Source organism: Acinetobacter sp. YH12144 (assembly GCF_013418345.1).
Taxonomy (GTDB): domain Bacteria; phylum Pseudomonadota; class Gammaproteobacteria; order Pseudomonadales; family Moraxellaceae; genus Acinetobacter; species Acinetobacter amyesii.
Window position 1 is genome coordinate 173,015 of sequence record NZ_VPCD01000002.1, and the last position, 54,001, is coordinate 227,015.

The window sequence follows — 54,001 nt, forward strand, 5'->3', positions numbered from 1 at the left end:
CCGATGCAGATTCGTACAGGGACTACAGGCGTGTTCTTGGGTTGTTCAGGTTATAACTTACCGCCTAAAGAGCGTTGTAAGGGAACTTTAAACCTGACACCTGTAGAATCATTGGCTGCACTGTCTGACGATGACTCGGCTGAAACAGCAGATTTAATGTCGAAAAAACGCTGTCCAATTTGTGAAACAGCCATGGACAGCTATGTGATTGATGGTGGGCGTAAGTTGCATATCTGTGGTAATAACCCAGACTGTGCTGGTTTTGAGCTTGAAGAAGGTGAGTTCAAAATCAAAGGTTATGATGGTCCAACCATTCCGTGCGACAAATGTGATGGCGAAATGCAATTGAAGACAGGCCGTTTCGGTCCTTACTTTGCATGTAATAGCTGTGACAATACACGTAAAGTGTTGAAGAGCGGTCAGCCTGCACCTCCACGTGTAGATCCAATTAAAATGGAACACTTACGTTCAACCAAACATGATGACTTCTTTGTCCTTCGTGATGGCGCAGCAGGTTTATTCTTAGCTGCGAGTAAGTTCCCGAAAGTACGTGAAACCCGTGCGCCTAAAGTCGCGGAACTACGTTCTGTCGCAGATCAGTTGGATGCGAAATATCAGTTTATCTTGCAAGCACCGGATGTCGATCCTGAAGGAAACCCAACATTGGTGAAATTCAGCCGTAAGAATCAAGCACAATATATTGGTTCTGAAAATGCTGAAGGCAAACAAACCAAATGGTCTTTGGTGTACCAAGATGGTAAGTGGGTTGAGGCTTAAGCTTTAAAATCAATAAAATGCTGACTTCGGTCGGCATTTTTTATGTCAGAATTAATCAAAATTTAAATGATAAAAATGATTGGGGGAATAGTGGAAATTCAAACAAAAAAGTTTGCTGTACTCATAGATGCGGATAACTCATCAATCAATGCTATTCCATCTGTGTTGGAAGAAGTTGCAAAATATGGAATCGCAAGTGTTAAACGAGTTTATGGAGATTGGAGCAGCGAAACCTTAAAAAATTGGCGTGAAGTCTTACTTCCTCATGCAATCACACCTGTTCAGCAGTTTGCTTACACAAAGGGCAAAGATGCAACGGATATGATTTTGATCATTGATGCGATGGATTTGCTGTACGCAGGTGCATTGGATGGCTTTTGTATTGTTTCAAGCGACAGTGATTTTACCCCTTTAGCATCTAGAATTCGTGAAAATGGGCTAAGTGTTTACGGTTTTGGAAAAAAGTCGACGCCAGAGGCATTTAAAAAAGCATGTGATAAATTTATTTATGTTGAAAACTTACTGCAAGATAATGAGCTAAAAAATACTGAAGAAGATCTTATTAATTCACCAATTAAAGAAGTCATTGAAAATACAAAAGTAAGTGAACCAAAGCCATCTGTGCAGATTAAAGAGAATACAATCACTGAAATCATTGATAAACCCACATTAAATTTGATTTATAAAGCTGTGAAAGATAATGCGGATGAAAATGGATGGGCCAATTTAAGTATGGTTGGGCAATATATCAGCGCAGTCAAACCTGACTTTGATTCTAGAAACTACGGTCGAGCAAAATTATCTGGACTAATTAAAACGCTAAATTTATTTGAAACAAAAATAGAAATGAGTCAAATGTATTTAAGAAAGATAAAAAAGCAGAGTACGATTTAAAATGTGGAAAAAAATTCGGGTACTGTGTTTATTGCTGATTTTACTAGTGGTCGCAGTCAATGCCTATAAAGACAAAAACCAAGACTGGAGTAAACCGATCTTTGTATTGTTACATCCAATTAATGCAGATGGTCGAGAGAGCACTCAAGCTTATATACAGCAGCTCTCTGTCAATGATTTAAATGATGTTCAACAATATTTACAAGCGACAGCACAGAAATACCGAGGGCAACCGACTTATGTGTATTTTAAGTTAGGTCGTGAGCTGAAAGTTTTACCTCCCAAAGTACCCAATGATGCTGGCATGTTGGACGTTATCTTATGGAGTTTGAAATTCCGCTACTATGCTTGGCAGCAGCATGAAAATGTAGATGGTGTTTCGAGTGTCACGCTATTTTTAAATTATTACGATCCGACCCAAACCAAAGAACTTAAACATTCCACAGCCTTGGAAAATGGTCGAATTGGATCTGTGAATTTATTTGCATCGAATAAACAGACAGCGCAGAATAAAATCGTTTTAGCCCATGAGTTATTACACGCTTTTGGTGCAACGGATAAGTATGATTTGGCTACAGGTCAGCCGATTTTTCCTGTCGGTTATGCAGAACCCCAACGGCAGCCTTTGTTTCCACAAAGCAAAGCTGAACTGATGGCAGGGCATATTCCTACCTCACAGACGCAAAGTAAAATGCCTGAAGATTTAGCTGATACTGTGGTGAATGACGTCACAGCGATTGAAGTGGGATGGAAAAAATAATGTGGATAAAACCTATCTTATCCACAGTCTAAATCAGCAGTGTGGATAAGATTTGGACTTTTCTTTCATTTTTCTTCATCATGAAGTTGCATAATCCATTGAATAACGAATAACTTGAGAAAAAGCATGAGAACAGTAGGCAACGATTTAATTCGCAGTCAGCTCCATGAAAACCGTAAGTGGTATCTCGGTTTAGGTGCTTTATTGGTGGTCTTCGGATTGGTCCTTTTGGCAGCTTTGCCATTTGCGACACTTACGGTGATTTATATTTTTGGTGTGCTGATGATGTTAGGTGGCGTAATCCATTTCATTGCAGCATTTAAAATTTTTGAAGGCGGTTACCGCTGGTTCTGGGCACTATTTGGTGTGCTGTATTTGGTCGCAGGCTATTATGCATTTTCAACGCCTGTCAAAACGGCCATTGTCCTGACCAATTTATTGGCGATTATTTTGATCATTGCAGGGGTCATTCGTATCTTTAATGCTGTGCTATTTCGAGCATTTCAAGGTTGGGGATGGACACTATTTTCAGGTCTATTGACCTTGATTACGGGTGTGATCATTTTGATGTCGCCTGATGCGCCATTTTGGGTATTAGGATTATTCTTGGCGGTTGATATTTTATTCCAAGGGGTCAACTACCTTACTTTGGCTTCTTATATTCGACGTGAAGTGCCGAAAAGCTCGGCAGAGCAGTAAGCTGCTTGCGGATCTGATAAATAAAAAAAGAGTGCTGAGGCACTCTTTTTTTTATTCACTTTTAATGTGTACAACCCGTTAAGGTTTAACGCTATAGCGGCTACTAATTGCAATTCGGTTCCATGTGTTGATCACAATAGCCAGCCATTCCACGGCACTGATTTGCTCATCTGTTAAAAAGGGCAAAGCATCTTCATAAACTGCATCGGGAACTTGGCCTTCAGCAATTAACGTGATCGCTTCGATCAAGCTTAAAGCCGCACGTTCTTTTTCATCGTAGTACGCAGTTTCACGCCATGCATTGAGTAGGCTAATACGTTCAATGCTTTCACCTGTTTTAAGTGCATCTTGCGCATGCATGCGAATACAGAACGCACATTCGTTGATTTGGGATGCACGTAATTTGAGTAAATGAGCTAATCCTTCACTTAGGCCAGCTTCATTTATTTTTTTCATTGCCAGTGCATCAAGTTCTGCGACTTTTTTATATAGCTCAGGTGCAGACTGACCTAGATTGATTCGTGACATTTCGAGCCTTTCTGATGTTTTTAGATATACCTGCTATTTTAAAACCGTTATGGTTGAGGACAAGTTTTATTTTGAGCATTTAGATGACCACTTTTGTTCTTGCGCCCGATTCATTTAAAGAAAGTATGAGTGCTCAACAAGCCTGTGACGCGATGCGGCGTGCAATTTTAAAACTCATACCTGATGCAAATGTCATCGCTGTGCCAATGGCAGATGGCGGTGAGGGAACTGTGGATGCGTTACTCAGTGCTTGCCACGGTCAAAAAGTGCCGATAGCGCTTACAGGTCCTTTGCCCAATCAACGTGTGACGACGTATTTCGGTTTGATTGACGGAGGAAAAACCGCAGTGATTGAAATGGCAAAAGCCAATGGAATTCATCTTGTCGATATGGCTCAGCGAAATCCATTACTGACGTCAACTTATGGTACGGGCGAAATGATCAAGGCTGCTCTAGACTTTGGAGTAAGTAAAATTATCATTGGCTTGGGCGGGAGTGTGACCAATGATGGCGGTGCAGGTATGGCGCAGGCCTTGGGGGCGCAATTTTTAGATGAAAATGGCTTCGAAATAGCAGTTTGTGGTGGTTATCTGGATCAAATTAACAGTCTTGATTTGACGCAGCTCGACTCACGTTTAGCGCATACAGAAATTATCATTGCCAGCGACGTCATTAATCCACTATGTGGTGAAAATGGTGCATCCCATATCTTTAGCCCGCAAAAAGGTGCAACGCAGGAGATGGTGCGTCAGTTAGATCGGAACCTCAATCATTATGCCAATGTCGTTGAAGCGACACTGGGTTGTACTTTACGTGATGTCGCAGGTGCAGGTGCTGCAGGTGGATTAGGTTTTGGGTTGATGGCTTTTGCGGGTGCATCGATGCAATCAGGTGTGGAATTGGTCATTGAACAATGTCAGTTGAATGAAAAAATAGCACAGGCAGATTATGTGCTGACAGGTGAAGGGAAAATTGATCATCAAACTAAGTTCGGTAAAACGCCATTTGGTGTGGCGCAAGTTGCAAAAAAGTTTAATAAACCTGTGATCGCCTTTACTGGTCTAGTGGGTGAGGGGATAGCAGAACTCTATGATTTAGGTTTCACACAGATTGTTGGGATTAATCCACCAGATTGTAAGTTGAAAGATACATTAAAAAATGCAGAAACATACTTAGAAAAAAGTTGTAAAGATCTCATCAATTCTATATGTAAAAGATCAGAACCTACTCCTCTTAAGATGGATCGGTTCTGAAAAGTGTTATTTCTATAAGCGATTTTCTAAATAGTGCTGTGCAAATGTAACTTCTGCTTGGTACTCGGTTAGATTTTGCGGTTTAGGGAGACGAATATTAGGTGCAATACCAATGTCGTCAATTTGCTGCCCGGTACGGCGGTGGATAAATGTGGTTGCATAATACAGTGTGAATTGTTGAGATGGCGTTTTGATGGTTCGAATATTTGAAGCATCTAAAGCCCCATAAGTGTTACGCCCCATGACTAAAACATTCGGATTTTGACGTGCGGTTAAAATAAACATTTCACACGAACTACCGCATTCTTCATCTGACAGAATAACAACTTTTTGGGGCGTAGCTTTTACGTCTGAATGGGCGATCACATATTTTTCCTCTTTCTGCTTTGTCATCCCAACCCAGCTATTTTTGTTGCTTTCAAGTTTAGCAATCATACGATTAAATTCTACCTTGATTTCTCCATCAGGTAAGGTTTTGGCTGTTTCTTTTCATGATTGAATATTATCTGTAGATGCATAAATTTGGGGCATTTCAAACCAATACTCAGCTGCTCCCAAAAGTGGATAAAGGGGTTGTGCTGATGTATCAAAACCGCCTGAGTTTTTGCGTAGATCAAGAATTAAAAAACGTGCGTCTAACACTTGGTTTTGATTGTCTTGAATGATCTTTTCAAGTTGATTTTGAACAGACAGATCAAAAGTTGGGATGGTAATTAAGGTTGTCTGCTCGGATAATTTTTGCGTGGTCACGAGATTGCTTGATTGTATTGTTGAACTCTCTGTGATGGCTTCTGATATGGTTTTTTGGCCTAAGCTCAGATGGCCTTTACGAATAGATTTGAGAAAGTGATTGGTAATTTCTTTACAGGCATCGACCGAATTTACTTGTGTAATTTTAGTGTTTTGCTCATTTATGACCTTTTGAATATTTTCTGGATAGTTGTCCCAGTTTTTTGCTCGAATACCAGCATCATTTTTGAGTATAAATTCAGAGCTAAAGTTAAAATCTTTTTGGCACTCACTAGGTGTCATGGGACTAAGTCCATCTGCAGCTTGAATACTTGGGCTTAGAAAAAAACTACCACTCAGTACCAACAATGAAAGCTGTGAACATTTATTGAACATGTCATGATTCCTAGAGATGGTTATTTTCTAAAGTTATAAGCCTATGGATTTAAATAGGTCTTTGTTTTTCTAATGATATTGAATTGTAAATCTACTGATTTTTTACTGTATAAACAATGAAAATTTTAAATGAATAGTCATGGTTAAAACGGTGTGTTTCCGCGTCAAGTTGAGTCACTTTGTAGTCGTCTACGCTGTGAATTTAGGGTAGCTCTGTTAAACTACCAATTCACATAGCACGATGAGACACCATGAGTTTAGCCAACCTGATTGATGAATTAAATCCTCAACAAAAACAAGCCGCAACAACAGAAGCACAGCATAGCTTGGTTTTGGCAGGAGCAGGTTGTGGTAAAACCAAAACCATCGTAGCGCGTGCAGCTTATTTAATTGATCAAGGCGTGCCTGCCAATCAAATTCAAATTTTGACTTTTACTCGCCGTGCGGCCAGTGAAATTGTCGCTCGTGTGGAGTTGGCTCTAGGTGAGCAAGCCAAAGGGTTACGTGCATCAACCTTTCATACCTTTTGTATGTACCTCTTGCGCCGTATTCCAAAAGCCTTTGGTCTAGAACAGTTTTCGATTATTGATCGTGATGATCAACTCATGATGTTCCGCCTGATTCGTGGCCGTGATGATAAGAAAAACCCCAATCACTTGCCCAAGCCGAAAGAACTCTGTGATCTGTATTCCTTTGCGCGGAATACGCGCCAAAAACTTAGCATTGCCATGGAAAAGCAAATGCCTGAGTACTTTGCGTTGAAAGATCAAATCGCGGATATCATGAAAGAATACGAAGCTCGTAAACGTGCGCGTAGTTTTTTAGATTATGACGATATCTTGGCGATTGTGGCGAAAGCCTTGGCGGAATCAGATGGACTGGTCGATTATGTCGCTTCAATTTGTCGCCACATGTTGGTTGATGAAATGCAGGATACCAATCCGCTGCAATGGGCGTTACTTGAGCCACTAAAGGACCGTGCCAGCTTGTTCTGTGTCGGCGATGATGCACAGTCCATTTACGGCTTCCGTGGTGCAGACTTTGAAAATATTCATCATTTCAAAGAGCGTGTACCCGACGCACAGATTTTTAAACTCGAAAAAAATTATCGTTCAACCCAAGAAATTTTAGATCTGTCGAATTGGTTGTTGGATGAAAGCGAAATTAAATATGACAAACGCTTAGATGCTTATCGTGGGGAAGGGATTAAGCCGAAAATGCATATTTTCCCGAATGAGTTTGATGAAGCCAAATGGATTGCCATCGACATCAAAGAACGTCATTACCTCGAAGGCAGCAAATGGTCGGATCATATGGTGCTTGTGCGTTCAAGCTTTGCTGCTCGTCATATTGAAGCAGCCTGTATTGCCGCAAACGTGCCGTATCGCTTTATTGGCGGAATGAAATTACTTGAAACAGCCCATGTCAAAGACTTGCTCAGTGTGCTGCGTGTAGTGGCCAATCCTTTAGATGATATCGCGTGGATGCGCTTTTTAACCTTGTGGAATGGTGTGGGTGATGTCGGTGCGAGTAAGTTATCGCAGCAGATTTTACTTGAGCCAGAAATGCAAGCCATTGCAACCAAGTTGGAAAATTTTGGCAAAGTACCTGACCAAGCGATTCTGATGATGAAGCAAATGTCGGTGTTGAAAGATCAGGTCAAAGAATGTGTAAGCTTGGCTGTTCAAGCGATTTCTGAGCAGCTAGAAGAAAACTATAAAAAAGATTGGAACCGCCGTCAGGGTGATTTTGATTTGGTGAAACAACTGGCATCCAAACATACGCAGTTGAGTGAATTCTTAGAAGAATATGTCCTTGATCCAGTGTCCATTTCTGAAATTGAACGCCAATCTGACAGTGATGTCGTGACTTTAATTACCATTCATTCGGCAAAAGGAACGGAGCAAAAAGTCTGTTATGTGGCGAATGTCACGCCAGGGCAATACCCGCATGCACGTGCCCAAGGCAATTTCGATGAAGTGGAAGAAGAGCGTCGCGTGTTATATGTAGCGCTGACACGTGCGCAAAATGAACTGATTTTGACTAAGCAAAACTTGAACCACTGGGCGCGTGAAACTGTCGATGAGCAAGGGCGTAAAGTAGAAAGTTACTTTATGAATGATTTAACTCGAAATTTATGTAGTTTGGAAACACACTATAAAACCCGTCAGCAAACCGTAAAAAGTGCGTTAATCGAAAGAAAATCGATTAATTTAGATTTTGGTATCGATCTCGATTAAAATAGATTTTTGACGTGATTTACACGCAAGTTAAAAAGCAAAATAGACAAATGCTTTTTGATGATGCTGTCTATTTGGAAGATTGAATGAAAATTTTAGTACGTAACTTAGAGCGTTCAGTTACTGAAGCAGAATTGGTTGAACTGTTTAAACCATTTGGCGCAGTAGAGTCTGCTGTTGTTGTTATGGATGCAAGCACAGGTAAATCGAAAGGGTTTGGTTTTGTCGAAATGCCAAATGGTCGTGAAGCTGTAAAAGCGATTAAAGGCCTGAATACTTTGAAAGTCAAAGGTGCGGGTATTCGCGTAAAAGCGGCTGAAGATAAGCCTAAAGCATAAATTCAAAAAGGAGCGTAACGCTCCTTTTTTTATCGGTGATCTATGAAAAAATGCTACTCGGCTTTGTCTATTGTTGCGCCATCTGGTTCGAACATTGCGTGTGGGCTTAAAACGCTTGAAGTCCGCTCATGGCAGCCCGAACATTTGCCTTTAAAAGATTTAGTGATCGTGGAAAATCAACGCTACTTACATGAAAGCGGAGATGAAGATATTGGACGTGCAGTGGCGAAGGTCGATGTATATGACGTTCATGCATGGACTGAAACAGAGGTAGAGCAAGCGCAGGCGACATATTGGGCAGCAGGGTACTGGGCTTGGCGTCTGGAAAATATCAGGATGATTGATTGGGATATGCCTGTTCCTGCCAAGCGTGACATTTATTTAATTGAAATCGATCATCCATAATATTTATTGTGAATTTCCTAAAAATCCGTTTAAGCTTATTCATGTAGAAAAACGCCAAAATTTAGGGAATTGTTCATGTCTCGTGTTGCTCGCTTTCATGCTGATCGTACCAATCAAAAGTTATATTTTACCCGTCTTGCATGTCAGCAAGCTGAGCAGACCGATCATGTTCAACAAGCTCAGGCTTATCGCGAAGCAGCAGTTTTTCATTTGCATGGTGCAGTACTTGCGTTTTTACAAGAGTTGGTGCGTTACTATCGTTTAAATGATCCTGCGCCCACGTTAAAGTCGATTGAAACGCTGATGGCTGAAAAAGGTCAGGTATCACCTGAAGTGACTGTTATGCAGCAATTGGCAAAGCAGGGTTTTATTGCAGAGCTGAAACGCGCACATCGTATGTGTCAGTATGCACCTGAACCGTCTGCACCAGAGCCAGAAGATGAAACGTCTTCAAATTTAATTATTAAAGTCACTCAAACACCGCAAGCATGGTTGCCAGATACCGCTATTTTGCGTGAATGGCATCGTGATCTAACCCAATTGATTGATGGATTTCGTAACGAGATGGTGGAGTTCTAATCGGACTATTGCTACTTGAAATAAATTTATTTAACCCGATATAAGATTATCTAAGTAATACAAAGTGCAGATGCCTTTATCACCATGTTGCGCATGGAGGGATATATGTCTATAGAACAGTTGAAAGAACTCTTTGGGAACCAGGAAGCAATTTTAGAGCTGGTTCAATTGGAAGGTGGTGAGTTGGCATTGCGTAATGCAGGCTCAGAAAAAGAACCTTTGGTGACTATCCAATTCAATGAAGAATTGCGCAATATTTTGGGCGATCAAATGAATGTGATCGCTCAGCAAATGATTCAGGCTGCACTGTTTGGTTTGTTAGAAAAACAAGTGGATGAATGGCATGCTGAAGTGGTCGATGAAAAGCCTAAATATATGAGCTAATCATATAGCTGCTGATTTTGTGGATCATGATGAGGAAAACGCACCTTTCGGTGCGTTTTTTTTATACCCAAAATGGCACTTAGATTTTGCCCAGTTCAGCAGGTGAGATCAGCATCGAACCTAAAAATACAATGAAGACCCCGATGAGCTGTAAGAAAAATGGATTTTTGGCATCTTGCCAATACAGAATTAGAAAGACGATGGAAATGGGATAAAACAATAGACAGCCTAGTCCCCATAAAATACTGGTTTTAAATGCAGCGATGAGAAAGCCCAGACCGCCAATTATAATAATGGCAAGGCCTAAATAAAGAATGAACATGTTTATCTCGTATCTTGTTTGAAGTATTTAACATGATGCTTCGTTTGATGCTCATTTTATCAATATGTTTTTTAAATTCAATTATTTGTAATTTTAAAATTACTGAATTTTATCAGTTTAAAAAAGGCGATGCTTTAATGCATCGCCTTTTTGGTATTGCCCCTAAGCGTTTTATTTAGGCACTTAGTGTGTCGGTGTTTGGTGATGGGCAATTTGGATTTGATTTAAAATATGATTGCTCATATTTTTCGCCATTTCCTCTTTGGCATAATAAACCTCACCGACATTGTCACGACGAATGACTTCAGCTTCTTCTTTGCTTTCCGCACAAACCAACACTTGGATAGACGGATTCAGCATTTTGGCAATGTCGACAATTTTATGAATATCTAAAATATCCATGGGTGAAATGACCAAAAGGCGTGCGTGTTGAATATGGGCTTGAATTAAAACGCCGGGTTCTGTTGCCACACCAGATACCGCAGCGATGCCTTTTTCCCGTAAGTTTTCCACGATTTCACGGTTTTCTTCAGCAATAACCACTTTAATGTTTTCATTCATTAATTCGCGGGTAATACGACGACCGACTTCACCATGACCAATCAGCACCACCTGATCACGTAGATAATCCTGTGAGACCTCATCCGGCAACATGGCCAATGGGTCACTACTACGTTCCAGTAAACGAGCCAAATTCGAGCGCTCACGGATGAGTCGCTGCATAGGCTCGATGGCAGAAAATACAAATGAATTCAGCGTAATCGAGATTAAAGCACCTGCCAGTATCAGATTTTGTCCTTCCATAGAAAGGAGGTTTAGAGATACACCCAAGGTCGCCAAAATAAATGAGAACTCACCAATTTGCGCCAAGCTTGCCCCAACGGTTAATGCGGTATTGATGGGGTAGCGGAAGAACAATACTAATGCCATTGCAGCGATGGTCTTACCAATCATGATAATGCCGACTACTGCTAAGACATGAAGTGGTTGTTCAATCAAGATCCGTGGATCAAACAGCATGCCGACGGAGACGAAAAACAGAATCGAAAAAATTTCACGAAGCGGAAGAGTTTCTTCTTCTGCACGGTGACTAAAGTCAGACTCTTTGACCACCATACCGGCAAAAAATGCGCCCAGTGCCATGGATACACCAAATACCTTGTAGGCACCAAAGGCAATAGATACGGCTGCTGCAACCACGGTGAGCGTGAATAATTCACGTGAGCCTAAGCGCGCAACCACTTGCATAATCATTGGCACTAAGCGTTTACCAATGATCAGCATGAAGGCAATAAAGCCAGCAACTTTGAGTAAAGTTAGACCTAAGGTCAGCCAAATATTTTCATCGGCACTGCCTGATGTGAGCGGTTGACCGCCAAGCAGTACGGCAGTCGCAGGTAGAAGGACCAGGACCAGAACCATCACCAAGTCTTCAACCAAGAGCCAACCCACGGCAATTTTACCATTGACGGAGTTGAGTAAGCCGCGATCACCTAAGGCTTTGAGTAGAACGACAGTACTTGCACACGACAAACTTAAGCCAAACACTAAGGCTGAGCCCATGCTCCAGCCCCAAAGCATGGAAATTCCCATACCGAGTAAGGTCGCCACTGCAATTTGTAAAATGGCACCCGGGAGGGCAATACGACGGACTTGCATCAAATCATTGAGTGAAAAGTGCATACCCACGCCAAACATCAGGAACATGACACCGAGTTCGGCCAATTGGTTAGCGAGATGGATATCGCCAACTACCCCAGGTGTGTTTGGGCTAATAATAATACCGGCAATCAGATAGCCGATAAGGGGAGGAAGTCGCAGGCGTGCAGCAATATAGCCAAAAATTAAGGCAAAACCAAAGCCAACAGCAAGTAATATTATGAGTTCTACATCATGAGGCACTAAAAACTCCTTAAGCCTAAGTTAAGGGTAAAAAAGACAAGCACAAAAAGTGCCAAAAAGCATTTTGAAAGTTTAGCAATTCGAATAAAAAAAATGCAAAAAAAAACGACCTAAGTAGGTCGTTTTTTTCAAAAACTAAAATTATTTGATTTTAGCTTCTTTGAAGATTACGTGTTGACGGATTTTTGGATCAAATTTTTTGATTTCCATTTTTTCCGGCATAGTACGTTTGTTCTTAGTGGTAGTGTAGAAATAACCTGTACCAGCAGAAGAAACTAGGCGAATTTTATCACGCATGTTCGTAGCTCCTTAGATCTTTTGACCTTGAGCACGTAGGTCAGCAACAACCTTTTCGATGCCCAATTTGTCGATAATACGCATACCTTTAGTAGTTAGACGAAGACGTACGAAACGTTTTTCGCTTTCTAACCAAAAACGGTGGTGATGCAGGTTCGGCTCGAACCGGCGTTTAGTTTTGTTGTTGGCGTGTGAGACGTTGTTACCAACGACTGGACGCTTGCCGGTAACTTGGCAAACCTTAGACATGGTGTAACTCCATTGATTTAGCCAACAGCAAATCTGTATGGCCAGTCAAAAAAAACATTGAATTCATTCAAGGGGCGTTTTATATCAAAAATGCGCTTAAAAGACAAGCGATTTTGCATAAAACGAACGATCACCTAGTGTGATCGTTCATGCCTTGATCGTTTATCGAAGAAGTGTCTTCGAAATCAGTTTGTGGATCGGCTTATTGAACGGTGGAAGAATGAATTTCAAACTATAGAGTTTTGGATTCGACATCACCGAGCGTTCATGCGACAAACTGAAGAAACCTTCTGGACCATGATATTTCCCCATACCCGAAGCCCCCACACCGCCAAACGGCAGGTCATCTTGAGCAACATGGGTTAATACCGTGTTTTGTCCGAAATGTCCTGAATGGGTACGTGTTGCGACATAGTCGGCACGTGCCTGATCAAAGTCGAAATAGTATAAAGCAAGTGGACGAGGACGGCTATTAATAAAAGCAATAACCTCGTCAATTTGATCATATTCCATGATCGGAAGGATCGGACCGAAGATTTCATGCTGCATAATTTGCATGTCTGGAGTGACACCCGTTAAAACAGTCGGTGCAATTTTACGTACAGCGTCCACATCTTCATTTTGTGGGTTAAAACTGATGATTTGTGCGCCTTGATCACGCGCATCTTCTAAATAACCTTGTAGGCGGTTGTACTGCTTGTCATTAATAATCGAGGTGTAGTCCTGATTTTGGGCAATACTTGGGTACATGGCTTCAACGCACACTTTATAGTGATCTAAAAATTCAGCTGTTTTACCACGAGGTAAGAACACATAGTCAGGTGCAACACAAGTTTGACCTGCATTCCAAAGTTTACCAACCGCAAGACGCTGTGCGACATCTGCAAGGTCAATAGACGGATGAACCAATACAGGTGACTTTCCGCCTAATTCTAAAATCACCGGAACTAAGTTTTCAGACGCTGCCGCCATGACGGTTTTACCGACATTGGTCGAGCCAGTAAAAATCATTTTGTCGAAGGCAAGGTGACTAAACGCATCTGAAATTGGGCCACCACCGTTGACGACTGCGACCAATTCTTGAGGAAATGCTTCTGCGAGAGCTTTTTCTAGCACATCACCGAATGCCGCAGAGGCACTCGAGATTTTGATCATGGCATGGTTGCCCGCAGCCAAAGCACAAATCAGTGGGCCTATAGAAAGAAGCAGTGGGTAGTTCCATGGCGTAATAATGCCGACGACACCAAGCGGTTGATATTGCACCCATGCTTTTGCAGGTTGATGAATAATTCCGACATGGCGTTTGGATGGTTTCATCCAGTCTGTCAAATGCTTGCTATAATATTTGATGTGTTCAAGACATGTGAGCAACTCACCAATCTTGGTTTCACCGATAGAACGGTTACCATAGTCTTGATTAATTGCATCAGCAAATTGATCTTGATACTTAACTAAGATACGCTTAAGCCGAGCCAAACGGTCAATACGTTCCTTCGCTGTAGGCAATGGGTAACGTAAATACGCTTGTTTCTGCTGTTCCAACATATTGTTGAGATGCTGGTGATCAAAAGAATGTGGTGTCATTGAAGTTGTTTTTGTCTGACTATTCATGTCGCACGACCATATCCAAATTAGCGATTAATTAATTTTTAGAGCAAATACTCTAAATAGTCAAGTTACTTTATGTGTTAGTGTTCTAATGCTTTGAAATAAATGGTTGTTTTAGGATGTCTCACACCAAAACCTTAAAAACGAAAGAACGTATTTTGCAGCTGAGTTTGCAGTTGTTTAATGAGCGTAGCGAGCGTTCAGTGACAACCAATCATATTGCTGCTGAACTGGGAATGAGCCCAGGTAACTTGTATTACCATTTCCGAAATAAAAGTGAAATTATTAAGGAATTAATGGAGCAATATCAGCATGAAACGCTAGAAATGTTAGCGCTTCCTGATGATCGTCAGCTTGATGCCAATGATAAAATTCGCTATTTCCAAGTGTTAAGTAGCCAATTATGGGCTTATCGCTTTTTACATCGTGATGTTTATCACTTGGTCGAAAATAATGAAGATTTCCGCAAAATGTATCCACGTTTTGCCGGTCAAGTCATGCAACAAGGGCAGAAAATTTATCGTGCCTTTGTTGACGCAGGCTTAATGCAGATGACCGATTCTGAAATTGAGGCCTTAACCATTAACTTGTGGATCGTGCTGACCAACTGGACCAACTTCCTTTATATGTCTGGCCATATTACTGACTCAAACACTTTGGAAGAAAAGTGGGTGTGGCAAGCACTACGACAAATGGTGTTCTTAGAAGGTGCATATCTACGTGGTGAAAGCCGTGAAACCTATGAGCGATTGCTCGAAACTTTAGGGCCGTCGGACTTATTTGCAAGTCTTTCAAACGCAAAGCATCAGGTTACTGAATAAGACTATTTAGTCTGGCTTTAAAAAGCGTTAGAATACTCGGCTCTTTTTTCAATTTAACTGATTAGTGATATAAACCAACATGAATATGTCGACCGCTAACACAGCACGCTTACTCATTACCTGTGAAGATAAACCGGGGATTGTGCAAGCTGTATCGAGCTTTTTGTATCATCAGGGAGCAAATATTACCGCACTTGATCAATACGCGACTGAAGCTCAAGGGGGGCGATACTTCATGCGTGTTGAGTTCGAATTGGACAATTTACAAAGCCGTAAAGAAAGTCTAACTCAAACATTTGCGAGCAATGTTGCTGAGCGTTACAACATGCACTGGCGTTTAGCTTTAGTCAGTGATGTGAAGAAAGTCGGTATCTTGGTGTCTAAAGTTGACCATGCATTGCTTGAGCTGTTATGGCGTCATGCACGTGGTGGTTTGCCATGTGAAATCACCAAAGTCGTGTCTAATCACGATGCTTTACGTGAATCTGTAGAAAATTTCGGTATTCCGTTTGAAGTGGTTCCCGTGAACAAAGAAAACAAACGTGAAGCTTATGAGCAAATTGATCAATTGATGCAAGGCAATGATTTATTGGTTCTTGCTCGTTATATGCAAATTTTAGACGAAGAATTTGTTCAAAAATGGGAAATGAAAGTGATTAACATTCACCATTCATTCCTCCCAGCCTTTGTTGGTGCGAACCCATATAAGCAAGCGCATGAAAAAGGTGTGAAGTTGATTGGTGCGACAGCGCACTATGTGACTGCTGATCTTGACCAAGGGCCGATTATTGAGCAAGACGTAGAGCGTGTAAGCCACGACTTTACTGTTGAACAATTGCGTGAGTTAGGTCAGGACGTAGAACGTAATGTGCTCGCACGTGCAGTCAAATGGCATCTTGAAGATCGTATTATTGTCGATGGTAATAAAACTGTTGTATTTCAATAAAACGAGATGAATTTTTGAATAAAAGGGCATACTTTAGGTATGCCTTTTTTATATTATGATTAAAAAAAGTCATTAAAACTGGCGAATTAATAGTTGCAAATGAAAACACTTCTCATTTATTATTGCCGTACTTTAATTGTGCTAACCGATGAGCATGATTGTATTTTTGACAAAATAAATGCAATCGCTTCTTCAAGGTAACTGAGTTTAATGAGTCAATCTCCCGCTCCAATGATGCAATCACCTAACCCGATGAAAAAGAAAATCATTACTGCGCTTCTCGCTGTTGTGGTAGGGCATATGGGGGTATTGTGGGCGGTCAGCAATATGAAAGCACCAGAACTTAAACCGATCGAAAAAGATCCGATTAAAGTTCGCTTTGTGAAGATTGTTGAAGAGAAAAAACCAGAACCTCCGAAGCCAAAACCAGAACCGAAGAAAGAGCCACCAAAGCCAAAAGAAGTTAAAATTGTAGATAAGCCTTTACCACCTCCACCGAAGAAAGTGGAAAAAGTGGAACAGGTGAAAAAGAAAGATGCGCCGAAACCAACTGTTGAAGCGGTCAAAAACGTACCACCAACACCTGTTGTTTCAACTGTGGTTTCTGAAACGAAAGTCGTTCGTGTTGAACCAACACCTCCGGCACCTGTTGCACCACCACCTGCGCCTCCAGCACCACCTGCGCCACCGACACCTAAAACTGTGAGCATTGGTAATGGTGTCAGTTGGATTAAGAAACCGAATGTTCAATTTGAAGATGGTGAATTAAAAGCGTCGTGTACAGTTGAAGTTGCGATTGCAGCAAGTGCTGAAGGTAAAATCGAATCAGCAACCATTAAAAACTCGACTTGTGGCGCTGCTGTGAACCGTAAAGTGACTGCAGCAGTGAAGCGTGCGCGTTTATCCAAATATATTGATAATGGTGTGGCAACTCCGACGCGAGTTGATCAACCATTTAACTTTAAACTTAATTAAGATTCCGGCTAACCCATTAGGAGTTCGAATATGAACTTTTCAGTTTATTGGCAACATGCAGATGCAGTCAGCAAAACACTGTATTTCGTGTTACTTGCAATGTCGATTGCGACTTGGACGATCTTCGTTCTTCGTATTATGGGCACACGTCAGCTCAAGCAAGTGGCGTATAACCACCTTGCAGATGCACTAAGCAAACTGAAAGCGAAATTTGCTCCTTTGGCTTTTGAACAACGTAAGGCTGTGGCTGAACAAGCATTACTACGTCAAATTTCGGTAGAAAAAGCCAATGCTGAAAAAGGCGTATCTGTATTGGGTACGATTGCTTCAATTGCACCGTTCGTAGGTTTGTTCGGTACTGTATGGGGTATTTTCCATGCTCTTGTAGCTGTGGGTAAAAGCGGTCAAGCGGGCTTAGCGCAAGTGGCAACACCAGTCGGTGAAGCCTTAATCATGACCGGTCTTGGTTTGGCTGTGGCGATTCCTGCGGTATTGGCTTATAACATCTGTGTTCGTTTTAACCGTACACTGTCGAATGAATTGCAAGATCAAGCACATGGTTTATTGATTGACACGATGTTGCAACAAGATTCTGCTGCGAAGAAAGAAGACGTGAAAACTGCACAGCAAAGTTTAGCTGGAGGTCAAGCTTAATGGCTTTTCAATTGGGTGAAGACAACGATGCTGGCATGAATGAGATGAACCTCATTCCGCTCATCGATATTATGTTGGTATTGATGATCATCTTCTTGGTGACTGCGACTGTTGCCAACCCATCAATTCCATTAACCTTGCCACAAACGACTGCAGAAGTGATTGATCTGCCGCCTGAAAGCGTAACCATCAGCATTAACTCAGCGGGTGATATCGCTTGGAATGGTGATATTGTCACGCTCGAAGATTTAGAAAGTCGTCTTAATACAGCTGGTCAGCAAGAACGTAAGCCTGCATTGGTATTAAAAGCCGATAAAGAATCACGTTATGACACAGTTGCACAAGTGATGTCGCGTGCGAGTGGAGCCGGACTCAGCGATATCGCCTTTGCCAGTGATAACTAAGCACTGAGCAAAGATAACTAAAAAAAGCGACTGAAATGTCGCTTTTTTTATGTCTCTATTTTGAAAATAGATGCCTTTGAATCAGATCACTCAGATTTGAGTAGGTCTTGAAATTTGCTACGTAATTTCATGAGTTTAGGTGGTATTGAAAAATTACAATAGCCTTGGTTTGGGTTACGCGCAAAGAAGTTCTGATGATATTCTTCGGCAGGGTAGAAGGTCGGCATTGGACTGAGTTCAGTCACGATATTGATGCCTTCAGCTTTTAATTCTTCAATACGGTGTTCAGCGATTTGCTTTTGTGATTCGTCCTGATAGAAAATCACAGAGCGATACTGTGTGCCGACATCATTGCCTTGACGGTTCAGCGTGGTTGGATCGTGGGTTGCGAAAAATACATCCAGCAATTGGCTAAAACTGATTTGGCTGTCATCAAAATTGATCTGAATGACTTCTGCATGTTGGGTATTTCCCTCACAGATTTGCTCATAGCTTGGATGCTGAGTAATTCCCCCTGCATAACCACTGACAACTGTTTGCACGCCCTGAAGTTGTAGAAAAACTGCTTCTACACACCAAAAGCATCCACCACCAAATACCGCTTGTTGCATAGTGAAATCCTATCTTGTTCCCTGATGTTTAATATGGGGTTATAGCTAAAAACTGCAATGTACGTCTGTATACTAATCACAAGTTTATGTGCATTAAATGTCTCTGGCATGACTGAACAGTGAATAAAAAAGTCTGCCGAAGCAGACTTTTAAAATGATTTAACGCGGTTGAACAGCGCTTTCATATTGAATTAATAAATTGCCATGACGGTCTAGTAATTTCAATGTTTTTCCAAACACTTGATAATGCGTTACTTTTTCGAGTGCTGCATGGTACTGTCGCTCTAGCCCATTGTTATTGAGACAAGCCATCTGTGTCGCTGCAATCGGGCCAAACGTTATGGTGTCTTTGCCAGCATTATAGCCGCCCATTATACGATTACAGCCATCTGCACCTGAGACACGTTTTGAAGCCGCATCGAATTGAATGCTTGGAATATTATGCGCATTGGATGCTGTTTTGATTGGGGTGTTGCCAATCTGAGTGGCAATCCAAGTACGGTTTTGTAATAGGTTTAAATTTTCAGTTATGGTGTTGTCTTGTGCAGGCATGCTTTCACAGCCTGTCACCACTAAAGTTGAAACCAAAGTTGCAGCAACAAATATTTGTTTTAGCATCGGAATTTCCCCGTGGAAGCATTTCAATTATCTAAGCAAATATCGCACAGATAAGCTAGCCATATTTGTATCAATATTTAAGAATTACAATTGATTGGCGCTTGGCTTAGACTGTGAATGCGGCAAACCTTGTCGGATTAACTTCGAATATTGTTCACTGCTCAGTTGCTTGATTTGAGAGACACGAGGGTTAACATGGGCTTTTTGATACCATGTTTTCATATCCCAATTTTGGTCTATGGCATGGAGGTCGTGCAAATAATTCGGCAAATAACCGGATGCAAATAAGCGGTAATCGGTTGGAAGTTGATGTTTGGAAACCGCTTGAATCATGTCAAACACCAGTGTTGTACAATTACTAGTGAGTGTGTTGTACCATTTGGGTTGAGTCTGCAGTTCATCGGCTTTATGTAGATATTCAATAAACAGCGCCTGCATTTCAGATTTTGGCATGTTTACGGGGAAGAAATAGACCTGTTCTCCGCGTGTATTGCTGCGGGTATAGATAATATCTTTTTCATCTGATGCAATGAGGCTCAGTTCATATTTACGGAAAAAACCACCAATCGCAGAGAATTCTTCATTTTTCTCTTTGCGAATTTCAATCGAAAACGTCAGCGGTGGTCGGTCAGCAAAATCAAAACTGACCAGTGTATGGGCAATTTGTGGCCCCATCCAATACGAGGTAATGATGTTGACGCCATTGATTTGACTCAGGTCATATTGGCGAGTTTCCCAACGCGGGGTAAAGCTACCATCGGCATGCCAGTCGAAATTACGCACATTGTGTAAGGTGACGAGATTACCTTGCTTTTCATAATGTAGAATTTCAGCTACTTCAGGATTCCATTCACGATCTTGACGCGCTTCCATGCCAAAATACCAAAATAGACCGCAAATAAAGCCCATAATATAAATTAAGACATCTTTACGACGGCTAAAAAAGTGTTGGGTAATATAGATGCCTAAAATGCTCAGGGCAAAAGCAATCCAGATTCCAATGATAATGCGGCTGCCTAACCAGCCTGCCGGTTGCTGTATCCACAAGGCGGCACAGAGCCAAATCGAAGAACAGAGGACAAACACACTAAATAGAGCATGAAGAATACTTCGCCCTATTTTTTTGAACATTGCTTGTTGGTCACTCTGTTGCATATTTTTCTTTTAGCTTAAGATTTTTCTTTATTTTCGGTAAGTTGCGAACTCAAAAGCAATCCCAGTTTTGTCGTCGATATGTTGTTCTGACGCCACTTTTTGAAAGTCCGCAGGAATTTCAGGATAATGCGCATCACCTTGAACATCCAGTTCAACATGCGTGAGTTCTAAACGGTCTGCGATGCCGATGGTTTGCTTAAAAATTTCACCACCACCAATAATAAACAAACTCGTTGGTTTTTCGGAACTTGCGACATCAGCAACTGCTTGCGTTAACGCCTCATCGATACTATATGCGACTTTAGTACCTTCAAATGACCAAGTGTTATCTCGTGTAATGACCCAATTGACACGTTTTGGTAGGGTACGTCCCATAGACTCTAAGGTTTTGCGTCCCATGACCACCACACCGCCTTGGGTGATGGCTTTAAAGTGCTGTAAATCGGCAGAAATATGCCACGGCAAATCATTACCTTTACCAATGCAGCGCTGCTGATCCATAGCGACAACGTGCACGATTTCTAAATTTTGAAATGCCATAGTTTGAACTCAAATAGCCGAATTATTTGTCGTCTATTAGAATGCAAAATCCCGCTTGAGGTAAAGCGGGATTTTGCTTTTCACTTGGGATTTCTGAAATTAAACCGCAACAGGGGCTTTAATCGCAGGATGTGATTCATAACCTACGATTTCAATATCTTCAAATTTAAAATCGAAAAGATCGGTAATTTCAGGATTGAGTTTTAATTGGCACAGACCCATTGGTTCACGTGTCAATTGCAACTGCGCTTGTTCGAAATGGTTGGCATATAAATGTGTATCCCCACCGGTCCAAACGAAGTCGCCTACACCTAGACCACAAACTTGCGCAATCATGTGTGTTAACAGGGCATAGCTGGCAATGTTAAACGGCACACCCAGAAATTTTATGCCCCCATTTTTATGCACAAAGCGTCTAGACATAAGGGAATGGGTATCATGATGTCACTGTGCATTTTTTATTTTGCATATCCAGTCTATCTTAAACAATATAGTTGAGCTTAGAGATGGCTTCGAAAAAGTATAAAAATTGCTTTTGTATTGAAAATTAATGCCAAAGATTTACTACCTTAAAATTAAGTCACCTATTACATCCGTCAGTAGTTGCTTGTTATGACGTTGAATTAAACGTGCATCCATTCCTAAAGAAATGGGTTTTTCAACATCTAAAACTGGATGATCTCCAATAAATAGCATTTCTGACATTTCACAGCTGAAATGGGTCTTAATAACTTCATAGATATTATCTTCAGGTTTTATAGCCCCAATCTCATAACTTAAAAAAAGCGCATCAAATACATTTGGAAGCAGCTTTTTAAGTTGCTTTCCGTAAGGCATGGCTACATTAGAACATAGTGCAATTTTAAATCCATGCTCTTTTAATATCTGTAATGTGGATGTCGTATCTTTATAAAGTTCAATTGTACTTAACTCAAATAGAAGATCATCGTTGATTTCGTGCAAAAGTTGAGTTGGAATATTTTTTCCAAAGAGCATAGCTAATTGTGCAATATCAACAGGATTAGACATAATAACACTTGCATCTTTGGTGCTTGGTTTTCTACCATTATCTTTTAGCCACTTCATTAACTTGCGATATGGAGATCGGCTTGTACCGATTTTTACAAGCGTACCGAAGGCATCAAAAATAATGACTTTAGGAAGGTGATTCATCATTCTTACTATGGATACTAAACTTATATTTTAAGTAGAAGAGTATGGAAAATGAAAAACTAATTTAGCTAAAGTTTTTAAATCTCTTATATTTTCAAACTTAGAAATTACTATTAGTTTTTCTTCGAAAATACTTCTAATTTCTGTTTCTTCAGAAACCAAATAAAAGGGTTTAAGATCTCCAAAATTATTCATAAAGACTCCCCATTTAAAAGCCCTTTTAAAGTCTTTCCATCCTCTTTTATTATCTACTAAAAGACTGATAATCATATAAGATTCTAAGAACTCTATCATCTTATTTGCTGCTGTATAACGTATTGTTTCGAAGGCGCTTCGCATATTTTCAAGAGCTTGAGAATATTCTTTATGTTCAAATAGAAAGACTGCATCAACCCAATTTTTAAGCCATGGGCTGAGAGAGTCATTATTAACCCTATTGTATTGTTCTAACCACACTTCATAATTTGATTCCGAACCCTTTATAAGCTGATAACCATGAATCATATTCTCAATATTTTCTTTAAGGGGTTTCATTATTTTTTCAGCTTTTCCTGTTAACCCTAAGTACCGATGTATGCGTACAGTTGCTGAATGATAAGGTTTATCTTTAGGTATCCAAAGTTCTAATAATTGTCTAACAGTAAACTTTTCCTGCATTTCTAAAAGATTTTTATGACATCTCTGATCATAAGCAATAAGAAGCTCAGTCAAAAAAAACTCTTTTTCTTCTAAGCTCATTGAATTTAGTTCTTTAATAGGTTCCTCAAATAAAATGAGAAAATCTCTTTTTACTGCAGAATAAGCTTGTATGAATAAACCTATATATCGTGTTTTAAAAGAATCACCATATGTTGATGACAATATATTACTGCAGTAGGTCAGGAATCTAGCGATTAAAAGAAATAGGGTATATGTATCTGCTAATTTAGTATTAATCCTTTGTTTTTTAAAAGCTCTATGGAAGGTGCTGAGAATTTGAGAGGTACTCGGCAGTTGAACTTTTCCAGTTAACCAATTTTTGACATTATTTAGGTCTTTATCAGTTTGATCTACATCATCAAGTTGATGAAATGTTTGATATGTAATTTTTTCGGAATCATAAATCCAAGTCATAGCATGGACTAAAGGATTTTTTTCTGAATTGTCTAACCAACTTAATAAGTCGGGTGCTTCAGGATACGAGTCATTTAATAGATATTTGTAGTAAATTTCTGAAGGGAAACATAGACGTGCAATATCAACAATGAATCTTTCAATAAGATTTTCTATATTTTGTTTTTTATTTAAAAACGTATGCTCTTGTAATATTATTCTTAAATAGCCTTTAAATAAGTCAACTATTGGATTTACAATAATTTTTTTAAATTTTTCTTCCACAACAAGAGATGTAAGTGAAGAGAATATTTCCTCACTGTAATGATTAAAATTTTCTAAGAAGTTACATTCTTTTTCTTCTGCTAAACGCTTTAGATTTTTATGCAAGCTTTTAGGTTTAATAGAAATATCTAAAATCTCTTCACCTTTTGTCGGGATGAGACCAGTAGCATTATAAAAAAACTTTAATAAATCGCCTTGTGAAGGAAAAGCAACAGGTTTCATAATTTATTCAACTTCTTTAAAGGTTTTAGCTAGGTACTTTTAAGTACCTAGCTGACTTTTTACTTTTTAACTTGTGGATTTAGTTGTGTACCACGGTTACCTTGATTCTGATCATATGTACGATTAGTACCTGATGTTCCTTTATTTGCATTACTAATATCTGCATTGTGATTGCTAGTAGATTTTTTAGACATAATATTTACCAATTAAGTAATAGTGAGACTTGATAATAGGCAGATATCTAAAAAAAATTAAAAAAAAATGGCGACATGTTTTTTTCGTTATATTTTTTACTAAATAATTATCAAGATCTTTGTGCAACACAGCCTATCTTGAGTATATTTTCTATTGTTTTAATTTTCACTTTGCAAAAATCAATTTGAGAAACAATCTCTTCTTTATATTTTTTAATTGAACTGCATAATTCTGGGTAAGATAAACTTAATTCATCAATGAATTCAGCCTGTTTTATTAGAAATTTTAACTCTTTGTTTAGTTGATTTTTTTGAATATTTAATGGATTTTTTTCTTCATTATTGATCAACTGTTTTCTCAATTCTTTTATTTTTTGAGTTTCACTATATAAGTAAGATTTTTTCTTAAATAGTGATCTTTGAGCAACCAAGTAGTCATTTTTCGATAATAATTTTATAGCTGCATACATATCTTCTCGTAAGCTTTTAACATTGGATGAATCCAACTGATCTGATTGTCTAATAATCTCCCAAAAACATTTGGCTTCCCAATCCTCAATTTCATAATTTTTTATTATTTCAAGAAATTGGTCAGCCAATGGAATATTAAACCTCATCATTTTGGACACCTTTAGAAAGTAAAAGAGGATTATAGTCCGTGGATGTTTAGTCCTCAATTAGTGATATTTCTTTTTTTTGAGCAGTTTGTTCCAAATGTCAGAATTATCAAAAGTAATTGGTTGTTCAATCCGCAACAAAAGAAAAGAGAAAAATATCACTCAAGAATCACTCGCATTGCAATGTGGAATTGATCGTAGTTATATGGGACGTATTGAACGTGGTGAGGTCAATATCACAGTAGAAAAACTATATGAAATAGCATCAGCTATGCAAATTCCGGCCAAAGATTTGATTCCCTAGTTTTATTCAAATATAAACTAGAAATCCAATCTAATTTTAAAAACTACCAACCTAAATTAGGTGTATCTATTTTATTTTTATTATTGCCTGAAGCTCTTTTCCTTATTTTTCCTCTTAGTTTTAAGAGCTCTATAGGAGATAAAGGAGGCTCGGGCAGAAATGAATCAATCTCATCTAAGATTTCCAAAGCTTGAAGAATAGCTATCAGATCAGCCAGTCGAACATTTCCTTTCTCTGCTTTTAGCACTGTCCTTTTTGAAACCCACGCCCTGTCTGCGACTTCTACTTGTGTCATGTCTCGGTTTAATCGTGCTCGCTTTAACCGTAGCCCAATTACTTCGGCAATGTAGGAGGGATTATCACTTTTATAAAATTTCATTTTTAAAATTTGAACTATTAATAAATTAACTTAAAGATATTCTTTCTACACCGAATCGCCAAATATCATTGAAGGTGACGTTAAGTGCCAAAATCTGTACTTAACAAAGATTTTTATAGGATTAAGTGCAAGATATTGCACTTAATAGCACACCCCACATCCAAATTATTTTAGTAAAAATCTTAATTTACTTAAATTTTATTTAATCCAATAATGTAGAAGAAATACATAAAATCGAACATGGTAGTTGAAGGCATACGTTGTGTAGTTACCTGATGGTTTCAACCACCTTTTATATAGTCTGTTTGGGGCTTCTATGTCAGATATTGCAAAAGCAGTTCAGGAACGGGTAAAAGGATTTCGCCTTGGGTATGTCTTTTCTGTGGACGAGTTTGAACAGTATGGAAAGACTGAAGTGGTTTATCAGGAGCTTTATCGTTTAACTGAGCAAGGCGTGATTAATAGCATTCAGCACGGTATTTATTATAAACCTGAACCAAACCGTATGTTGAAGGGGCGATACCTGAGCCCTGATGTTTATGAGGTGGTCAAAGTGATTGCTGAAAAAAATGGTGAACTCATCCAGGTTCATGGAGGTATAGCCGCAAATCGGCTTAAATTAAGTACTCAAGTTCCAGTGATGGATGTGTTTTACACTTCAGGTAACTCTCGTGAATTTGAGATTGGCGGCACTCACGTAAGATTGCTGCATACTAAAAATAGTAAATTTTTCCAATATCCATTGGGCAGCCGTGTAGGAATGGCTATATCAGCATTACTCTTTTTGGGAAAAGAGATTGTTGATTTAAATACAGTTAAAAAGCTTGAAAAAACGCTTACATCTGAAGAATGGATATTACTTTATCAGTCCTCTTTGCCTGCGTGGTTGCATAAGATACTGGATGATCAGAAGACAAAATTCTGCTTTTAATCCCAAGTTATTTGCATTCCTTATCCATAGCTTTTCATATTTAAATCTACCACAATACCCTCAAAGAAATTTGAGAGTCATCAGCGTGATTACAGGCGAAATTAAAAGCAAAATTGACCAGATCTGGAACTCTTTTTGGAGTGGTGGTATTTCCAATCCTCTAGAAGTCATGGAGCAAATGACTTATTTGCTGTTTATCCGCCGACTCGATGAAATTCAAATCACCAAAGAAAAGAAAGCCAACCGCCTGAAAACTGCTGTAGAAAAGCCAATTTTCACGCCAGAACAAGACCATTTACGTTGGTCTAAATTTATTACGCTCGGCGATCCTACTCAGCTTTATGACACCATCGCCAATGAAGTTTTTCCCTTCATTAAAAGCATTGGCAATGAGGATGACACAACCTACAGTCATCATATGAAAGATGCTCGTTTTACCATTCCTACGCCTGCACTTTTAACTAAAGTGGTTGATCTGTTGGCTGAAGTGCCAATGGATGACAAAGATACCAAAGGTGATATTTACGAGTACATGCTCGGTAAGATCGCTTCAGCAGGTCAGAACGGTCAGTTCCGTACTCCTCGTCATATCATCAAGATGATTGTGGAGCTGATGCAGCCGAAGCCAACGGATACCATCTGTGACCCTGCATGTGGTAAGGGTTACATGTATAGTTGACAAAACAAGTATTACAAACAATAGTATGGACATGATTGTTTTATATGAAGCTTAGATATGGCGAAAATTGAAAATATAAAACTAAAAATACAGACAATTAAAATTAAAGATCAAGAAGTCGATTTTGTTCAATCTAAATACATAACTGATCATTCCTTACCACAAATATATTGGTTTGATAGTAGTCCATGGGATGAAGTCAACTTATATGCCTATGATCTTTTGATAAACGAAAATTTGAATATTAAAACGGTAAAAGCAAATATTTTTCATTTACATGCGTATGCAACATGGTTGGAAGAAAATAATGTTGATTGGTTGGATTTTCCAGATATTAAAAGTGAACGTTGCTTAGTAATTTTTCGTGGATATTTGATTAAAAAAAGAGATGCTTTAGAGTTAGCCCCTACAACTACAACTCAAAGAATGAGAGCAGTTATAAAATTTTATAGATGGGTAAAAGAAAAGAAAGTAATTAATACTGAATTTCAGATGTGGAAAAATAAAATTTATAAGAAAAAAATAATTAATAAATTTGGTTTTGAATCTACGATAGATATTATGTCGACTGATTTAGCTATTCCTTATGTAAATATTAATACAGATTCAAAATTGGAAGGTGGGATTTATCCAATTAATCCTAGTGAAGTTTCTACTATATTAAATGTTGCCAAAAACAAAAGTAGCCTTGAATTATACTTGATTCTAAAGGTTGGTTTTTATACTGGGATGAGAATTGGCACTATTAGTGATTTGAAAGTTGAAACTTTAGAAAACTCTATATTATTTAAGAATAAAACAATGAGTACTATTAGGGTTGGGCCTAATGCCTCACCTGCTGTCAGTACAAAATATTCAAAAGATGGAAATATTTTAATACCTACTGATTTAGTTCATGAGTTGATTGAGTATTGCTATAGTATACGCAGATTGAAAAGGGTCGCTAGAGCAGAAAATTCAAATTCAAATTTAATATTTTTAACTAGAAGTGGTAATAGATATTTAGATATAGATAATAAATCGATTAATGTTGCAATGCATAGACTAAGATGTGAAGGTATAAAGTTAGGTTATAACACTTTTAAAAGTTTCCATTTTCACCAAACACGTGCAACATTTGCCACTGTTCTAATGGAATATTGTTTGACTAAAATGTCACCTATGAGTGCTATGCAATTAGTTAAAGATGCCTGTATGCACAAGGATGAACAGGTAACATTTAAATATATAAAATTTTTAGAAAATTCAAAAAGTTTGGAAAAAATATCTAATCAATATACGAATATTTTTTTGGGTATAGAAAATGCATAAAAATATACCAAACTTAATAATAGATAGTATTTTATATGGTTCACATGAAATAAAATGGGATTTATCTATATTACTATATAAAGGTGCCGTTTTAGAGCAGAGAAGATTAGTTCATGAACTAATAGGAAAAAATGAATTTGGAGAACCAATCCTAGAAAGATTGGGATTGGTAATAAAGATTTATAATTATTATAATGCCATTATAACAAAAGGATTATCAATTAGAACTGTTAAATCAAGCTTGGAAAAATTATTCCAATTTTTTAAATGGTATGAAACCCTCGAGATAAATGTAACTGAAGAAAATTGTGAAAAGTGCTTTATTGATTGGGCTAATTCAACATTAAAACGTGTTGAGTTAGGAGAGGTAAAAAATTATGCAAATTATAAAAAATGCTCTATTGTTGCAAACGTTATTGCCTGTTCAATAGGAATAGATATTCCTAAGCCTGGCACTTACTTAATGAATAAGACGAGGTTGAAAAATAAAGGAGAAGATTCATTAACAGTTACTAATTTTGATGAAAATGATTTTATAAATTTTGGTTGGTTTCTTAAAGACATTTCAGATGGTTTATCATTAGAGACTATTCGTGGTATTTTGCCAATAAGATTAAAACTAAGAAATGGTAAAGAGTTAGTTTTAAAAGGTAACTTGATAGATGATAATCTCTCATTAGATAAGTATAGAAATCCATCAGACAAAAAGAATGTACTAGAAGCCAGACGTGCTTTAGATCCTGATGAAAATTTACTTGATAAATATAAGCGTTCAAGAATTATAAATTTAAGAATTGAAGTAGAGTTATTTATTTTTATTAATCAGACTGGTATGAATTTTTCCCAAGCTATTGATTTAAAAATTGATGATTATAGATGGATGACAGATAATGAATTTTACTCTGTTTTTAAAGTTTATAAAGGAAGAAGACAAGGAGAAGCAATTTTTAAATGTTTTAAAAGTTATAGAATTATACTTGATCGATATATTAAGTGGTTGAAGGATGTGGGTTTTAAATCAGGAGATAGTTTATTCCCATATCTATATAGAGGTATTATAAAAATCGATAAAAAAGGTAGTTCTCCAGAATTGATTAGAGATATTTGTAATGATTTAAAGATAAGTTATTACAATATTTCGAAAATTAGAAAGTTTAGAAGTAATTGGTTTGCATCAAAAATAGAAAATATTGAGTCAATTAAGTCAGTAATGTCTCATTCTATTGAAACTTTTAGAAAAAATTATGAAAGAATTAATGTCGATAAAGCTATAATTCAAATTGCAGATTTTCATGATAAAAGTATTCAGCTTGTTAAAAGCTCAGGTGCTGGAATGTGTGCCTCAAATAATAAAAATCCTATAGCTATAGAAGGTAGTTTAGATTTCCAACCTGATTGTGTTAGTCAAGAAGGTTGCTTATTCTGCATATATCATAAAGATATTTTAAGTTATGATTATTTTTTTAGATTAGCAACACATGCGTATATCAAAGAGCTTGAAATGATACTTAATCCAGTATTAGGAAATCATCCTGCTAAAATGGTAATTGATAGGATTAATGAGAAACTTAATGAAATTTGTAAATTAGGAAATAAAGAAAAGAAGGAAGTAATTAAAGCAAAAGCAGAAGTCAGGTCTAAAAATTTTCATCCCGAATGGGCTACATTAATAGATATTCTGGAAAAAATTATATGACAACAGCATTCTTTCCTTTGCGATTAAATTCAGAATTTATCTCTGAAAAATCTCCAAATTATGAAATAACTGTTTGGCCACCTTCTAATGATTTCCCTGTAACATGTGACAAGAAAAATAAGGTGGTTTCTAGGTTTGAAGATGATATTTGGGATTTTACTTCATATTGTAATAAAAATGTAAAATTTAATTTTGGATCTAGTAGCCAAAAAAAAGGCTATATAATAGATTTTGAGAATAAAAGATTATTTAAAATAATCGCCTGTTATTGGCTGTGGGGAGCTGGTTCAGTCTTCTCAGTTAAAAATTTAATAATGAGATTAACAAATTTAAAACCATTAGTTTATATTTGTTCCATTAACAATATTTTAATTAGTGATTTGAATAAAAATGATTGGATTTTAGAGAAAATAGCTAGTCAATATGGTAAGCATGGTGGAAGGCTTATTTTTATATTGAAGAGTTTATTTGCAAACCATAAAGAAATTGGTTTTAAAATATTAGATAGTGGGCTTATAAATAGAATCTCAAATTATCTAATTAAAGATAAGACTACTCAAACTCCTTATATTCCACCTAGGATTTGGGTTTACCAGAATAAAAGGTTAGAAGAGTGCTTAACTGATTTCCTCGAAAATCAAGAAAAAATTATATATTTATTCAATTATATGTTGGATGTATATAAATCAAATAATAATAGAAAATATAAAAGAGAGGTTTTTTTAAGTTTAATCACAGAGTTGGATTTAACTGATAATCTTAATAAATGGATTGTTTTTGATGAAAATGGTATTTCGATTCGTAACTTTTCAAGTTATTTAAGCTTAATTAGTTTCGCTGCAATTGCTTATATTATTAATTTTTCTCTTATGAGGATTGATGAAGCATCCAAATTGCGATATGGATGTTTTGTGTCAAAAGTCATTAATAATGAAAAACATTATTTTATTCAGGGAGAAACAAGTAAGACAGTTAAATCCAAAGAAGCTTTTTGGATAGTTCCCCATATTGCTAAAAAGGCAGTTGATGCTATATCTATTATCAGTCAATTAAGATTTGGTATTCTGCATAAAAACGGGTTTATAGAAGAATGTATAGATGATTTTAAACCACATTTATATTTAAGCTCTTTTGAGCCATGGACTACACGAGCTTTTAATTTTGAAAGAATTTTTTTAATACCAATAATGCGAAAATACAATGAAGCATTGACCATGTGGCCAAAACTTTTTAATTTAGAACAACTTACTATTCAAAATACTGATTTGAAAATAGCAAAACAAATGACATTTGGTTTAGATGAAGAAAAATTTAAAGTTGGTTGTATTTGGCCACTTGCATGGCATCAGTTGCGTAGAACTGGTGCAGTTAACATGATAGCTTCAGGTTTTGTTGAGGATGCGAGCTTACAGTATCAGTTGAAGCATAGTAATAAATTTATGAGTCTTTACTATGCAAATAATGCTTATAAGTTGAATTTTAACTTAAATGAACAAATTGGCGAATTATATCTTCAAGAAAGATTTCATAATTATATTGAAAAATACCAGAATCTTGAAGCCAGTGAATTTGTATCTCCTCATGGTATCAAACGAAAAATACAAGTAATTTCAACAGTTAAGCTGAAAGATCATGCAACATTATTAAGTCTTTCTAAGTCTCAAAAGCTGAATTATAGGGAGACTTTTTTGGGTGCTTGTACTAAAAGTGGTGATCCATGTCCTTATGGAGGTATAACTAATATAACTATGTGTATGGGAACTAATGATGGTTTAGCTTGTGATTCAGTTATGTTAGATAAAAATAAATTAAATCTTATGTATGAATTGGAAGATTTTTATCAAAAGAAAATGGATAATTATCCATACGATTCAATTCCTGCTAAATCTACCCTTAAGCAGCTAATATCTATTAGGAAAGCAATTGATGTCATTAAATCAAGTGAGTAAAGCTGAGCTTCAATTTTATGAGGCGTTTATTCGTCTAAAAGAAAATAAACCTATTGTTCTGCCGAAGGGAACTAGTGTTTCTCAAAACAATGTAGCGAAAGAAGCTGGTGTGGATCCCTCTGCTTTGAGAAAAAGTCGCTATCCTAAACTTATTCAGGAAATTCAATCGTGGATAGAACAAAATGATCAAAAGCTAAAATTAAAAAATCAAGTGTCAAACAGAGCAACATCTAAAGTTATTGAGTTGCAAAAAAGAATTGAGGTTCTTACAGAGCAAAGAGACCAAGCTGTATCTAAACTTTTGGCAGCACAAATAAAAATAATAGAGCTAAATAATAAAATTGAACGGTTAACGGAATAACAGTCCTATAATTTTAAATAATAGTTATGGCTTTATTGTAATGTCACTTCATGTTTTATTTTTATTGAAATGACGATTTTATGATCAATTTTTTATCTAACTTAATATATCTTCCATTAATTTGATATTAGAATTTATTTTTTTTATATTTTTCTCAATCTCATGTTTATGGGTAATGAAATATTTTTCTAGCGTCGCATCATTAGCTAATAAAGTATTTAAGAATTCGATATTATTCTCTTTTTCCTCCAATTCTATCAATAAATCACTTTTTTTTGACATAAAAATATCTTGAAGCTTCTGTTTTTTATAATGATTTCTTAAATCATTCAGTCTAGGTGTTTCTTTATAACGAAAGGATTTTTTTGAAGATGTAGTGGGATTAACTTCCAAATATTCAAAATTTAAAAGGATTTTTAGGCCTGAGTACATACGTCTTTTAGCAGTTTTTGGCATGTTTGGTCTAGATGTCAGCATTTTCTCCCAAAAATCTTTAGCTTGCCAATTATTGACTTCGTGATTTATGAATAAATCTAAAAAATCATCATACAGTGGTAAATGAGTATTTCTTGCCATAACTGAACAATTTTCACTTATTAAAAAGAGGATTATAAGCCGTGGATGTTTAATCCGTAAATGATGATAGTTCTGTTTTTTGAGCATTTAAATCAAATGACAGAATTAGCAAGTTTACTAGGTCAAAAAATACGTAAGGCTAGAAAAGAAAAAGGCCTTTCTCAAGAAAAGTTAGCCCTTATGTGTGGTTTAGATCGTAGTTATATGGGGCGGATAGAGAGAGGTGAGGTTAACATTACTGTGCTCAAGCTTTATGAAATATCAAAAGCTTTAGATATTCAAATCATTAGTTTTTTTGAATAGAAATATATTTAGCTTGGTTTTAATAAAAATTATGTTTAAAAACAATATTTTGCAATGAAAATAGTAGTATTTGTTTATGGGTTTTCATTTTAGTAGGTGTTCTACTGCAAAAAAACAATTGACATTGAGTAAAAAACGCCCCATTATCCTGATGTAACAGGGGTTGCATAGTCTACCTACTGTATTTAATTTGTGATGACAGGTGGCCGCCTGTCATCGTATTCAAAACTATTAACGCGACTAAACATTAGGAGTTAAGAACACATGAAAGTATATCAGATCAACTATGACCTGCGTAAACAACGTAACTATGACGAGCTTTATAAAAAAATTATGTCTCTAGGTAATTGGTGCCATCCTTTGGAGTCATGTTGGTTAATTGCCTCTGAAAAAACAGCATCACAAATTGCAGAAGATTTATTCAAAGTCATGGATGGTGATGACGGATTATTAGTGACTCGCTTACAAAATGAGGCTGTTTGGTACAACCTTGATTCAAAAGGAACTAAAGACGTCAGTAATTGGCTTCAAGAAAACTTAAGCAAAGCATCATAAATGGATTGAGCCAAGGACGGCTTAATCTCTTTTAGAGTAAATATTTATGTCAAATGTAAAAAAAGCCGTAAAACTGAGCGACCTCGCAGAGATTCGGACAGGATTTACATTTCGAGAAAAGATCGAGGAAGTCGAGTCGGGCAACGCCCACGTATTGCAGATCAAAGATATTCGTAGCATTGCTACGGATACATGTGGCTATACACTTTTTGCTGATGCCTTACCGCAAATTGGTTGGCAAGGTAAAGATAATGCCATCGTATCGCCTGAGTCCGTGTTGCTACCCTGTCGTGGAGAGTATCTTAAAGCACATTATTTTGTAGGCAATCAAGATCAATCAAAAGCATTACCCTTAATTGTGAGTAGTCAGTTTTTGATTCTAATGCCAAATCAAAATGTAGTGCCTGAATACTTATGCTGGTACTTAAACCAACCTCATGTGCAATACGAGTTACGCAAAGAAAGTCAGGGTTCTAAGATGCCGATGCTTAGTGTATCAACAGTCAGCCAATTTGAGGTTGAAGTCCCTAGCTTGGACATTCAGCAACGCATAATCGAATTAAACCGTCTTTGGGAGCAAGAGCAGATCTTGACCCAGCAATTACTTAAAAATCGTGAACAAATGATGATGGGCATGTTTAAACAACTGCTCCAAGGAAACAAATAATGGTTACTCAAATTAATCAAGATACCGTCAATAAAGCCCTTTGGTCGGCATGTGATGTATTCCGTGGCACGGTGAGTGCAGATACCTATAAAGACTATATTTTGACAATGCTGTTCTTAAAGTACATCTCTGATGTATGGCAAGACCACTACGATAATTATAAAAACGAGTATGGTGATGAACCTGAACTGATTGAAGAAATGATGAAAAACGAGCGTTTTGTACTGCCTCGTGAATCTAATTTCTATACCTTGCTTGAGCGTCGTTTTGAGCCCAGCAATGGTGAACGTATTGATATGGCTTTACATGCACTTGAAGAAGCCAATGGTACAAAGCTGAAAGATGTAGGCAAAAGTGTCTTCCAAGATATCTCGTTTAATACCGATAAATTGGGCGAAGAAAAGCAAAAAAATACGATTCTAAAAGACCTCTTAGAAGTGTTTGCTGTGCCTGAGTTGAATCTTAAACCAAGCCGTGTCGGTTCACTTGATGTGATTGGCAACGGTTATGAATTTTTGATTAAAAACTTTGCTGCGAGTGGTGGTCAAAAGGCAGGTGAATTCTATACACCACCTGAAGTATCGGACTTAATTGCGGAGTTACTTGATCCACAAAAAGGCGACAGTATTTGTGACCCTGCATGTGGTTCTGGCTCACTGTTAATGAAGTGTGGCCGTAAAGTTGTATCAAATCACAACAGCAAAGAATATGCACTTTATGGGCAAGAAGCGATTGGTTCAACGTGGTCATTAGCTAAGATGAACATGTTCTTGCATGGTGAAGATAACCACAAAATTGAGTGGGGCGATACGATTCGTAATCCAAAATTATTGGATAAGAATGGCGACTTGATGTTGTTTGATATCGTGACTGCAAACCCTCCATTCTCATTAGATAAATGGGGGTATGAGCAAGCTGAGAATGATAAGTTTGATCGTTTCCGTCGTGGTTTACCGCCAAAGACCAAAGGTGATTATGCGTTTATCTCACACATGATTGAAACGCTAAAACCTGTTACGGGTCGTATGGGGGTTGTGGTTCCGCATGGTGTGTTATTCCGTGGCTCATCTGAAGGGAAGATTCGTGAGAAGTTGATTAACGAGAACTTATTAGATGCGGTGATTGGTTTACCTGAAAAGTTGTTCTACGGTACGGGTATTCCTGCTGCAATTTTAATTTTTAAAAAGCAAAAGTCTGATGATTCTGTTTTGTTTATTGATGCAAGCCGTGAGTTTAAGTCAGGTAAAAATCAAAACAACTTAAGCCAAGATAATATTGCCAAGGTTATTGAAACCTATCGTGCCCGTGAAAGCGTAGATAAGTATGCGTATTTGGCGACTTTGCAGGAAGTGAAAGACAACGATTACAACCTAAATATTCCTCGTTATGTGGATACCTTTGAAGAAGAAGCTGAGATTGATTTGGTTGCTGTACGTGCTGAGCGTGAGCAGTTAAAAACTCAACTTGCTGAGCTTGAAGTTCAAATGGCGAAGTATTTGGAGGAGTTGGGTTATGGTGCCTAATGGTTGGACTTTAGAGCCTTTTGGCAAATTGCTTATTTCAAGCAATCAAGGTGTTAATACTACGACAGAATGTATTGAGTATTCTAACAGTGGGTATGCTGCTATTCGCTCTAATAATGTTATAGAGGGGGGATTTGATTTTTCGGATGAAAAATTTGTAGACGAACAAACATTTTTGAGAGTTTCTTCAAGATTTAAACCAAATATAGGTGATGTTCTTTATTGTAACATCGGTTCAAATTTGGGCTCGGCTTGTGTTAATACCTTTGATCAAGAGTTTTTAATTACATGGAATGTTTTTCGAGCTGTACCAAAGAATGATTTTTTATCATCTGAATATTGTGCTTATATTTTAAATTTCAAAAGGTTGGATCTGAGACGTTATGCAACAGAATCAACTATGCCATTTATCTCATCCAAAGTGTTATTACAATATAAACTATTAGTACCACCATTGGATGAGCAAGTTAAAATTGTAGAAATCCTTTCAACTTGGGATCAAGCGATTTCTGCGACTGAAAAATTGCTTGAGAATAGCCAACAGCAGAAAAAAGCATTAATGCAACAGTTGCTGACGGGTAAGAAGCGTTTGCTTGATGAGAATGGGGTTGAATTTAGTGATGAATGGCAGCGTATAGAATTAGGCTTACTTCTTGACTATCAACAACCAACACCTTATTTGGTGGAATCCACTGCTTATAGTAATAGTTATGAAACACCTGTTTTAACAGCAGGTAAAACATTTATTTTGGGTTATACCAATGAGAGTTCGGGGATTTATCAAGATCAATTGCCTGTAATTATATTTGATGATTTTACAACCGATAGTAAATATGTGAACTTTCCATTTAAAGCAAAATCAAGTGCCATGAAAATCTTGACTGCTAAAAAAGGGGTTTCAATTAAATTTGTATTTGATGCAATGCAAATGTTGCAATTCACTGTTGGAGGGCATCAACGACATTGGATTTCAATTTTTTCAAATTTGGTAATTCCTCTACCAAATATTAAGGAACAACAACAAATTGCTGAAGTTCTTTCTCTAGCAGATCAAGAGATTGAGACCCTACAGAAAGAACTCGATTGTTTAAAACAAGAGAAAAAAGCACTCATGCAACAACTTTTGACAGGTAAAAAACGTGTCAAGGTGGCTGCTTAATGATGCAAATAACGCCTAGCTATTACCGCATCATGGCGGGTGCGAAGTCTGTATTTGCTCAAGAGTTTCTAGAAGGCGGCTTTATAGCCGCCAACTGGAACATTGACCAAGACTTAACACATGACTTACCTGATGATTGGCGTGAGTTTAATCATCGTTTTATTCCTGTGTATCTCAATGCTCTACCTGACAAAACTAAGATTTCGGCAGGTTTAGCATGTGGCATGTTACATACGCTTTCTAAAGGGATTAAACAGGGAGACATCATCCTTACACCTCGTGGGGATGGTCATTATTTGGTGGGTAAAGTCATATCAGACTATTACTACGTGCCTTCAGGTGAGTTAAGCCATCGCAGAAAAGTCGAATGGTTTGAACAGACTTTGCCTAGAGAACTGATGTCTCAGGAGCTTAAAAACTCATCAGGATCAGCAGGTGCAGTTTGTAATATCACGAAGTATGCAGAAGAGCTAAAAGGGCTTATTCAAGGCAAGGAAATCGTTGAACACCTAGAGCCTGATGAAGTGGTCGAAGACCCAACAGCTTTTGCTTTAGAAAAGCATCTGGAGCATTTCTTGGTAGAGAACTGGTCTAAAACTGAGTTGGGGGCAACATACGATATCTATACTGAAGAAGGTCAATTGGTCGGTCAGCAGTATCCATCGGATACAGGTCCTATCGACATTTTGGCAATCAGTAAGGATAAAAAGACATTGCTTGTTGTTGAGTTAAAACGTGGTCGTGCAAGTGATCGTGTTGTGGGGCAAATTCAACGCTATATGGGTTATGTCAAAGATGAATTAGCTGAGGCAGATCAGCAAGTGAAAGGTGTCATCATTGCACTAGAAGATGACTTAAGAATTCGTCGTGCTTTGAGTGTGGCTCAGAATATTGAGTTTTATCGTTATCAGTTGAGTTTTAAGTTACTAAAAAATAAATAATTTTTTAGGTTATGTGCATTTTTTATTTTAGGGGATAATGATAGTGTTGAATTCTAATCATATTAAAAAAGCGTATTTATATTTAAAAAGTTATGCTTATCATGAAAATATTAATTTATTTCTCAAACAGCGCATTGCTGATTTTGAAATAAATAATAATCTCGAAGAGATCTTCGATGACCTATTAAATCTTATTGTTTGTGAAAATTTAGATGAAGATGAAAAATTAAAAACACTTTTAAATCAAATTGACTACCATCTATTGCCTAAAAAAGTAGATAGAAATGAGGATGAATTACAAAAGAAGCATAATGATGGTGGGAATGGCCTTTTTATAAGCAATGTCAAAGATTCTGAGAAATATCAAGTTTCTAAAGTTAATTATTTTGTAAAAGCACCGATTGAAATTCATATTTTAGAAATACTTTGGTGTCTTTTTGTGGGTCCAGCCCTTGAGGTAAAGGTCAGCAAAGATAACTATGGTAATAGAATGCATCCATCGACTTTAAAATATGGTAATAAGTGTGATGGTGTGAATGGTCAAGAGGTTTTTAAACGGTATATCGAGCAATACAATGCTTGGCGTGATCAAGCAATTAAAGCAGCTACAGAAACTGCTCAATTTGGCGATGATGTGGCCTTATTTTCATTAGATCTAAAATCATATTTTTATGAAGTGGATTTAAGTTTTGAAAAGATAAAAGAGGATGTTAAAAGCTATTATAGTGATGAAGCTGATGAATTAGATGTAGCATTAAAATTAAATATTTTACTTGAAAAAATATATGCCTCATATCGAGTTAAGATTAATCCCCAAATCTCAAGATCACATAGAAAATCTAAAGATAAAATGTTACTTCCAATTGGTTTTGCATCATCCGCAATTATCGCAAATTGGTATTTATCTGATTTTGATAATCATGTGGAGAAGCATATTAGACCTTTATACTATGGTCGATATGTTGATGATATATTGATGGTTTTTAAGAGACCTAATTTTGATGTTGAGAATCCAATTGAATCGTTTATTGAAAATTACTTCGAAAGTCTAATTAGTAAATCTGAAGATCAGTCAAACTATCAAATTCAAATTGAAGGAAATAAATTACCTATCCAAAAGGATAAGCTAATTCTTCAATTTTTTGATAAAGATCATAGTAAAGCTGGGTTAGACTTGTTCAAACAAGAGCTGGATGAACGTAGTAGTGCATTTAAATTTTTACCAAATGATCATATAGATAAAGATTTAGAGCATTTCGCATACGATATTTTATACAATGGATCTGCGAATACATTACGTAGTGTGATTGGATTAGCTGAAAATGAAACAGAATTGTCTAAATATTTATCTAGTCATATTACAGCGCATCGATTAAGTCAGATTGATAGAAAAGAAAATATACTGCCTCAGCTTAAGCAATTTTTTAAAGGTCAAAATGCATTGCAGTTTTTCCGCTTATGGGAAAAACTATATCAATATGGTGTTGTTACTCATCAATTTACTTTCATAAAATCTTTTAAAGATTATATTGATTCTGAGATTTCTAAAATTGATGGGATCATGCCCAACTCAAAGAGAAAATCGGTACACTTAACGAAAAAAATTCATGATGATCTGAAATTATTTAGTGAGTTATCTGTTTCGATTACTTTAGGTTTATTGGACATTAAAAAATATCCAAACAATCTATGGGGTTTTATAGAGAATGATTCAGCATTTATAAATGAAGAAAACAAATCAAATATCAATAGCCTGATTAATTATGGATCCAATTTACATAAATATGCTTGGCAGTTTCGTCAGTCTAACCTTTTAAGACACCATTTAGTTGCTTGGCCTTTAGCCAATTATTCTAATTATCAGGGGGACTTGACTTCTGAAACGGATTTTTTAGCTCTAGAAAATGAAGAATTAGAGGTAACAAAATTAGAACTTTCCCCACGATTTATACATTTTGATGAATGGCAACTTTTTCATCTAGGAAATGAATTGGCTGAAACGCCTAATATGAATGAATGGCTAGAAAAATCTATACACGAGTATAAGGAAAAGAATTTTGGCCAAGGATTTTCCGTAATATTTGAGAAAGAAAATGAAACGAACGGTATAGTAAAATCTAAACTTAAAGTTGCTGGATGTGAATCTAAAGACGCTATCACTTTAGCCATTGGGAATTTAAGGGTAGCAGAATCGGACATAGCTTCTGCTGTAAGAAAAGACTGCAAGCCAAATCTAAGTTTTAGTAGACAAGAAAGATTATTTAATATTCTTAATTCATCATTAAGAGAACATGCGGATTTACTTATTTTACCAGAAGTTACAATTCCAGTAAGTTGGCTCCCATTTATGATTGCCTTCGCAAGAAGACATCAAATTGGTTTGGTATTCGGTCTAGAACATTGGGTAGTAAATAAAACTGCATATAATTTAATCATTGAGGCTTTGCCATTTAGAGTTTCAGGTGAATATAAATCTTGTGTAGTGACGGCTCGTATAAAAAATCATTATGCACCATCAGAGTTAGATATGCTCCAAACTCTAAGATTGAAGGCTGGACATTTAGAAATTAAGCCACATGTTTATTACCATAAAGTATCTTGGCGTGGTATTTCCTTTGCAACCTACAATTGTTTTGAGCTATCAGATATCACTCATAGAGTTTTATTTAAATCTGAAATTGACCTATTAATAGCGTGTGTTTGGAACAGAGATACCAATTATTATCAGCATATTCTTGAATCTGCGGTAAGAGATTTACACTGTTATACAGTACAAGCTAATACGTCACACTATGGGGGATCTTGTGTATTGAGACCTTCAAAAACAGAGAGCAAGACTATGCTTTATGTCAAAGGTGGGGAAAATACCTGTGTACTTACAACTAAATTATCGATTAAGGAATTAAGAGATTTTCAATTTAAATCTTCACCAAATTCAAGAGATTTATTCAAACATTTGCCTCCTGGATATGATTGTGATGCAGTTCTTAAGCGTTGATTCAAATCGAATCTAAACTGCTAATTTATCGAGATATAATTGATGACAAATTTTCTTCCTAAACTTCAAGAAGAATATAGTGCAAAACTTCCGGCTTTAGCCTTGTTGACTAACTTAGGATGGTCATTTTTACCGCCATCACAGGCACTTGCTGCCCGTGATGGAAAACAAGACCAAGTAGTATTACGCCAAATTTTACGTCAAAAGCTCTCTAAACGTACTTTTCCATTTTCGGGTCAGGAATATCCACTTTCAGAAAAGTCGGTAGATAACTTAATTGCTGAAATCTGTAGTCCTGCTTTGAATGAAGGGCTACTGACTGCCAATGAAAAAATGTATAACCATTTGTTCTACGGTATTCCTGTCACTGAATTTGTGAATGGAAAAAAGGTTAACCCAACGATTCCATTGATTGATTGGCATAACATTCATAACAACGACTTTTCATATACTGAAGAATTTGCTGTCACACGCTCAGGTGGTGTAGATACACGAAGACCCGATATCATTTGCTTTGTAAATGGTATCCCTTTAGTTGTGATTGAAGCAAAACGCCCTGATAGTCAGGCTAAGAAAGGTCCAACGATTAATGAAGGTATTTCTCAAACGCTTCGTAATCAGCGACCTGATGAAATTCCACATCTGTTTGCCTATAGCCAACTACTACTTTCTATAAATGGACATGAAGGGCGTTACGGCACATGTAATACCCCTGCTAAGTTTTGGGCAGCGTGGCGAGAAGAAGATATTTCTGATGCAGAGATGTATGCGCTTAAAAATAAGAAATTAACTGTTTCACAAAAACAGAGCCTATTTTCTTATCGTCCAGTCGATGACTTAAATTGGTATGAAAACCTAATTGCAGGTGGAGACTTAGCTGTTACAGGTCAAGATCAACTGCTGATTAGTCTGTTAAAGCCTGAACGACTACTCGAAATGGTTCGCCTCTATACGCTTTTCGATAAGAAAGCAGGAAAAATTGTTGCTCGATATCAGCAAATTTTTGGTATTAAACGACTCATTGAGCGTATTAGTACTAAGAATACCAAAGGTGGCCGTGAAGGTGGTGTGATTTGGCATACAACGGGTTCGGGTAAATCTTTTACCATGGTCTTTCTCAGTAAAGCCTTGATCTTACATGAAGATTTAAAACAATGCCGTATCTTGGTTGTCACTGACCGTGTCGATTTAGAAGATCAACTAAGTAAAACCTTTGTATCAGGTGGTGAACTGGCAGGAAAAAAAGACAAGCAAAATGCCATGGCGACTTCAGGCAAACGCTTGGCTGAACAAATTGGTAAGGGTACAGAGCGAATCATGTTCTCTTTGATTCAGAAATTTAACTCTGCAACAAAACTTCCTGAATGTGTTAACACAAGTTCTGACTTCATTGTCTTGATTGATGAAGGGCATCGAAGCCAAGGTGGTGAAAACCATGTGCGTATGAAACTCGCACTGCCAAATGCGGCATTCGTGGCATTTACAGGTACGCCATTACTTAAAGATGAAAAGACCGTTAATAAGTTTGGTCCTATCGTTCATGCGTATACTATGCAAAGAGCGGTAGAAGATAAAACTGTAACGCCTTTGCTCTATGAAGAACGAATCCCTGATTTAGATGTCAATGAACGAGCGATTGATACGTGGTTTGAACGGATAACAGAAGGTTTAAACGATCAACAAAAAGCAGATTTAAAACGTAAATTTGCGAGAAAAGGTGAGATCTATACTGCGGACGATCGTATTCGCCTGATTGCGTTAGATATTGCCAATCACTTTGTGAAAAATATTGATGATGGTTTAAAAGGACAGCTTGCTTGTGATAGCAAGGCTTCAGCGATTAAGTATAAAAAGTACTTGGATGAAGCTGGCTTGTTTGAGTCTGCTGTGGTGATGAGTCCACCTGATAGTCGTGAAGGGAATACTGATGTTGATGAATCAACGACACCTGAAGTGACTCAATGGTGGAAAGAGAATGTCGGTACTCAGGATGAACAAGCCTACACAAAACAAGTGATTGAGCGTTTTGAAAAAGATGAATCACTTAAATTGCTGATTGTGGTAGATAAGTTATTAACAGGTTTTGATGAACCTCAAAATACAGTTTTGTACATCGATAAAAACTTAAAACAGCACAATCTGATCCAAGCAATTGCTCGTGTAAACCGACTTCATCCAAAGAAAAAGTTTGGTTTATTGATCGATTATCGAGGCATTTTAAAAGAATTAGATGCCACAATTCTTGATTATCAAGATCTCGCTGCCCGTACCCAAGGTGGCTATGATATTAATGATATTACGGGCTTATATACTCAAATGAGTTCCGAATACAAACGTTTACCTCGTTTGTATAAAGCACTTTGGGCAATTTTTGATGGTGTAAAAAATAAAAATGATCCAGAGCAGTTGCGCCAAATTTTAGTCCCACGCATTGAAGAACGTGAGGGTGAGTTGGTTGATATTCACTTGAAAGTACGTGATGATTTTTATGAAGCACTTACAGAATTTGCTAGTTGTTTAAAAGTTGCATTGCAGTCAGCAACCTTCTTTGAAGATAAAAGCTTTTCTGATGCAGATCGTCAGCACTACAAAGAAACAGTCAAACTATTTACAAGCTTGCGTCAGATTGTGAAAAGAGATGCTGGAGAGACGATTGACTATGATCAATATGCTGAGCAAGTCAAAAAACTTCTTGATAAGCATGTTGTGGGTATTGAAGTTAAGGACCCTGATGGAGTCTATGAAGTCGGCAAGATGGGCAAAGTGGCGCAACCTGAAGATTGGAGTGAAGAGAAAACACGTAATGAAACGGATATCATCAAAACACGTGTAACGAAGATGATTGAGCAAGAGTTACGTGATGACCCCTATGCTCAGGAGGCTTTTTCTAAGTTGTTACGTCAAGTCATCGAAGAAGCTGAGAAAGAGTTCGATCACCCTTTGAAGCAACACATGCTTTTTAGAGAATTTGAAGAACAAGTTGAAGCTCGTCGTTTAGATGAAATTCCTGATGTGTTCAGTGGTAATAAGCATGCTCAAGCTTATTATGGTGTCTTCAAAAAACTCTTGCCTGATGCATTCTCGATAACAGATCAACAGAATCAAGATAAGTGGATTCAACTCGCTTTTGAGGTTGATAGTTCTGTTATGAGCTCTGTAGCTGAAAACTCAATTAATCCACAAAATATTGAAGCAGATATCCGTAAAAAACTATTACCTCAGATGTTCCGTGAATGTAAATCAATTGGTGGTGGTATGGATCAAGCCAAAAAAATTGTGGAAATGATTGTACAAATTACTCGGGTCGGTTTGAATGGGCTCTAGGATGAATAAGCTGCCAGAGAGAAAGTTAAGCATTGTTTATGGTGATGAAGTTCTTGATTTTGAGGTGCTTGAAAGTCCTAGTCGTACTCAAAAGATACTGATTAAAGTCTATGCTGATTGTCGGGTGGTTGTATCAACCCCGTTAAATGCAGATGATAAAACAATCATTGAAGCGGTAAAGCAGCGTAGTCGTTGGATCTATAAACAATTACGAGAGTTCCGTGAACAAAGTAGATTTATCACGCCTCGCCAATATAAAAGTGGTGAAAGCCACTTTTATTTGGGTAAACAATATCAATTGAAAGTGATTCATGATGATACCAAGCCAAAAGGTGTAAAACTTCTGAGAGGAAGATTGGAAGTAAACACCTTGGATATGGGGCTTGAAAGTATTAAATCTTATTTAAATGAATGGTATAGAACCCGAGCAAAAGTCATATTCGAAGCACGTTTGCAACGTATTCTAGAACAAGCTTTATGGGTTGAAAATCAGCCCGATATTCGTTTGATGACCATGCGTACACAGTGGGGAAATTGCTCTCCATCAGGTGTACTTACGCTCAACCCCCATCTAGTTAAAGCACCTACAATCTGCATTGATTATGTGATTCTGCATGAGTTATGCCATTTAGTTGAGCATAACCATAGTGATCGTTTCTATCAACTTTTGACTCAAGTAATGCCTGATTGGGAGGTGGTGAAAGAGAGATTAGATAACATGGCTGTGAAGTTTTTTGAATAGACTTTTGTGATGCTTTCTTTAATATTATGTCCATAGTTGTTAGGGATTTTATGGACATTCTTTTATTTATTAATATTGATAAAAAACAAAATATTGAGAGTGTCCATACTACTTATTGTAATCCTTACTGTGGTACAGCAGGCTTCCTCGTTGCAGCCAGTGAATACTTAAACCAACACCACAGCACCGAGATTTTTGCCAACCCTGAAGCAGCGAAACGCTTTAGTGAAGAAACCTTCTTTGGCTATGACTTTGATAGCACCATGCTTCGTATTGGTTCAATGAACATGATGCTGCACGGTGTTGAAAACCCAAGGATTGAAAACCGTGATTCTTTAAGCGAAGCGCATTCGCATATTGAAAGTCAGTTCAGTTTGATTCTTGCCAATCCACCATTTGCAGGCAGCTTGGACTACGAAAGCTGTGCCAAGAACATTCAGGCAATCGTCAAAACCAAAAAGACTGAACTTCTATTTTTAGCCTTATTCCTGCGTATTCTAAAAACAGGTGGTCGAGCTGCGATTATTGTGCCTGATGGGGTGTTATTCGGTTCTTCTAAAGCACATAAAGATTTGCGTCAAAAGATTGTGGAAGAGCAAAAGCTTGAAGCAATTATTTCGATGCCCTCAGGTGTGTTTAAACCGTATGCAGGTGTTTCGACTGCCATTCTGATTTTCACTAAAACTGAAACTGGTGGTACAGATAAGGTTTGGTTCTATGACATGCAAGCAGATGGTTATTCGCTGGATGATAAGCGTAATGAACTCGATGCTTCTAAACATGAAAATAACAACCTTCCTGACATTATTGCCCGTTTTAAAAACTTAGAAGGGGAAGCTAATCGTAGAGCGACTGAACAAAGTTTCTTAGTTGATAAGGCCGATATTGCTGCTAATGGTTATGACTTGTCGATTAATCGTTATAAAGAAGTGGTGTATGAGCAAGTAGAGTATGAAACACCAAGCAATATTTTGGCGGATTTAGAATTGCTTGAGCAGGAGATTCTGAAAGGAATGAATGAGCTTAAGGAGTTGTTGAAGTGACAATTCAATCTAAAAAGCTCAGTAGTTTCTGTAGGACTGGTAGTGGCGGCACACCATCACGGTCAAATAGTAAATTCTTTGAAAATGGTACTATCCCATGGGTCAAGTCTGGCGAACTAAAAAACCGTTATATAACGAGTGTAGAAGAATATATAACCGAGTTAGCTGTTGAAAAATCATCTGCCAAATTAGTATCTAAAGGCTCATTATTAATAGCTATGTACGGTGCAACAGTTGGTGAAGTCTCTCAACTAACTTTTGATGCAACAACGAATCAAGCTATTTGTAATATCGCACCTGATGAAAACGTTTGTGATGTAAATTATTTATATAGGTTTTTAGAAGCATCAAAACCTTATCTTTTAAGTCGTCGAGTTGGTGGTGGTCAACCTAATATTTCTCAAGGGATAATCAAAGATTTAGAAGTGCCTCTTCCCTCACTTTCAGAACAACGCCGAATTGCTTCTATTTTAGATAAAGCAGATGAGCTACGCCAAAAACGTCAGCAAGCGATTGAAAAGTTAGATCAGCTTTTACAAGCGACTTTCATTGATATGTTTGGTGATCCTATTCTTAATACAAAAAACTGGCCTTCAGATAAAAAATTGGGTGATATTGCAGATATTGTTTCAGGTATCACTAAAGGGCGAAAAATCACTGGAAAATCATTAAGAGAAATTCCCTATTTAGCAGTATCAAATGTTCAAGATAAATATTTAAATCTTTCTGTAATCAAAACAATTGAAGCTTCTGACGAAGAGATCGAGCGTTATAAACTTCAACAAGGGGATTTACTTCTAACAGAAGGCGGCGACCCAGATAAATTAGGTAGAGGAACTTTATGGAATAATGAAGTTGATGAATGTATTCATCAAAATCATGTGTTTAGGGTTAGATTAACATCAAAAGACTTTACACCTAATTATTTAAATTGGATTGTTGGAAGTGAATATGGCAAAAGATATTTTTTAAAATCTGCTAAGCAAACAACAGGAATTGCATCAATTAATATGGGACAATTAAAAAAATTACCTTTATTAATACCTCCTTTAGATTTGCAGATTCAATTTGATGAAAGATGTAATAAATTTCACCAAATTAAGAAACAACTTGTAGAATCATATAAAGATATCAACAATCTATTTAAATCACTACAAAACCAAGCATTTAGCGGAAATTTATAAAATTATTTGAGGGTATATACATGAGTAACTTTCAGTTTTTAGAGCCTGAATTTTCAAGCTTAGCTGTAACTGCAAAAGAAGCTGAAAAGCTTGTGTATATTTCCCCTCAAGCCGCATTAATGTTTGCCCGAAACTCATTAGAAAATCTTGTTTTTTGGCTCTATCAATACGATAAAAAACTGACTCAACCCTACGATCCATCGCTGTATAGCCTGATCACCGATGTAAAGTTTAAAGAGATTATCCCGCCCTACATTTGGGACAAGATGGATAATATCCGCATGGTCGGCAACAGTGCGGTACATGGTAAAAAATTCAAACAACTGACCACTGAAGAAACCGTTAAACATATCAGCCATCTCTTTCTGATCTTTGTGTGGTTTGAACGTACTTATGGCTCACCATCAAAAAATCGCTCTCAGGCTGTCCTATTTAACCCTAAACTGATTCCTAACGCAGATAGCACTCAACCAGTCACAGCAAATAAAGAGCAGCTACAGCAAGAAGCCAAAGCCTTTGATAAAGAATTCGCTGAACAACACAAAGCGTTACGTGAACGGGAACAAAAGCTACTAGAGCTGTCTGCAAGTTTAGAAGAACGTGAGAAACTGCTCGCAAATATTGATGCTGAGCTGGCGCAGAAACGTCAGCAAGTTGAACAAGCCAAACTTGCTAATAGTAAAGTTCAAGACCATACCGATTATAAAGAAGATGAAACCCGTAAATTAAAAATTGATCTTTTGCTTGAAGAGGCAGGTTGGGAAATTGGCATTACTGCGCGAGAAGAAGTTCCAGTCACAGGAATGCCAAGCACTTCAGGTAAAGGTTCAGTCGATTATGTTCTGTATGATGCCAATGGCTTACCGTTGGCATTGGTAGAAGCGAAACGTACATCAGTTGATCCTGAAGTGGGTCAGCAACAGGCAAAACTGTATGCTGACTGTTTGGAGCAGCAAACTGGTCAACGGCCTGTTATTTTCTATACCAATGGCTACCGCACCCGTATCTGGAATGACGTACAAGGTGGCCCACCTCGTTTAGTGCATGGCTTCTATACTCAAGCTGAATTAAAACGCCTGATCGAAAGACGTAAAAACAACCCTGATCTTGGCAGCTTCCCAATCAACGCCAATATTGTTGAGCGTTACTATCAGACCCGTGCCATCAAAGCCATGCTTGCAGCATTTCAGCGTAAGGAACGCGCAGGCTTGCTCATCATGGCAACAGGTACAGGGAAAACCCGTACTGCAATTGCTTTGGTCGATGTACTGATGAAAGCCAATGTGGTGCAGAAAGTCCTATTTCTCGCGGATCGTACTTCACTGGTGGTACAAGCCACTAACGCCTTCAAAGCCAATTTACCTGATTCTGCACCCGTCAATCTGGTCGAGAGTAAAACTCAGAATGGACGGGTTTATCTGTCTACCTATCAGACCATGATGGGCTTGATTGATGAAATGAATGCGGATGGTACACGCAAATACGGTACAGGCATGTTTGACCTGATTATTGTCGATGAAGCCCACCGTAGCGTATACCAAAAGTTTGGTGAGATTTTTAAATACTTTGACAGCCTACTGGTTGGTTTGACTGCTACACCACGTGATGAAGTAGACCGTGATACCTATGCATTATTTGGCTTAGAAAGTGGTGTCCCAACCGATTATTACGATTTAAACCAAGCCATTGCCGATGGTTATCTCGTGCCACCTAAAGCTTATTCTGTACCGTTGAAATTCATGCGTAAAGGCGTGAAATATGACGAGCTTTCAGAAGAAGAAAAATTGCATTGGGATGAACTGGATTGGGATGGTGGTGATGCTCCTGATGAAGTGAAAGCATCTAAGATCAACAAAGAGTTGTTCAATACAGGTACGGTAGACAAGATGCTACGACACTTGATGGAAAACGGCATCAAGGTTGAAGGTGGTGATATGTTGGGTAAAACTATCATCTTTGCAGTCAATCAAAACCATGCCAATTTTATTGCTGAACGCTTTGACAAAAACTATCCGCACTATGATGGCAAATTTGCCCGTGTCATCACACACTCGACTAAGTACGCACAGAGCTTGATTGACAGCTTTAGTAAGAAAGATCTGGCTGATCCACAAATCGCCATTTCCGTAGATATGCTCGATACAGGGATCGATGTTCCAGAAGTAGTCAACCTTGTCTTCTTCAAAGCTGTACGCTCGAAAGTGAAGTTTACGCAGATGATTGGGCGTGGGACACGGCTTTGCAAAGACCTGTTTGCCCCTGAAATGGACAAGAAAGAATTCTATATTTTCGACTACTGTTCCAATTTTGAATACTTCAATGAAAATCCTGATGGTGCGCCTATTTCGACCACAGAACCATTGGGACAACGCCTATTCAAAGCTCGTTTGAATGTTTTGAGTTTGCTTAATTCACCCGATTATCAAACTGAAGAAATGAAAGCTGTACAGCAAGAAATGCGTCAGAGCTTGCAGACTGAAGTGAAGTCGATGAATAAAGACAACTTCATTGTTAAATCTGAAATTGAGCATGTTGAACATTTTAAAAGTGATACTGCCTGGGACAATCTGGATGACCTTGCAATTGGCACATTACGAGAACATATTTCCAAACTTCCGAACGAACTAGAGTCTGAGCCACTAGAAGCCAAGCTGTTTGACATGCTTTGCTACAACCTTGAACTTGCTGTATTGGAAAAAAATACTAAGGCAATTCAGGTTTATGCCAATAAAGTCATCGAAATCGCTTCTAAGTTGGAAACTAAAGAAAATATTCCTGTGGTGGCGGCACAGATTAACCTGATTCAAGAAATACAAACTGAAGCCTATTGGGAAGGCATCACTGTTCCAATGCTGGAGTCGATGCGTAAACGCATTCGGGGATTGGTGAAGCTGATTGAGAAATCTACCTCAACGATTGTGTACTCTATGCTTGATGATGAAATTGGTGAAGCAACAGAAGTGGATATTCCTGTGGTTTCCAGTGGTGTAAACATAGCTCAATACCGAAAACGAGTTGAAAGCTTCATCAAATCAAATGAAGATCACATTACCATTGCCAAATTGAAGCGTGGATTAGCTCTTACCCCAACTGACCTGAACGAACTAGAACGATTTGTGTTTGACGCTCAGGAAGTGGAAAGCAAAGAGAAGTTTGAAGAATGCTTTGGTACTGAAAAACCGTTACCGCTATTTATCCGTTCCTTGGTGGGATTAGATCGTAAGTCTGTTCAGGCTGCTTTCTCGAAGTATCTACAAGGGTCAACTTATAACGAGAAACAAATTCGCTTTGTAGAAATGGTGATTGAGCATTTAACTATTCGGGGCACTTTAGAAGCATCGCAACTTTATGAACCACCGTTCAATCAAATCCATTATGAAGGGATTGATGGTGTGTTTAGTGACAGTGAGGCAGACAACATATTTGGGGTTGTTGAAGCGTTTAATGAGAGTGCAGTAGCATAAAATTCATAAAAAATATTTACTTATGTAATATTATTTGAAATATTTACAATCATTTTAGCTCTTAAATTTTATTGTATAAGGAGGGGGTGTGCCAGTATTTATTAGTTATCGAGCTAATGACAGGGAAGTTGCTTTAAAAATTGCAAAAAAACTTCAACTAAATAATATTGATTTTTATCTAGATGTTATTGATGAAGAATCTGTTAATAATACATCTAATATCACAGAAGTGATCACGAAAAATATTAAGCGATGCACACATTTGATAGCAATTATTTCACCAAATACTAAAGGGTCATGGTGGGTTCCTTTTGAAATTGGGGAGGCAAGTATTATTAATCGAAGAATTTGTTCATTTGCCTATAACACTAATGAGTACTCTTTAACTAGAGTTAATATGCATATATTTAAGAGCTTTTTGCCAGAATATCTTCATAAGTGGCCTGTATTACTGAATGAAAAAGATGTTGAAAATTTTATCTTTCAATATAAGCAAGATAATCGAAATAATGTCCTTTTGGATAGTATCAATAGAGATTCTAATCTATTTGGTACTCTCACTAAGAAAGGGGCAGATGAGTTTCATAACAACCTTAAAGCCATGCTTTAAAAAAGAGTATTAATATGACTGATAAAAAAGTAGTTTTTGTAGCTTTTGCAATTGAAGATGAACGTCAACGAGATTTTTTGAAAGGGCAGTCTCTTCATCCAAGAGCTCCATTTGAATTTATAGATATGTCTGTAAAAACTCCATATGATACTGAATGGAAACAGAGAGTTCGTACAAGAATTAAAAGATCAAATGGCATAATTGTTCTTGTAAGTAAAAACTCTCTAAGCTCAAGTGGGCAAAAATGGGAAATTCAATGTGCTAAAGAAGAAGGTAAGCCTATTCTTGGAATATGGGCCTACTCTACTGACAGAACTGTTATTACGGGGATTACTGTTAAGCCTTGGAGTGATATTAACATTAGTTCATTTATTGATTCACTGTAAGCGAGGTAATCATGCGTAAAGCGCTCATAGTAGGAATTGATTATTACAGCAAGCTATCCCATTTAAGTGGTTGTGTTAACGATGCTCATGCAGTAAAGAATACACTCGAAAGGCATGCAGATGGCACAATTAACTTTGCAAATCCTCGTTTAATGACTAGCACTAGCAGTTCGGATGTAATAAATAAGTACTCATTAAAAGAAGCTATTAGAGAGCTATTTAAGGATGATTCAGACATAGCTCTTTTGTACTTCGCTGGTCATGGTTACATTGAAGATACAGGAGGATATCTTTGTGCAGGAGATTGTCAGACTGGAGATGATGGCCTAGCTCTACATGAAATCATGGTTTTAGCGAATCAATCAAAAGCTAAGAATAGAGTAATCATTTTAGATAGTTGTCATAGTGGAGTAACTGGAAGTAGCTCAGGAAATTCATGCTTCGCAGATTTAAAGGAAGGAACAACAATTCTGACAGCTTCAACTGCGGAACAATATGCTATGGAAGTTGAAGGTGGTGGTGCAGGAGTATTTACAACATTATTTGTTGATGCGTTAAATGGAGCAGCAGCAAATCTAGTTGGTGATGTTACGCCAGGGAGTATTTATGCGCATATTGATCAATCACTTGGTCCTTGGGCACAGAGACCCGTATTTAAAACGAACGTCAAAACTTTCGTATCATTAAGAAAGGCAGTACCACCCATTGAATTAGCTGACTTACAAGCTCTAACTCAACTTTTTACTAGTGCAGATTATCAATTTCCTTTAGACCCATCTTTTGAGCCTGAACGCTCTCAAGAACAAATACAGGATCCAAACATACCTCCACCTAACTCAGAAAATACAGAAAAATTTGCTAAGCTACAAAGATTTGTTAAGGTGAATTTAGTTCGACCAGTTGGAGCTCCACATATGTGGCATGCAGCGATGAATTTTCAAAGTTGTGAACTTACTGTATTAGGGCAACATTACTGGAAACTAGTAAAAAATGGACTCCTTTAAGGTCATACTATGAGCCAAGATGATTCATCGGAAAAATATAAAGAGTTAATAGAAAAACTTGCTGCTATCGAGCATGAACGTTGGGCTCATTGGCAAAGTTATTTACATTCTAAATGTCTTAAGAATGAGAATGGTTCATTAACAATTCCCGCAGAATTGGTAGAAAGATGGAATAAGCAAATTAATACCGGATATGAGGAATTGACAGAGGATGAAAAAGAAAGTGATAGAGAGCAAGTGCAGAAGTATTTTTATTTATTAATTCCATTCTTATCTGATCAAAATAAATAGTTTTATGAATCCAGAATTTATGTTTTAGAGTGTATTAAATGGAATTAATTGATGAAAATAAGCTAGCATTTTTTATTGCATTTATTTTGCCTGGATTTATCTGTATGAGAGTTTATAATCTCATATGTCCTAGCCAGATATCTGAATTTAATCAGAAAATTTTGGATTCTTTAACTTATAGTTGTTTGATTTACGGATTTAATTTTGGTTTTATTTTTTGGATTGAAAAATCAAATTTGTCCTCAAGTAATTCATTTTTATACGGTTTATTTTATTTTTATCTGCTTTTTTTAAGTCCTATTTTATTAGCGTTAATCTGGTATAAATTAAGAACATCACAATGGCTTCAAAAAACAATGCCCCATCCTGTATCTTTACCTTGGGACTATGTTTTTAGCAAAAGAACGGCCTGCTGGGCCATTGTAGTTTTAACGGATGGTACAAAAATATATGGAAGATATGGTCCTAACTCTTTTGTATCTAGTTATCCATCAGAACCTCAAATTTATTTAGATGAATGTTGGGAACCAAATAGTGAGGGAGGATTTGATCGTAAACATCATGCATCTTCGGGAATAATCATACTGTCTAAAGATATAAAAACAATAGAATTTTTTGAAGATGATTATCAAGCATCTTAGTCCAATTTTATATAATAGGAGTACTTGAAATGAGCAATACCAAAAATCCTGATAATTTAAATCGACGGGGATATACTCCTCAGCCTTCGAAACCAACCACAGCCAATAATACAGATAGAACGGCTGGTTATACTCCACCACCTATACAAGATATTTCTAAACCACCCAAAAAAATATAATTTTTTACTCTGTACACGACAAATTTCACAGAACCCTTATCCTATCAGGATTCTGCTTTCTTAAAATTGCCAAAATTTCCTTAAACTCTTCTTTTTTCCCAAAACCAATTAAACGCTGAATCGCCATTTGAACA

Annotated in this window: 56 protein-coding genes and 3 pseudogenes (1 of these 59 only partly in view); 40 read left to right on the plus strand and 19 right to left on the minus strand. The window is 37.3% G+C overall.

What is annotated here, in order from left to right:
- The 4 genes from topA to FTU79_RS02510 all read left to right on the plus strand — a co-directional run.
- Window positions 1-777, plus strand: partial view of a type I DNA topoisomerase gene (gene topA, locus FTU79_RS02495; RefSeq protein WP_180048838.1) — the final stretch only. It extends 1,866 nt beyond the left edge of the window; the window shows 777 of its 2,643 coding nt (coding positions 1,867-2,643); the start codon falls outside the window, past its left edge; its stop codon occupies window positions 775-777.
- Window positions 778-867: 90 nt separating this feature from the next.
- Window positions 868-1,671, plus strand: a complete 804-nt coding sequence (locus FTU79_RS02500) for an NYN domain-containing protein (RefSeq protein WP_180021114.1) — start codon at window positions 868-870, stop codon at window positions 1,669-1,671.
- A gap of 1 nt (window position 1,672) precedes the next feature.
- Window positions 1,673-2,431 carry a hypothetical protein gene (locus FTU79_RS02505; RefSeq protein WP_180007163.1) on the plus strand — a complete coding sequence of 253 codons (759 nt, stop codon included), beginning with the start codon at window positions 1,673-1,675 and terminating at the stop codon, window positions 2,429-2,431.
- A 126-nt stretch (window positions 2,432-2,557) separates the two neighbouring features.
- Window positions 2,558-3,130, plus strand: a complete 573-nt coding sequence (locus FTU79_RS02510; protein WP_180010185.1) for an HdeD family acid-resistance protein — start codon at window positions 2,558-2,560, stop codon at window positions 3,128-3,130.
- A gap of 78 nt (window positions 3,131-3,208) precedes the next feature.
- Here the strand turns inward: FTU79_RS02510 and FTU79_RS02515 are convergent, their stop codons facing one another.
- Window positions 3,209-3,658 carry a carboxymuconolactone decarboxylase family protein gene (locus FTU79_RS02515; protein ID WP_168377894.1) on the minus strand — a complete coding sequence of 150 codons (450 nt, stop codon included), beginning with the start codon at window positions 3,656-3,658 and terminating at the stop codon, window positions 3,209-3,211.
- An 83-nt stretch (window positions 3,659-3,741) separates the two neighbouring features.
- Between FTU79_RS02515 and FTU79_RS02520 the strand changes: the two genes are divergently transcribed.
- A complete protein-coding gene (locus FTU79_RS02520) occupies window positions 3,742-4,911 on the plus strand; it encodes a glycerate kinase (protein ID WP_180048839.1) in 1,170 nt (389 codons plus the stop codon).
- A gap of 12 nt (window positions 4,912-4,923) precedes the next feature.
- Here the strand turns inward: FTU79_RS02520 and FTU79_RS02525 are convergent, their stop codons facing one another.
- Together FTU79_RS02525 and FTU79_RS02530 are read right to left on the minus strand one after the other, a co-directional pair.
- Window positions 4,924-5,304: a S41 family peptidase gene (locus FTU79_RS02525; RefSeq protein WP_180048840.1), complete on the minus strand. Its 381-nt coding sequence runs from the start codon at window positions 5,302-5,304 to the stop codon at window positions 4,924-4,926.
- A gap of 96 nt (window positions 5,305-5,400) precedes the next feature.
- Window positions 5,401-6,036, minus strand: coding sequence for a S41 family peptidase (locus tag FTU79_RS02530; RefSeq protein ID WP_180048841.1), 636 nt, complete (start codon window positions 6,034-6,036; stop codon window positions 5,401-5,403).
- A gap of 251 nt (window positions 6,037-6,287) precedes the next feature.
- On the opposite strand from FTU79_RS02530, the gene FTU79_RS02535 reads away from it, so the two are divergent.
- From FTU79_RS02535 to FTU79_RS02555, 5 genes are all read left to right on the plus strand, one after another.
- Window positions 6,288-8,276 (plus strand): ATP-dependent helicase, encoded by a 1,989-nt coding sequence (locus FTU79_RS02535; RefSeq protein WP_180048842.1) that lies wholly within the window; start codon window positions 6,288-6,290, stop codon window positions 8,274-8,276.
- A gap of 86 nt (window positions 8,277-8,362) precedes the next feature.
- Window positions 8,363-8,614, plus strand: a complete 252-nt coding sequence (locus FTU79_RS02540) for an RNA-binding protein (protein ID WP_078189697.1) — start codon at window positions 8,363-8,365, stop codon at window positions 8,612-8,614.
- 42 nt (window positions 8,615-8,656) lie between these two features.
- A complete protein-coding gene (locus FTU79_RS02545) occupies window positions 8,657-9,019 on the plus strand; it encodes an ASCH domain-containing protein (RefSeq protein ID WP_180048843.1) in 363 nt (120 codons plus the stop codon).
- A 75-nt stretch (window positions 9,020-9,094) separates the two neighbouring features.
- Window positions 9,095-9,598 (plus strand): DUF6586 family protein, encoded by a 504-nt coding sequence (locus tag FTU79_RS02550; protein WP_078189695.1) that lies wholly within the window; start codon window positions 9,095-9,097, stop codon window positions 9,596-9,598.
- A 105-nt stretch (window positions 9,599-9,703) separates the two neighbouring features.
- Window positions 9,704-9,982 carry a hypothetical protein gene (locus FTU79_RS02555; RefSeq protein ID WP_078189694.1) on the plus strand — a complete coding sequence of 93 codons (279 nt, stop codon included), beginning with the start codon at window positions 9,704-9,706 and terminating at the stop codon, window positions 9,980-9,982.
- A 79-nt stretch (window positions 9,983-10,061) separates the two neighbouring features.
- On the opposite strand, the gene FTU79_RS02560 is transcribed toward FTU79_RS02555, so the two are convergent.
- The 5 genes from FTU79_RS02560 to FTU79_RS02580 form a co-directional block, all read right to left on the minus strand.
- Window positions 10,062-10,304, minus strand: a complete 243-nt coding sequence (locus tag FTU79_RS02560) for a hypothetical protein (RefSeq protein ID WP_180048844.1) — start codon at window positions 10,302-10,304, stop codon at window positions 10,062-10,064.
- Between the two features lie 183 nt (window positions 10,305-10,487).
- Window positions 10,488-12,206, minus strand: coding sequence for a cation:proton antiporter (locus FTU79_RS02565; protein WP_180048845.1), 1,719 nt, complete (start codon window positions 12,204-12,206; stop codon window positions 10,488-10,490).
- A 141-nt stretch (window positions 12,207-12,347) separates the two neighbouring features.
- Window positions 12,348-12,503: a 50S ribosomal protein L33 gene (gene rpmG / locus FTU79_RS02570; RefSeq protein ID WP_001205031.1), complete on the minus strand. Its 156-nt coding sequence runs from the start codon at window positions 12,501-12,503 to the stop codon at window positions 12,348-12,350.
- Between the two features lie 12 nt (window positions 12,504-12,515).
- Complete coding sequence (gene rpmB / locus FTU79_RS02575; RefSeq protein WP_000048256.1) at window positions 12,516-12,752, minus strand: 50S ribosomal protein L28; 237 nt, start codon at window positions 12,750-12,752, stop codon at window positions 12,516-12,518.
- A 162-nt stretch (window positions 12,753-12,914) separates the two neighbouring features.
- On the minus strand, window positions 12,915-14,363 hold the full coding sequence (locus FTU79_RS02580) for a coniferyl aldehyde dehydrogenase (protein WP_180007171.1): 1,449 nt from the start codon (window positions 14,361-14,363) through the stop codon (window positions 12,915-12,917).
- A gap of 116 nt (window positions 14,364-14,479) precedes the next feature.
- On the opposite strand from FTU79_RS02580, the gene FTU79_RS02585 reads away from it, so the two are divergent.
- The 5 genes from FTU79_RS02585 (at window position 14,480) to FTU79_RS02605 (ending at window position 18,160) form a co-directional block, all read left to right on the plus strand.
- A complete protein-coding gene (locus FTU79_RS02585; RefSeq protein WP_168377888.1) occupies window positions 14,480-15,181 on the plus strand; it encodes a TetR/AcrR family transcriptional regulator in 702 nt (233 codons plus the stop codon).
- Between the two features lie 79 nt (window positions 15,182-15,260).
- Window positions 15,261-16,127, plus strand: a complete 867-nt coding sequence (purU, locus tag FTU79_RS02590; protein WP_078192727.1) for a formyltetrahydrofolate deformylase — start codon at window positions 15,261-15,263, stop codon at window positions 16,125-16,127.
- A 210-nt stretch (window positions 16,128-16,337) separates the two neighbouring features.
- Window positions 16,338-17,102 carry a TonB family protein gene (locus FTU79_RS02595; RefSeq protein WP_078189688.1) on the plus strand — a complete coding sequence of 255 codons (765 nt, stop codon included), beginning with the start codon at window positions 16,338-16,340 and terminating at the stop codon, window positions 17,100-17,102.
- 30 nt (window positions 17,103-17,132) lie between these two features.
- Window positions 17,133-17,756 (plus strand): MotA/TolQ/ExbB proton channel family protein, encoded by a 624-nt coding sequence (locus FTU79_RS02600; RefSeq protein WP_168377886.1) that lies wholly within the window; start codon window positions 17,133-17,135, stop codon window positions 17,754-17,756.
- Complete coding sequence (locus FTU79_RS02605; protein WP_078189686.1) at window positions 17,756-18,160, plus strand: biopolymer transporter ExbD; 405 nt, start codon at window positions 17,756-17,758, stop codon at window positions 18,158-18,160. The genes FTU79_RS02600 and FTU79_RS02605 overlap by 1 nt, the downstream gene beginning before the upstream one ends.
- Before the next feature lie 86 nt (window positions 18,161-18,246).
- Here the strand turns inward: FTU79_RS02605 and msrA are convergent, their stop codons facing one another.
- The 9 genes and pseudogenes from msrA to FTU79_RS02645 form a co-directional block, all read right to left on the minus strand.
- On the minus strand, window positions 18,247-18,771 hold the full coding sequence (msrA, locus tag FTU79_RS02610) for a peptide-methionine (S)-S-oxide reductase MsrA (protein ID WP_180048846.1): 525 nt from the start codon (window positions 18,769-18,771) through the stop codon (window positions 18,247-18,249).
- Window positions 18,772-18,930: 159 nt separating this feature from the next.
- Window positions 18,931-19,389, minus strand: coding sequence for an META domain-containing protein (locus FTU79_RS02615; RefSeq protein ID WP_180048847.1), 459 nt, complete (start codon window positions 19,387-19,389; stop codon window positions 18,931-18,933).
- A gap of 84 nt (window positions 19,390-19,473) precedes the next feature.
- The gene (locus FTU79_RS02620) at window positions 19,474-20,544 is read right to left on the minus strand and encodes a DUF4105 domain-containing protein (RefSeq protein ID WP_180048848.1); all 1,071 of its coding nucleotides are present in this window, start codon (window positions 20,542-20,544) and stop codon (window positions 19,474-19,476) included.
- 27 nt (window positions 20,545-20,571) lie between these two features.
- Entirely contained in the window at window positions 20,572-21,084 is a 513-nt protein-coding gene (locus tag FTU79_RS02625) for a dihydrofolate reductase (protein WP_180010197.1), read from the minus strand.
- 99 nt (window positions 21,085-21,183) lie between these two features.
- A pseudogene (gene thyA / locus FTU79_RS02630) lies at window positions 21,184-21,468 on the minus strand (thymidylate synthase); the annotation flags it as partial.
- 180 nt (window positions 21,469-21,648) lie between these two features.
- The gene (locus FTU79_RS02635) at window positions 21,649-22,257 is read right to left on the minus strand and encodes an HAD family hydrolase (RefSeq protein ID WP_180048850.1); all 609 of its coding nucleotides are present in this window, start codon (window positions 22,255-22,257) and stop codon (window positions 21,649-21,651) included.
- Window positions 22,258-22,287: 30 nt separating this feature from the next.
- Complete coding sequence (locus FTU79_RS02640; protein WP_180048851.1) at window positions 22,288-23,856, minus strand: hypothetical protein; 1,569 nt, start codon at window positions 23,854-23,856, stop codon at window positions 22,288-22,290.
- Between the two features lie 59 nt (window positions 23,857-23,915).
- Window positions 23,916-24,050, minus strand: a complete 135-nt coding sequence (locus tag FTU79_RS16470; protein WP_257219750.1) for a hypothetical protein — start codon at window positions 24,048-24,050, stop codon at window positions 23,916-23,918.
- A gap of 110 nt (window positions 24,051-24,160) precedes the next feature.
- Window positions 24,161-24,670 carry a hypothetical protein gene (locus FTU79_RS02645; RefSeq protein WP_005103068.1) on the minus strand — a complete coding sequence of 170 codons (510 nt, stop codon included), beginning with the start codon at window positions 24,668-24,670 and terminating at the stop codon, window positions 24,161-24,163.
- Between the two features lie 94 nt (window positions 24,671-24,764).
- On the opposite strand from FTU79_RS02645, the gene FTU79_RS02650 reads away from it, so the two are divergent.
- Entirely contained in the window at window positions 24,765-24,971 is a 207-nt protein-coding gene (locus tag FTU79_RS02650) for a helix-turn-helix domain-containing protein (protein WP_005103069.1), read from the plus strand.
- A 43-nt stretch (window positions 24,972-25,014) separates the two neighbouring features.
- On the opposite strand, the gene FTU79_RS02655 is transcribed toward FTU79_RS02650, so the two are convergent.
- Window positions 25,015-25,350 (minus strand): helix-turn-helix domain-containing protein, encoded by a 336-nt coding sequence (locus tag FTU79_RS02655; RefSeq protein ID WP_005103071.1) that lies wholly within the window; start codon window positions 25,348-25,350, stop codon window positions 25,015-25,017.
- Window positions 25,351-25,666: 316 nt separating this feature from the next.
- On the opposite strand from FTU79_RS02655, the gene FTU79_RS02660 reads away from it, so the two are divergent.
- From FTU79_RS02660 to FTU79_RS02685, 6 genes and pseudogenes are all read left to right on the plus strand, one after another.
- Window positions 25,667-26,281, plus strand: a complete 615-nt coding sequence (locus FTU79_RS02660) for a DUF6088 family protein (RefSeq protein WP_168406717.1) — start codon at window positions 25,667-25,669, stop codon at window positions 26,279-26,281.
- An 85-nt stretch (window positions 26,282-26,366) separates the two neighbouring features.
- A pseudogene (locus FTU79_RS02665) lies at window positions 26,367-26,939 on the plus strand (type I restriction-modification system subunit M N-terminal domain-containing protein); the annotation flags it as partial.
- Between the two features lie 78 nt (window positions 26,940-27,017).
- Window positions 27,018-28,271, plus strand: a complete 1,254-nt coding sequence (locus FTU79_RS02670; RefSeq protein WP_180048852.1) for a site-specific integrase — start codon at window positions 27,018-27,020, stop codon at window positions 28,269-28,271.
- Entirely contained in the window at window positions 28,264-29,967 is a 1,704-nt protein-coding gene (locus FTU79_RS02675; protein WP_180048853.1) for a hypothetical protein, read from the plus strand. Before FTU79_RS02670 ends, FTU79_RS02675 begins: the two co-directional genes overlap by 8 nt.
- Window positions 29,964-31,916, plus strand: a complete 1,953-nt coding sequence (locus FTU79_RS02680; protein WP_180048854.1) for a hypothetical protein — start codon at window positions 29,964-29,966, stop codon at window positions 31,914-31,916. The genes FTU79_RS02675 and FTU79_RS02680 overlap by 4 nt, the downstream gene beginning before the upstream one ends.
- Complete coding sequence (locus tag FTU79_RS02685) at window positions 31,894-32,277, plus strand: hypothetical protein (RefSeq protein WP_180048855.1); 384 nt, start codon at window positions 31,894-31,896, stop codon at window positions 32,275-32,277. Before FTU79_RS02680 ends, FTU79_RS02685 begins: the two co-directional genes overlap by 23 nt.
- Window positions 32,278-32,373: 96 nt before the next feature.
- On the opposite strand, the gene FTU79_RS02690 is transcribed toward FTU79_RS02685, so the two are convergent.
- Window positions 32,374-32,853: a hypothetical protein gene (locus FTU79_RS02690; protein WP_180048856.1), complete on the minus strand. Its 480-nt coding sequence runs from the start codon at window positions 32,851-32,853 to the stop codon at window positions 32,374-32,376.
- Window positions 32,854-32,949: 96 nt separating this feature from the next.
- Between FTU79_RS02690 and FTU79_RS02695 the strand changes: the two genes are divergently transcribed.
- From FTU79_RS02695 to FTU79_RS02780, 18 genes and pseudogenes are all read left to right on the plus strand, one after another.
- Window positions 32,950-33,156, plus strand: a complete 207-nt coding sequence (locus tag FTU79_RS02695) for a helix-turn-helix domain-containing protein (protein ID WP_145755889.1) — start codon at window positions 32,950-32,952, stop codon at window positions 33,154-33,156.
- A gap of 264 nt (window positions 33,157-33,420) precedes the next feature.
- Entirely contained in the window at window positions 33,421-33,711 is a 291-nt protein-coding gene (locus tag FTU79_RS02700; protein ID WP_180048857.1) for a hypothetical protein, read from the plus strand.
- 46 nt (window positions 33,712-33,757) lie between these two features.
- Window positions 33,758-34,378: a restriction endonuclease subunit S gene (locus FTU79_RS02705; RefSeq protein ID WP_180048858.1), complete on the plus strand. Its 621-nt coding sequence runs from the start codon at window positions 33,758-33,760 to the stop codon at window positions 34,376-34,378.
- Entirely contained in the window at window positions 34,378-35,901 is a 1,524-nt protein-coding gene (locus FTU79_RS02710) for a type I restriction-modification system subunit M (protein WP_180048859.1), read from the plus strand. Before FTU79_RS02705 ends, FTU79_RS02710 begins: the two co-directional genes overlap by 1 nt.
- On the plus strand, window positions 35,891-37,060 hold the full coding sequence (locus FTU79_RS02715; RefSeq protein ID WP_180048860.1) for a restriction endonuclease subunit S: 1,170 nt from the start codon (window positions 35,891-35,893) through the stop codon (window positions 37,058-37,060). Before FTU79_RS02710 ends, FTU79_RS02715 begins: the two co-directional genes overlap by 11 nt.
- Complete coding sequence (locus tag FTU79_RS02720; protein WP_180048861.1) at window positions 37,060-38,001, plus strand: endonuclease NucS domain-containing protein; 942 nt, start codon at window positions 37,060-37,062, stop codon at window positions 37,999-38,001. The genes FTU79_RS02715 and FTU79_RS02720 overlap by 1 nt, the downstream gene beginning before the upstream one ends.
- Window positions 38,002-38,038: 37 nt before the next feature.
- Window positions 38,039-40,999 (plus strand): RNA-directed DNA polymerase, encoded by a 2,961-nt coding sequence (locus tag FTU79_RS02725; RefSeq protein WP_218945367.1) that lies wholly within the window; start codon window positions 38,039-38,041, stop codon window positions 40,997-40,999.
- Between the two features lie 42 nt (window positions 41,000-41,041).
- Window positions 41,042-44,323 carry a type I restriction endonuclease subunit R gene (locus FTU79_RS02730; RefSeq protein WP_180048862.1) on the plus strand — a complete coding sequence of 1,094 codons (3,282 nt, stop codon included), beginning with the start codon at window positions 41,042-41,044 and terminating at the stop codon, window positions 44,321-44,323.
- A 1-nt stretch (window position 44,324) separates the two neighbouring features.
- Window positions 44,325-45,065, plus strand: a complete 741-nt coding sequence (locus FTU79_RS02735) for a M48 family metallopeptidase (protein ID WP_145755881.1) — start codon at window positions 44,325-44,327, stop codon at window positions 45,063-45,065.
- Window positions 45,066-45,175: 110 nt separating this feature from the next.
- Window positions 45,176-46,108: pseudogene (locus FTU79_RS02740) on the plus strand (class I SAM-dependent DNA methyltransferase); the annotation flags it as partial.
- Complete coding sequence (locus tag FTU79_RS16710; RefSeq protein WP_180048864.1) at window positions 46,105-47,292, plus strand: restriction endonuclease subunit S; 1,188 nt, start codon at window positions 46,105-46,107, stop codon at window positions 47,290-47,292. The pseudogene FTU79_RS02740 and the gene FTU79_RS16710, both read left to right, overlap by 4 nt.
- 20 nt (window positions 47,293-47,312) lie before the next feature.
- Window positions 47,313-50,756 (plus strand): DEAD/DEAH box helicase family protein, encoded by a 3,444-nt coding sequence (locus FTU79_RS02750; RefSeq protein WP_180048865.1) that lies wholly within the window; start codon window positions 47,313-47,315, stop codon window positions 50,754-50,756.
- 88 nt (window positions 50,757-50,844) lie between these two features.
- Window positions 50,845-51,366, plus strand: a complete 522-nt coding sequence (locus FTU79_RS02755; protein WP_180048866.1) for a toll/interleukin-1 receptor domain-containing protein — start codon at window positions 50,845-50,847, stop codon at window positions 51,364-51,366.
- Between the two features lie 14 nt (window positions 51,367-51,380).
- On the plus strand, window positions 51,381-51,752 hold the full coding sequence (locus FTU79_RS02760; RefSeq protein ID WP_005103109.1) for a TIR domain-containing protein: 372 nt from the start codon (window positions 51,381-51,383) through the stop codon (window positions 51,750-51,752).
- Between the two features lie 11 nt (window positions 51,753-51,763).
- Window positions 51,764-52,756, plus strand: coding sequence for a caspase family protein (locus FTU79_RS02765; protein WP_005103117.1), 993 nt, complete (start codon window positions 51,764-51,766; stop codon window positions 52,754-52,756).
- 9 nt (window positions 52,757-52,765) lie between these two features.
- Window positions 52,766-53,047 carry a hypothetical protein gene (locus FTU79_RS02770; RefSeq protein WP_180048867.1) on the plus strand — a complete coding sequence of 94 codons (282 nt, stop codon included), beginning with the start codon at window positions 52,766-52,768 and terminating at the stop codon, window positions 53,045-53,047.
- 38 nt (window positions 53,048-53,085) lie between these two features.
- Complete coding sequence (locus tag FTU79_RS02775) at window positions 53,086-53,688, plus strand: DUF6338 family protein (protein ID WP_180048868.1); 603 nt, start codon at window positions 53,086-53,088, stop codon at window positions 53,686-53,688.
- 29 nt (window positions 53,689-53,717) lie between these two features.
- Window positions 53,718-53,867, plus strand: a complete 150-nt coding sequence (locus tag FTU79_RS02780; RefSeq protein WP_005103122.1) for a hypothetical protein — start codon at window positions 53,718-53,720, stop codon at window positions 53,865-53,867.
- The last annotated feature ends 134 nt before the right edge of the window (window positions 53,868-54,001 follow it).

Coding starts and splice junctions, on each gene's coding strand:
- FTU79_RS02505 (WP_180007163.1), top strand. CDS start 1,673: ATGTGGAAAAAAATTCGGGTACTGTGTTTATTGCTGATTTTACTAGTG.
- FTU79_RS02510 (WP_180010185.1), top strand. CDS start 2,558: ATGAGAACAGTAGGCAACGATTTAATTCGCAGTCAGCTCCATGAAAAC.
- FTU79_RS02515 (WP_168377894.1), bottom strand. CDS start 3,658: ATGTCACGAATCAATCTAGGTCAGTCTGCACCTGAGCTATATAAAAAA.
- FTU79_RS02520 (WP_180048839.1), top strand. CDS start 3,742: ATGACCACTTTTGTTCTTGCGCCCGATTCATTTAAAGAAAGTATGAGT.
- FTU79_RS02525 (WP_180048840.1), bottom strand. CDS start 5,304: ATGACAAAGCAGAAAGAGGAAAAATATGTGATCGCCCATTCAGACGTA.
- FTU79_RS02530 (WP_180048841.1), bottom strand. CDS start 6,036: ATGTTCAATAAATGTTCACAGCTTTCATTGTTGGTACTGAGTGGTAGT.
- FTU79_RS02535 (WP_180048842.1), top strand. CDS start 6,288: ATGAGTTTAGCCAACCTGATTGATGAATTAAATCCTCAACAAAAACAA.
- FTU79_RS02540 (WP_078189697.1), top strand. CDS start 8,363: ATGAAAATTTTAGTACGTAACTTAGAGCGTTCAGTTACTGAAGCAGAA.
- FTU79_RS02545 (WP_180048843.1), top strand. CDS start 8,657: ATGAAAAAATGCTACTCGGCTTTGTCTATTGTTGCGCCATCTGGTTCG.
- FTU79_RS02550 (WP_078189695.1), top strand. CDS start 9,095: ATGTCTCGTGTTGCTCGCTTTCATGCTGATCGTACCAATCAAAAGTTA.
- FTU79_RS02555 (WP_078189694.1), top strand. CDS start 9,704: ATGTCTATAGAACAGTTGAAAGAACTCTTTGGGAACCAGGAAGCAATT.
- FTU79_RS02560 (WP_180048844.1), bottom strand. CDS start 10,304: ATGTTCATTCTTTATTTAGGCCTTGCCATTATTATAATTGGCGGTCTG.
- rpmG (WP_001205031.1), bottom strand. CDS start 12,503: ATGCGTGATAAAATTCGCCTAGTTTCTTCTGCTGGTACAGGTTATTTC.
- rpmB (WP_000048256.1), bottom strand. CDS start 12,752: ATGTCTAAGGTTTGCCAAGTTACCGGCAAGCGTCCAGTCGTTGGTAAC.
- FTU79_RS02580 (WP_180007171.1), bottom strand. CDS start 14,363: ATGAATAGTCAGACAAAAACAACTTCAATGACACCACATTCTTTTGAT.
- FTU79_RS02585 (WP_168377888.1), top strand. CDS start 14,480: ATGTCTCACACCAAAACCTTAAAAACGAAAGAACGTATTTTGCAGCTG.
- purU (WP_078192727.1), top strand. CDS start 15,261: ATGAATATGTCGACCGCTAACACAGCACGCTTACTCATTACCTGTGAA.
- FTU79_RS02595 (WP_078189688.1), top strand. CDS start 16,338: ATGAGTCAATCTCCCGCTCCAATGATGCAATCACCTAACCCGATGAAA.
- FTU79_RS02600 (WP_168377886.1), top strand. CDS start 17,133: ATGAACTTTTCAGTTTATTGGCAACATGCAGATGCAGTCAGCAAAACA.
- FTU79_RS02605 (WP_078189686.1), top strand. CDS start 17,756: ATGGCTTTTCAATTGGGTGAAGACAACGATGCTGGCATGAATGAGATG.
- msrA (WP_180048846.1), bottom strand. CDS start 18,771: ATGCAACAAGCGGTATTTGGTGGTGGATGCTTTTGGTGTGTAGAAGCA.
- FTU79_RS02615 (WP_180048847.1), bottom strand. CDS start 19,389: ATGCTAAAACAAATATTTGTTGCTGCAACTTTGGTTTCAACTTTAGTG.
- FTU79_RS02620 (WP_180048848.1), bottom strand. CDS start 20,544: ATGCAACAGAGTGACCAACAAGCAATGTTCAAAAAAATAGGGCGAAGT.
- FTU79_RS02625 (WP_180010197.1), bottom strand. CDS start 21,084: ATGGCATTTCAAAATTTAGAAATCGTGCACGTTGTCGCTATGGATCAG.
- FTU79_RS02635 (WP_180048850.1), bottom strand. CDS start 22,257: ATGAATCACCTTCCTAAAGTCATTATTTTTGATGCCTTCGGTACGCTT.
- FTU79_RS02640 (WP_180048851.1), bottom strand. CDS start 23,856: ATGAAACCTGTTGCTTTTCCTTCACAAGGCGATTTATTAAAGTTTTTT.
- FTU79_RS16470 (WP_257219750.1), bottom strand. CDS start 24,050: ATGTCTAAAAAATCTACTAGCAATCACAATGCAGATATTAGTAATGCA.
- FTU79_RS02645 (WP_005103068.1), bottom strand. CDS start 24,670: ATGATGAGGTTTAATATTCCATTGGCTGACCAATTTCTTGAAATAATA.
- FTU79_RS02650 (WP_005103069.1), top strand. CDS start 24,765: ATGTCAGAATTATCAAAAGTAATTGGTTGTTCAATCCGCAACAAAAGA.
- FTU79_RS02655 (WP_005103071.1), bottom strand. CDS start 25,350: ATGAAATTTTATAAAAGTGATAATCCCTCCTACATTGCCGAAGTAATT.
- FTU79_RS02660 (WP_168406717.1), top strand. CDS start 25,667: ATGTCAGATATTGCAAAAGCAGTTCAGGAACGGGTAAAAGGATTTCGC.
- FTU79_RS02670 (WP_180048852.1), top strand. CDS start 27,018: ATGGCGAAAATTGAAAATATAAAACTAAAAATACAGACAATTAAAATT.
- FTU79_RS02675 (WP_180048853.1), top strand. CDS start 28,264: ATGCATAAAAATATACCAAACTTAATAATAGATAGTATTTTATATGGT.
- FTU79_RS02680 (WP_180048854.1), top strand. CDS start 29,964: ATGACAACAGCATTCTTTCCTTTGCGATTAAATTCAGAATTTATCTCT.
- FTU79_RS02685 (WP_180048855.1), top strand. CDS start 31,894: ATGTCATTAAATCAAGTGAGTAAAGCTGAGCTTCAATTTTATGAGGCG.
- FTU79_RS02690 (WP_180048856.1), bottom strand. CDS start 32,853: ATGGCAAGAAATACTCATTTACCACTGTATGATGATTTTTTAGATTTA.
- FTU79_RS02695 (WP_145755889.1), top strand. CDS start 32,950: ATGACAGAATTAGCAAGTTTACTAGGTCAAAAAATACGTAAGGCTAGA.
- FTU79_RS02700 (WP_180048857.1), top strand. CDS start 33,421: ATGAAAGTATATCAGATCAACTATGACCTGCGTAAACAACGTAACTAT.
- FTU79_RS02705 (WP_180048858.1), top strand. CDS start 33,758: ATGTCAAATGTAAAAAAAGCCGTAAAACTGAGCGACCTCGCAGAGATT.
- FTU79_RS02710 (WP_180048859.1), top strand. CDS start 34,378: ATGGTTACTCAAATTAATCAAGATACCGTCAATAAAGCCCTTTGGTCG.
- FTU79_RS02715 (WP_180048860.1), top strand. CDS start 35,891: ATGGTGCCTAATGGTTGGACTTTAGAGCCTTTTGGCAAATTGCTTATT.
- FTU79_RS02720 (WP_180048861.1), top strand. CDS start 37,060: ATGATGCAAATAACGCCTAGCTATTACCGCATCATGGCGGGTGCGAAG.
- FTU79_RS02725 (WP_218945367.1), top strand. CDS start 38,039: ATGATAGTGTTGAATTCTAATCATATTAAAAAAGCGTATTTATATTTA.
- FTU79_RS02730 (WP_180048862.1), top strand. CDS start 41,042: ATGACAAATTTTCTTCCTAAACTTCAAGAAGAATATAGTGCAAAACTT.
- FTU79_RS02735 (WP_145755881.1), top strand. CDS start 44,325: ATGAATAAGCTGCCAGAGAGAAAGTTAAGCATTGTTTATGGTGATGAA.
- FTU79_RS02750 (WP_180048865.1), top strand. CDS start 47,313: ATGAGTAACTTTCAGTTTTTAGAGCCTGAATTTTCAAGCTTAGCTGTA.
- FTU79_RS02760 (WP_005103109.1), top strand. CDS start 51,381: ATGACTGATAAAAAAGTAGTTTTTGTAGCTTTTGCAATTGAAGATGAA.
- FTU79_RS02765 (WP_005103117.1), top strand. CDS start 51,764: ATGCGTAAAGCGCTCATAGTAGGAATTGATTATTACAGCAAGCTATCC.
- FTU79_RS02770 (WP_180048867.1), top strand. CDS start 52,766: ATGAGCCAAGATGATTCATCGGAAAAATATAAAGAGTTAATAGAAAAA.
- FTU79_RS02775 (WP_180048868.1), top strand. CDS start 53,086: ATGGAATTAATTGATGAAAATAAGCTAGCATTTTTTATTGCATTTATT.
- FTU79_RS02780 (WP_005103122.1), top strand. CDS start 53,718: ATGAGCAATACCAAAAATCCTGATAATTTAAATCGACGGGGATATACT.